This is a genomic window from Kocuria sediminis (genome assembly GCF_009735315.1).
Lineage (GTDB): Bacteria > Actinomycetota > Actinomycetes > Actinomycetales > Micrococcaceae > Kocuria > Kocuria turfanensis.
In genome coordinates, this window is record NZ_WOGU01000005.1 from 113,947 (window position 1) to 166,945 (window position 52,999).

General features: G+C 72.8%; 48 protein-coding genes (1 of these 48 cut by a window edge). 29 read left to right on the forward strand and 19 right to left on the reverse strand.

Going from position 1 to position 52,999, the window contains the following annotated elements; all coding sequences use genetic code 11:
- The 3 genes in view from GMA12_RS07535 to GMA12_RS07545 are tightly spaced (each overlapping or abutting the next) and all read right to left on the reverse strand, a layout consistent with a single transcriptional unit that may run on beyond the window.
- Positions 1-343, reverse strand: partial view of an L-aspartate oxidase gene (locus GMA12_RS07535; RefSeq protein WP_162459615.1) — the start only. 1,454 nt of this gene lie to the left of the window's left edge; the window shows 343 of its 1,797 coding nt (coding positions 1-343); the start codon lies at positions 341-343; its stop codon lies off the left edge, out of view.
- Entirely contained in the window at positions 340-1,635 is a 1,296-nt protein-coding gene (nadA, locus tag GMA12_RS07540) for a quinolinate synthase NadA (RefSeq protein ID WP_156268696.1), read from the reverse strand. The genes GMA12_RS07535 and nadA overlap by 4 nt, the downstream gene beginning before the upstream one ends.
- Complete coding sequence (locus tag GMA12_RS07545) at positions 1,632-2,336, reverse strand: NUDIX hydrolase (protein WP_156268698.1); 705 nt, start codon at positions 2,334-2,336, stop codon at positions 1,632-1,634. The genes nadA and GMA12_RS07545 overlap by 4 nt, the downstream gene beginning before the upstream one ends.
- 426 nt (positions 2,337-2,762) lie before the next feature.
- Between GMA12_RS07545 and GMA12_RS19270 the strand changes: the two genes are divergently transcribed.
- Both GMA12_RS19270 and GMA12_RS18835 read left to right on the forward strand, forming a co-directional pair.
- Entirely contained in the window at positions 2,763-3,236 is a 474-nt protein-coding gene (locus tag GMA12_RS19270; RefSeq protein ID WP_156268700.1) for a DUF6318 family protein, read from the forward strand.
- Between the two features lie 101 nt (positions 3,237-3,337).
- Positions 3,338-4,303, forward strand: coding sequence for a PKD domain-containing protein (locus GMA12_RS18835; protein WP_156268702.1), 966 nt, complete (start codon positions 3,338-3,340; stop codon positions 4,301-4,303).
- Between the two features lie 37 nt (positions 4,304-4,340).
- On the opposite strand, the gene GMA12_RS07560 is transcribed toward GMA12_RS18835, so the two are convergent.
- Complete coding sequence (locus tag GMA12_RS07560; RefSeq protein ID WP_156268704.1) at positions 4,341-5,123, reverse strand: FadR/GntR family transcriptional regulator; 783 nt, start codon at positions 5,121-5,123, stop codon at positions 4,341-4,343.
- Between the two features lie 107 nt (positions 5,124-5,230).
- Between GMA12_RS07560 and GMA12_RS07565 the strand changes: the two genes are divergently transcribed.
- The 7 genes from GMA12_RS07565 to GMA12_RS07595 all read left to right on the forward strand — a co-directional run bounded on the left by GMA12_RS07565 (position 5,231) and on the right by GMA12_RS07595 (position 11,982).
- Complete coding sequence (locus GMA12_RS07565; RefSeq protein WP_162459616.1) at positions 5,231-6,142, forward strand: proline iminopeptidase-family hydrolase; 912 nt, start codon at positions 5,231-5,233, stop codon at positions 6,140-6,142.
- Positions 6,143-6,228: 86 nt separating this feature from the next.
- The gene (locus GMA12_RS07570; RefSeq protein WP_162459617.1) at positions 6,229-7,641 is read left to right on the forward strand and encodes an APC family permease; all 1,413 of its coding nucleotides are present in this window, start codon (positions 6,229-6,231) and stop codon (positions 7,639-7,641) included.
- Between the two features lie 39 nt (positions 7,642-7,680).
- On the forward strand, positions 7,681-8,601 hold the full coding sequence (locus GMA12_RS07575; RefSeq protein ID WP_156268706.1) for an acetamidase/formamidase family protein: 921 nt from the start codon (positions 7,681-7,683) through the stop codon (positions 8,599-8,601).
- Between the two features lie 238 nt (positions 8,602-8,839).
- Positions 8,840-9,229 (forward strand): hypothetical protein, encoded by a 390-nt coding sequence (locus GMA12_RS07580; RefSeq protein ID WP_156268708.1) that lies wholly within the window; start codon positions 8,840-8,842, stop codon positions 9,227-9,229.
- A 26-nt stretch (positions 9,230-9,255) separates the two neighbouring features.
- On the forward strand, positions 9,256-10,611 hold the full coding sequence (locus tag GMA12_RS07585; protein WP_156268710.1) for a M4 family metallopeptidase: 1,356 nt from the start codon (positions 9,256-9,258) through the stop codon (positions 10,609-10,611).
- 75 nt (positions 10,612-10,686) lie between these two features.
- Complete coding sequence (locus tag GMA12_RS07590; RefSeq protein ID WP_156268712.1) at positions 10,687-11,019, forward strand: protealysin inhibitor emfourin; 333 nt, start codon at positions 10,687-10,689, stop codon at positions 11,017-11,019.
- Between the two features lie 93 nt (positions 11,020-11,112).
- Entirely contained in the window at positions 11,113-11,982 is an 870-nt protein-coding gene (locus GMA12_RS07595; RefSeq protein WP_156268714.1) for a fructosamine kinase family protein, read from the forward strand.
- A gap of 297 nt (positions 11,983-12,279) precedes the next feature.
- Here the strand turns inward: GMA12_RS07595 and GMA12_RS07600 are convergent, their stop codons facing one another.
- On the reverse strand, positions 12,280-12,804 hold the full coding sequence (locus GMA12_RS07600; protein WP_156268716.1) for a VOC family protein: 525 nt from the start codon (positions 12,802-12,804) through the stop codon (positions 12,280-12,282).
- 80 nt (positions 12,805-12,884) lie between these two features.
- Here GMA12_RS07600 and GMA12_RS07605 point away from each other — a divergent pair, with 80 nt between their 5' ends.
- The 7 genes from GMA12_RS07605 to GMA12_RS07635 all read left to right on the forward strand — a co-directional run bounded on the left by GMA12_RS07605 (position 12,885) and on the right by GMA12_RS07635 (position 18,840).
- The gene (locus tag GMA12_RS07605; protein WP_156268718.1) at positions 12,885-13,700 is read left to right on the forward strand and encodes an AraC family transcriptional regulator; all 816 of its coding nucleotides are present in this window, start codon (positions 12,885-12,887) and stop codon (positions 13,698-13,700) included.
- Between the two features lie 136 nt (positions 13,701-13,836).
- Positions 13,837-14,934, forward strand: a complete 1,098-nt coding sequence (locus GMA12_RS07610) for an alkene reductase (protein ID WP_156268720.1) — start codon at positions 13,837-13,839, stop codon at positions 14,932-14,934.
- A 105-nt stretch (positions 14,935-15,039) separates the two neighbouring features.
- The gene (locus tag GMA12_RS07615) at positions 15,040-16,797 is read left to right on the forward strand and encodes an HNH endonuclease signature motif containing protein (RefSeq protein ID WP_156268722.1); all 1,758 of its coding nucleotides are present in this window, start codon (positions 15,040-15,042) and stop codon (positions 16,795-16,797) included.
- Between the two features lie 119 nt (positions 16,798-16,916).
- Positions 16,917-17,168 carry a DUF3253 domain-containing protein gene (locus GMA12_RS07620; RefSeq protein ID WP_370830711.1) on the forward strand — a complete coding sequence of 84 codons (252 nt, stop codon included), beginning with the start codon at positions 16,917-16,919 and terminating at the stop codon, positions 17,166-17,168.
- 34 nt (positions 17,169-17,202) lie between these two features.
- Positions 17,203-17,931, forward strand: a complete 729-nt coding sequence (locus tag GMA12_RS07625; protein WP_240898691.1) for a hypothetical protein — start codon at positions 17,203-17,205, stop codon at positions 17,929-17,931.
- A gap of 9 nt (positions 17,932-17,940) precedes the next feature.
- The gene (locus GMA12_RS07630) at positions 17,941-18,456 is read left to right on the forward strand and encodes a methylated-DNA--[protein]-cysteine S-methyltransferase (protein WP_156268724.1); all 516 of its coding nucleotides are present in this window, start codon (positions 17,941-17,943) and stop codon (positions 18,454-18,456) included.
- Between the two features lie 33 nt (positions 18,457-18,489).
- Positions 18,490-18,840, forward strand: coding sequence for a cupin domain-containing protein (locus tag GMA12_RS07635; protein WP_156268726.1), 351 nt, complete (start codon positions 18,490-18,492; stop codon positions 18,838-18,840).
- A 136-nt stretch (positions 18,841-18,976) separates the two neighbouring features.
- Here the strand turns inward: GMA12_RS07635 and GMA12_RS07640 are convergent, their stop codons facing one another.
- Positions 18,977-20,044, reverse strand: a complete 1,068-nt coding sequence (locus GMA12_RS07640) for a spore photoproduct lyase family protein (RefSeq protein ID WP_156268728.1) — start codon at positions 20,042-20,044, stop codon at positions 18,977-18,979.
- A gap of 191 nt (positions 20,045-20,235) precedes the next feature.
- Here GMA12_RS07640 and GMA12_RS07645 point away from each other — a divergent pair, with 191 nt between their 5' ends.
- Positions 20,236-21,735, forward strand: coding sequence for an FAD-dependent oxidoreductase (locus GMA12_RS07645; protein ID WP_156268730.1), 1,500 nt, complete (start codon positions 20,236-20,238; stop codon positions 21,733-21,735).
- Positions 21,736-21,832: 97 nt separating this feature from the next.
- Here GMA12_RS07645 and GMA12_RS07650 read toward each other — a convergent pair whose 3' ends face one another.
- Entirely contained in the window at positions 21,833-22,054 is a 222-nt protein-coding gene (locus tag GMA12_RS07650; RefSeq protein WP_017831777.1) for a hypothetical protein, read from the reverse strand.
- Positions 22,055-22,513: 459 nt separating this feature from the next.
- Here GMA12_RS07650 and GMA12_RS07655 point away from each other — a divergent pair, with 459 nt between their 5' ends.
- Positions 22,514-23,422, forward strand: a complete 909-nt coding sequence (locus GMA12_RS07655; protein WP_156268732.1) for a PIG-L deacetylase family protein — start codon at positions 22,514-22,516, stop codon at positions 23,420-23,422.
- A gap of 167 nt (positions 23,423-23,589) precedes the next feature.
- Here GMA12_RS07655 and GMA12_RS07660 read toward each other — a convergent pair whose 3' ends face one another.
- From GMA12_RS07660 to GMA12_RS07690, 7 genes are all read right to left on the reverse strand, one after another.
- A complete protein-coding gene (locus GMA12_RS07660; protein ID WP_156268734.1) occupies positions 23,590-24,945 on the reverse strand; it encodes a glucose-6-phosphate dehydrogenase in 1,356 nt (451 codons plus the stop codon).
- A 28-nt stretch (positions 24,946-24,973) separates the two neighbouring features.
- A complete protein-coding gene (locus GMA12_RS07665; RefSeq protein ID WP_156268736.1) occupies positions 24,974-26,509 on the reverse strand; it encodes an AMP-binding protein in 1,536 nt (511 codons plus the stop codon).
- A gap of 78 nt (positions 26,510-26,587) precedes the next feature.
- Complete coding sequence (locus GMA12_RS07670; RefSeq protein WP_156268738.1) at positions 26,588-27,040, reverse strand: MaoC family dehydratase; 453 nt, start codon at positions 27,038-27,040, stop codon at positions 26,588-26,590.
- Positions 27,041-27,109: 69 nt separating this feature from the next.
- Complete coding sequence (fabG, locus tag GMA12_RS07675; protein ID WP_156268740.1) at positions 27,110-27,868, reverse strand: 3-oxoacyl-ACP reductase FabG; 759 nt, start codon at positions 27,866-27,868, stop codon at positions 27,110-27,112.
- A gap of 150 nt (positions 27,869-28,018) precedes the next feature.
- Positions 28,019-28,792 (reverse strand): SDR family oxidoreductase, encoded by a 774-nt coding sequence (locus GMA12_RS07680; RefSeq protein WP_162459618.1) that lies wholly within the window; start codon positions 28,790-28,792, stop codon positions 28,019-28,021.
- Complete coding sequence (locus GMA12_RS07685) at positions 28,789-30,003, reverse strand: acetyl-CoA C-acetyltransferase (RefSeq protein WP_162459619.1); 1,215 nt, start codon at positions 30,001-30,003, stop codon at positions 28,789-28,791. Before GMA12_RS07685 ends, GMA12_RS07680 begins: the two co-directional genes overlap by 4 nt.
- A gap of 40 nt (positions 30,004-30,043) precedes the next feature.
- A complete protein-coding gene (locus GMA12_RS07690; protein WP_156268742.1) occupies positions 30,044-31,258 on the reverse strand; it encodes an acyl-CoA dehydrogenase family protein in 1,215 nt (404 codons plus the stop codon).
- A 150-nt stretch (positions 31,259-31,408) separates the two neighbouring features.
- On the opposite strand from GMA12_RS07690, the gene GMA12_RS07695 reads away from it, so the two are divergent.
- The gene (locus GMA12_RS07695) at positions 31,409-32,668 is read left to right on the forward strand and encodes a helix-turn-helix domain-containing protein (RefSeq protein ID WP_156268744.1); all 1,260 of its coding nucleotides are present in this window, start codon (positions 31,409-31,411) and stop codon (positions 32,666-32,668) included.
- Positions 32,669-32,676: 8 nt separating this feature from the next.
- The gene (locus tag GMA12_RS07700) at positions 32,677-34,605 is read left to right on the forward strand and encodes a glycoside hydrolase family 15 protein (RefSeq protein WP_156268746.1); all 1,929 of its coding nucleotides are present in this window, start codon (positions 32,677-32,679) and stop codon (positions 34,603-34,605) included.
- Between the two features lie 40 nt (positions 34,606-34,645).
- On the opposite strand, the gene GMA12_RS07705 is transcribed toward GMA12_RS07700, so the two are convergent.
- A complete protein-coding gene (locus GMA12_RS07705; RefSeq protein ID WP_370830725.1) occupies positions 34,646-35,530 on the reverse strand; it encodes a TspO-related membrane protein in 885 nt (294 codons plus the stop codon).
- A gap of 109 nt (positions 35,531-35,639) precedes the next feature.
- On the opposite strand from GMA12_RS07705, the gene GMA12_RS07710 reads away from it, so the two are divergent.
- On the forward strand, positions 35,640-36,923 hold the full coding sequence (locus GMA12_RS07710) for a saccharopine dehydrogenase NADP-binding domain-containing protein (RefSeq protein ID WP_156268748.1): 1,284 nt from the start codon (positions 35,640-35,642) through the stop codon (positions 36,921-36,923).
- Positions 36,924-37,163: 240 nt separating this feature from the next.
- On the opposite strand, the gene GMA12_RS07715 is transcribed toward GMA12_RS07710, so the two are convergent.
- Complete coding sequence (locus GMA12_RS07715) at positions 37,164-38,339, reverse strand: zinc-dependent alcohol dehydrogenase (protein WP_156268750.1); 1,176 nt, start codon at positions 38,337-38,339, stop codon at positions 37,164-37,166.
- 393 nt (positions 38,340-38,732) lie between these two features.
- Between GMA12_RS07715 and GMA12_RS07720 the strand changes: the two genes are divergently transcribed.
- The 5 genes from GMA12_RS07720 (at position 38,733) to GMA12_RS07740 (ending at position 45,229) form a co-directional block, all read left to right on the forward strand.
- A complete protein-coding gene (locus GMA12_RS07720; RefSeq protein ID WP_156268752.1) occupies positions 38,733-40,829 on the forward strand; it encodes a primary-amine oxidase in 2,097 nt (698 codons plus the stop codon).
- Between the two features lie 156 nt (positions 40,830-40,985).
- The gene (locus GMA12_RS07725) at positions 40,986-42,455 is read left to right on the forward strand and encodes an APC family permease (protein ID WP_156268969.1); all 1,470 of its coding nucleotides are present in this window, start codon (positions 40,986-40,988) and stop codon (positions 42,453-42,455) included.
- On the forward strand, positions 42,452-42,943 hold the full coding sequence (locus GMA12_RS07730) for a hypothetical protein (protein WP_156268754.1): 492 nt from the start codon (positions 42,452-42,454) through the stop codon (positions 42,941-42,943). Before GMA12_RS07725 ends, GMA12_RS07730 begins: the two co-directional genes overlap by 4 nt.
- 127 nt (positions 42,944-43,070) lie before the next feature.
- Positions 43,071-43,991 carry an AraC-like ligand-binding domain-containing protein gene (locus GMA12_RS07735; protein ID WP_162459620.1) on the forward strand — a complete coding sequence of 307 codons (921 nt, stop codon included), beginning with the start codon at positions 43,071-43,073 and terminating at the stop codon, positions 43,989-43,991.
- A gap of 161 nt (positions 43,992-44,152) precedes the next feature.
- Positions 44,153-45,229 carry an SDR family oxidoreductase gene (locus GMA12_RS07740; RefSeq protein ID WP_156268758.1) on the forward strand — a complete coding sequence of 359 codons (1,077 nt, stop codon included), beginning with the start codon at positions 44,153-44,155 and terminating at the stop codon, positions 45,227-45,229.
- Between the two features lie 18 nt (positions 45,230-45,247).
- Here GMA12_RS07740 and GMA12_RS07745 read toward each other — a convergent pair whose 3' ends face one another.
- The 3 genes from GMA12_RS07745 to GMA12_RS07755 form a co-directional block, all read right to left on the reverse strand.
- Positions 45,248-46,549 (reverse strand): Nramp family divalent metal transporter, encoded by a 1,302-nt coding sequence (locus tag GMA12_RS07745; protein WP_156268760.1) that lies wholly within the window; start codon positions 46,547-46,549, stop codon positions 45,248-45,250.
- Positions 46,550-46,701: 152 nt separating this feature from the next.
- Positions 46,702-48,486, reverse strand: a complete 1,785-nt coding sequence (locus GMA12_RS07750; RefSeq protein WP_156268762.1) for an N-acetylglutaminylglutamine amidotransferase — start codon at positions 48,484-48,486, stop codon at positions 46,702-46,704.
- A gap of 74 nt (positions 48,487-48,560) precedes the next feature.
- The gene (locus GMA12_RS07755; protein ID WP_162459621.1) at positions 48,561-49,250 is read right to left on the reverse strand and encodes a TetR/AcrR family transcriptional regulator; all 690 of its coding nucleotides are present in this window, start codon (positions 49,248-49,250) and stop codon (positions 48,561-48,563) included.
- Between the two features lie 154 nt (positions 49,251-49,404).
- Between GMA12_RS07755 and GMA12_RS07760 the strand changes: the two genes are divergently transcribed.
- The 3 genes from GMA12_RS07760 to GMA12_RS18845 form a co-directional block, all read left to right on the forward strand.
- Positions 49,405-50,256: an urea amidolyase associated protein UAAP1 gene (locus GMA12_RS07760; protein ID WP_156268764.1), complete on the forward strand. Its 852-nt coding sequence runs from the start codon at positions 49,405-49,407 to the stop codon at positions 50,254-50,256.
- Between the two features lie 31 nt (positions 50,257-50,287).
- Positions 50,288-51,001: an urea amidolyase associated protein UAAP2 gene (locus tag GMA12_RS07765; protein WP_156268766.1), complete on the forward strand. Its 714-nt coding sequence runs from the start codon at positions 50,288-50,290 to the stop codon at positions 50,999-51,001.
- A gap of 2 nt (positions 51,002-51,003) precedes the next feature.
- Positions 51,004-52,999, forward strand: a 1,996-nt coding sequence (locus GMA12_RS18845) for an ATP-binding protein (protein ID WP_276607373.1), incomplete at its 3' end; no start/stop codon positions are given.

Below are 52,999 nucleotides of genomic sequence, written 5' to 3' on the forward strand. Positions count from 1 at the left end.
TGCCGCCCGCGCGGTCGAACGCGACGCCGTGCTGCACCAGGGCGGTGATGGCGGCGGCCGAGTCCTGCACGAGCACGCGCACGGCGTCGTCGTCGCACGTGCCGGCCCCGGCCCCGAGGGTGTCCTGGACGTGCAGGGCCACGGAGTCCCGGGCCTGCCCGCCCGGGAGGCCGGCCGTCATGGCGGCGATCCCGCCCTGGGCGCGGACGGTGTTGGTCTCGTCCAGGCGGTCCTTGCTCAGCAGCACCACGTCCAGCCCCCGGCCGGCGGCCGCAAGAGCGGTGGTGAGCCCGGCGATGCCGCTGCCCACCACGAGCACGCGGGGGAACGGGATCGTGCTCACCGCGGAAGCGCCGCCAGCATGCGCTCGAGCGCCACCTCGGCGTCCCGGGCGGTCGTGGCGTCCACCGCGATCCGGTTGATCACCCGGCCGGCCACGAGCTCCTCGAGCACCCAGGCGAGATAGCCGGGGTGGATCCGGTACATCGTGGAGCACGGGCAGATCACCGGGTCCAGGCAGAAGATGGTGTGCTCCGGGTGCTCGTCGGCGAGCCGGTTCACCAGGTTGATCTCGGTGCCGATCGCGAAGGTGCTGCCGGGCTCGGCGGCCTCGACCGCCTTGCGGATGTGGTCGGTGGAGCCGGACTCGTCCGCGGCGTCGACCACGGGCATGGGGCACTCCGGGTGCACGATCACGCGCACGCCCGGGTGTTCGGCGCGGGCCTGCTCGATCTGGGCGACGGTGAAGCGGCGGTGCACGGAGCAGAAGCCGTGCCACAGGATGACCTTGGCGTCGGCCAGCTGTTCCGCGGTGCTGCCGCCCAGGTCGTGGCGGGGGTTCCACATCGGCATCTGCTCCAGCGGGATCCCCATGGCCTTGGCCGTGTTGCGGCCCAGGTGCTGGTCCGGGAAGAAGAGCACGCGCCGGCCGCGCTCGAACGCCCACTCCAGCACGGTGGCGGCGTTGGAGGAGGTGCAGACGATGCCGCCGTGGCGGCCGCAGAACGCCTTGAGCGCCGCGGACGAGTTCATGTAGGTCACCGGGATCACGGTCTGCCGGCCGTCGTCGTCGGTCTCCCCGAGCACGTCCATGAGCTGCTCCCACGCCTCCTCGACGGAGTCCTCGTCGGCCATGTCCGCCATGGAGCAGCCGGCGGCGAGGTTGGGCAGGATCACGGACTGGTGGTCACCGGAGAGGATGTCGGCGGTCTCGGCCATGAAGTGCACGCCGCAGAAGACGATGGCCTCCGCCTCGGGGCGGCTGCGCGCGGCGCGGGCCAGCTGAAAGGAGTCGCCGAGGAAGTCGGCGTGCTTGACGACCTCGTCGCGCTGGTAGAAGTGGCCCAGCACCACCACGCGGTCGCCCAAGGTGGCCTTGGCGGCGGCGATGCGGCGGTCGAGCTCCTCGGCGGAGGCCTGCTGGTACTCGTCGGGGATGACCGGCTGGGCGGGCGAGCTCGCGGGCACGGCGTCGTCCTGGGAGGCACCGGGGCCGTAGCCGGCCGAGACCGTGGGCGCGAAGTCCCACGGGCTCGTCCCGAGAGCTGTGCTGCACGTGCTCGGGGCCGGTGTGGCGCCGGGCAGGTTCGCGGGCTTCTCGGTCAGCAGGTTGATGCGGGTGGCGACGGAGGTCATGTCTGCTCCTGGGTGCTGCGGCCGGCCGGGGTGCGGTCGGCGAGGTCGAGGTCGGAGTCGTAGCGGTAGAGCCGGGGCGGGCGGTGCCGGGTGCCCTCCAGGCGGGTGCCGGTGTCGAGGACGGCACCGGAGGCCAGCACCTGGCGCCGGAAGTTGGCGGGGTCCAGGGCGGTGCCGAGGATGGCCTCGTGCACCCCCCGGAGCTCGGCGAGGGTGAAGGTCTCGCCGAGGAACGAGTGGGCCACACGGCTGTAGGTGATCTTGTTGCGCAGCCGGTAGACCGCGTAGTCCACGATGTCGCTGTGGTCGAAGGCCAGCGGCGGCAGGTCCGCCACGCGCATCCACGTGACGTTGAGGTCGGCGTGCAGGTCGGCGGTCTGGTCGGCGCGGATCGAGGCCCAGTAGACGATCGAGACCACACGTTCCTCGGCGTTGGCCGAGCGGGTGAGCCCGCCGAAGGCGTAGAGCTGCTCGAGGTAGCCCGGCTGCAGGCCGGTGGTGAGCTGCAGGGAGCGGGCGGCGGAGGCCTCGAGGTCCTCGTGCTCCCGGAGCGGTCCGCCGGGCAGGGCCCACATGCCCCGGAAGGGATCACGGATGCGGCGGACCAGAGGCAGCCAGAGCTCCTTGCGGCCGTCGGGGCCGGTGTCCCGGGCGGCGAAGATGACGGTCGACACGGCCAGGGCCACGTTCTGCGCGATCATCGTCACCTCCCTGCACGTCCGGACCTTTGGGTTGCAGTGACTATAACACCCTTCTGGTCAGTCTGACGTTAACGAAGTCGTGACCATATCGCGCCTGACCAGGCCCCATGAAAATGCTCCTTCATTGCCTCCACAGGGGTTGCTCGAGCACAGTGCGCGAGGTCTAGCATCTGACCCATCCGACCGGGGCGTGCGGCCGCGGCAGAGCGAAGCGGGGAACTCATGGTGCGGTCCTGTCCACTCCCAGCAGCGGCCGGCAGGGCCCTCCTGGCGCTCCTCGTCCTCACCGGCTGCGGCTCCGACGACGACGGCGCCGCGGCGTCGCCCTCCAGTCCGGCATCAGCCGGTGTCGCGGCGGACGAGTCGGTCGACGGTTCGCCGTCACCGTCGCCCACGTCCGGCTCCGCCGACACGTCCGCCGAGTACGTGCCCGCCTCGCTGGATGGGCCGGCACAGAACGTGCCCAAGCCGGTCATGCCCGCGCTCGCGCGGGAGGAGTCCCGGGAGGGGGCGCAGGCGTTCCTCGACTACTGGTCCGACGCGATGTGGTACGCGTACCAGACCGGAGACACCTCGTATGCGCGGGACATCACTAGTAGTGCCTGTGAGGCATGTCTGGCTGAATTGGATGAGCTGGATAGCGTTTATGATGATGGAAGTTGGGCCATCGGTGCTCGCGAGTCGCTCACGATCGAACAGGCGGAATTGTTCGAAGCAGGCGATGGAGTATATAAACCTGTAGTTGTTTATGTTCGAGAACCTGGCCAGCTTGTCAGTGACGCTGGCGTCCAGCTTAACGCCCCTGGCGAGCCAGGGGATAAGTCAGTCCTATACATGGATTTCGCGGAACAGGGCTGGATTTACATAACGCTTGCGCCGATTGCGGGTGGGAAAGGATGATTTCCGAGTACTCGGCGCTGGTGCTCGCTCTGTCCATAACGCTACTGCCGCACACGGTTGGTCCACCAGAGCGGACTGAAGGCCACGCTATCGGTGAGTCTTTGTTTAATAAGAACGATCTTCAAAAGAACGAGGCCTATACTTTCGACTCCTATGCGGACGGTGATGAGGTGAAAATATCGGTTGATGTGCGACGAGAAAATCAGCCGAATAACTCATCGACGAACGTTGTAAGTGAGGGTGAAAGCTCCCGGGCGGTCGCCTACGACCCCGACGAGGATCCCGCCTTCCAGAAAGCGCTCCGCCAGTACCTGAGCGACCAGGGGATCGACCGGCCGTTCAACCCGGACACGATCGCGCAGTCGAAGTCGCAGACGTTCGGCCTGCAGAACCCGTGCACCAACCGGAGGGGCGCAGTCCTCGACGACTGCCTCGCCGAGCGGGTCTGCACCACTGACGGGGGTGGCGAAGGCGTCTACATGAACGTCGTCGTGCGCCAGGGGGAAGGACCCAGCACGCCGTGGGGAGAGCCCATGTGCGTGGCGGCCGCCGAGGCGGAGGGCGACGAGGAGATCGTGGAGCTGCCGACCTTCACCCTGCAGGACTTCAGGACGCTCGCCGTCGCACCCGCGGCCAGCGCGGTTCAGCCGGCTCCGGACACGTTGAAGGGCATGCACACCAACGCCTACGCGGAGGCCCAGGCCCAGCAGTTCGCCACCGAACTGGGCGGCTTCCCCGTGCAGGTGCGGGCCGTCCCGGTGCAGTACGCCTGGGACTACGGGGACGGCAGTGCGCTGGGGCCCACCGAGCTGAGCGGCGTCCCGCTCGAGAAGGGGGCGTGGGACGTCCAGACCGACACGAGCCACGTCTACACCGAGACCGGGGACTACGCCGTCACGCTGACCACCTGGTTCTACGGCGAGTACTCCGTGGCGGGCGGTCCGTGGCTGCCCGTGGCCGGGCTGAACGACGTCGCGAGCGCTCCCGTGCCGATCAGCGTCTGGCGCTCCACGGTGCGCAACTACGCGGACGACTGCCTGCAGAACCCGCAGGGCACCGGCTGCTGATTCCCGGTCCGGGACGGGCCGCCGTCCCACGGCCGGATCACCGCGGCCGCTGGGCCGCCTGTTGCTGTGCTCGCGCGCGGAAGCGCTCGAGCAGGTCGAGGTCGATCCCCGCGTGCCGCCGCGCCAGGTGCCCGGCGGCGTCGGCGTCACGGGAGGCGATCAGTGCCACCAGCTGTTCGTGGTCCTGCAGGGCGCGCTGCTCCATGTCGGCCTGGTCCTGGGGGTCTCCCCACAGGTGGACCGGCGCCGAGAGAGCCAGCTGCTGCTCGGCCCGGAAGAGGATGTCGGCCAGCACCGGGTTGCCGCCGGCCTCTGCGATCGCGAGGTGGAGGGCGGCGTCGGCGGCCTGCTTGGCGCGCCCGGACGGCGCAGCGCGGAACTCCTCGAGCCGCTCGCGCAACAGGTGCACGTGCTCCTCGGTGCGGTTCTCGGCAGCGGCGCGCACGATCGTGTCCTGCAGGCGGCACATCGCGTCGGAGGCGTGCACCAGGTCCTGCCAGGACGTGGCCAGGACACGGACCGCGACGTCGCGGAACTGCTCGCGGGAGTCCTCGGCCTCAGCCACGAACGAGCCTCCGGTCCTGCCGAGGCGCTTGACGAGCACTCCGGTCTCCTCGAGCTGGCCCATGGCCTCGCGGAGGGTGGCCCGGCTGACTCCGAGGGTCTGCGCCAGATCACGCTCGGGCGGGAGCTTGGTGCCGGGAAGGTACTGGCCGACCGCGATGGCGGTGATCAGGCGCTCGCGGACCGCATCCGCCTTGCCGTGCGGGGCGAGGGGCCTGTCCAGAGGGCCGGGGGCGCCCGGGCTGGATCCGGTCATGCCACCTCTTTCGCGTCTCGGTGCTCGACGGAACACGGATTTAACAAAAAGGTCTGTTTTCCAGACCTTTCGGTGGCTACGATGACCGCAACGAAAGGAGGGGCGCCGTGTCTGTTGCCACCGCACTGGACGTTCCGTTCCGCGACGGGTCCACCTGGGTCCAGGTTACGACCCCGGACGCTCCACGACCGGAGGCCCTCCCGCTGGTCGTCCTGCACGGAGGGCCGGGCTTCTGCCACGACTATCTCCGCAGTCTCTCCGCGCTCTCGGACGAGACCGGCCGCACGGTCGTTCTGTACGACCAGTTCGGGTGCGGCCGCTCCTCCCACCGTCCGGAGGCTTCCCCGGACTTCTGGACTCCCCAGCTGTTCGTGGACGAGTTCTTCACGGTGATCGATCGGCTGGGCCTGGAGACCTACCACGTGCTCGGGCAGTCCTGGGGCGGGATGCTCGGGGCCGAGATCGCCGTGCGGCGCCCGGAGGGGCTGGCTGCTCTCGCCATCTGCAACTCCCCCGCCTCCATGGAGCTGTGGGCGCAGGCGGCCGAGCGCCTGCGCGCCGACCTGCCCGACGACGTCCGCGCGGCTCTGGAGTCCCACGAGGCGGCCGGCGCCTACGACCACCCTGACTATGTCGCGGCCACCCAGGAGTACGACCGCCGCCACGTGCACCGGATGACGACGACGCCCCAGGACTATCTGGACTCGGAACGCCTCGTGGAGCAGGACCCGACCGTCTACCACACCATGAACGGCCCCAACGAGTTCCATGTCATCGGGACCCTGCGGGACTGGTCGATCGTCGACCGCCTGGCCTCCGTCGACGTGCCCACTCTCGTGGTCGCCGGGGAGTTCGACGAGGCCGCCCCCGAGACGTGGGCGCCGTTCGTCGAGCACATCCCGCACGTCCGTTCGCACGTGTTCGCCGGGGCGAGCCACTGCACGCACCTCGAGCAACCACAGGAGTTCCGGGCGCTGATCGCCCAGTTCCTGAAGGAGCACGACGCGCCCCCGGAGTGATCCTCCGTCCGGTCCGCCCGTTGCCCGGCGGTTCCCCGCACGACCTCTTCCTGTTTCTTCCTCCTTCCCTGTCCTAGGAGCCTGCCGTGTCCGAACCCGTCATCTCCACCGCGCTCTCCTCGCAGCAGCAGCTCGAGCGCCTCGGCTACAAGCAGGAGCTCAGCCGCTCCGTCACCACCTTCGACCTGCTCGTCTACGGCCTGATCTTCATGGTTCCGATCGCTCCCTGGGCGATCTTCGGCACCGTCTACAACGAGGCGCAGGGCATGGTGCCGCTGGTCTACCTCGTCGGACTGGTCGCCATGATCTTCACGGCGCTGTCCTACGCCCAGATGGCCAAGGCCATCCCGCTCGCCGGATCCGTCTTCTCGTACGTCGGCAAGGGCATCCACCCCAACCTGGGCTTCTTCGCCGGCTGGCTCATGCTCCTGGACTACCTCCTGGTGCCCACGCTGCTGTACGTCTTCGCGGCGGAGTCCATGATCGGCATCTTCCCCGGCAGCGAGCGCTGGATGTGGGCGCTGCTCTTCGTGGCCGTCAACGTGGTGATCAACATGTCGGGAGTCAGCTCACTGAAATGGATGAACCGGGTCTTCCTCGTCATGGAGCTCGCCTTCATCGTGGCCTTCTTCGTGATCGGCATCCGTGCCCTGAGCGACGGGGCGACTCCTGGCTCCTCGTTCAGCATCACGCCGCTGTGGGACCCCGCGACCGTCAGCGCACCGCTGCTGGCCACGGCCCTGTCGATCGCCGTGCTCAGTTTCCTCGGCTTCGACGGGATCTCCACCATGGCGGAGGAGTCCACCGGTGGACGCGGCTCCGCCGGGCGGGCCATGGTCCTCGCCCTGGTCATCGTGGCGACCCTGTTCATCACCCAGACCTGGCTGGCCAGCCTGCTGGCCGGGCCGTACCAGCCCATCCCCGAGGACCGGGTCGGCAACGCCTTCTTCGACATCATCGGGACCATCGCCTCCACCCCCGTGATGAACGCGTTCTTCGTCTGCAACGTGCTCGCCGTGGGCATCGCCAACGCCATGGCCGCCCAGGCCGCCACGAGCCGTCTGCTGTACTCCATGAGCCGCGACGGTCAGCTGCCGAAGTTCCTGCGGCACATCAACAGCCGCAAGGTCCCCAGCTACGCGATCCTCTTCGTCGGCGGTCTCTCTGCCGTGCTCGTGCTGTTCTTCGTCGGCCAGATCAGTCTGATCTCCTCCATGGTGAACTTCGGTGCGCTCACCGGGTTCCTGCTGCTCCACCTGTCCGTGGTCGTCTTCTGGATCGGCCGACGGAAGTCCCGGAACTACCTCGCCCACCTGGCCTTCCCGGTGATCGGGTTCGCCATCATCGGCTACGTCCTGCTCAACGCGGAGACCCAGGCCAAGGTCGCGGGACTCGTGTGGGTCGGGGTGGGCGCCCTCGTCTTCGCCTACTACCGCAGGACCGGGCGCAGCACCGAGCTGGCCGAGGAGCGCGAGGACATCACCGTGTCCAGCCAGTGACGCCCACGACGACGACCCCCAGCAGAAAGGCACACCCACATGGACCACTTCCTCAGCAAGGCCCACGGCCGGACCTCCTTCTCCGCCGAGTACGAACCGGTGCTGCGCGTCCGTCCGGGCACGGGCGAGGTGATCGGGTTCGAGACCAATGACGCCGAGTACGAGGAGATGGACCGGTTCAAGGACCTCGACAAGGTCACCACTCCGTTCAATCCCGTCACGGGCCCGGTCCACGTCGAGGGGGCGCGGCCCGGTGACGCGCTCGCCGTCACGGTGCACGGCATCGAGTTCAAGGAGTACGGCTGGTCGGTGTCCATCCCGGGGTCCGGGGCGCTGACGGATGTGATGGGCGAGGAGATCTTCACCCGGAGGATCCCCATCGACGAGGCCGGCGCCCACCTGACGGACACGCACGTGGTTCCGCTGGCCCCCATGATCGGGTGCATCGGCACCGCTCCCGCGACCGGGGGCAACGACACCGTCATGCCGTCCTACGCGGAGGGCGGGAACATCGACATCACGGACGTCGGGCCGGGATCGACCGTCTACCTGCCCGTGCGGGTGGAGGGGGCGTACCTGTTCATCGGGGACCTCCACGCCGTGATGGCCCAGGGGGAGTCGACCTTCGTGGCCATCGAGACCGAGGGGGTGGCGAAGGTCAGCGTCGACGTGGTGAAGGACTTGCCGCTGCGCGCGCCGCGGATCGAGACGGCGACCGAGTGGATCTTCGTCGGCATCGGGGACACGGTCCAGGAGAGCATCAAACGCGGCTACGAGGACGCGTTCTGCTTCCTCACGCAGCAGCACGGACACAGCAAGGAGGACGCGTACGTGCTCATGAGCGCCACCGTGCACTCCCAACTGGGCGGACCCACGGGATCGCAGGACCCGGACCCGCTGCACCCCTTCCAGGCGATCGGCAGCGTGACCATCCACCGGGTGCCCAAGAGCATCCTCTGAGTTCGCCGGTGCGGTGCCGGGCACCGGCTGCTGACCCGCGCGGCGGCTGTTGGGCCGTCCGACCCGGGTGGCACGATCAGGACACAGCGGTTCCCGGCCCCGCCGACGAACCGGTGACCGGCCCCCGGACGGACGCCCGGGGGCCGCCACGGCGAAGCAGTGGTGCCACGGGTGGTGAGGTCCTGTGACCGGCAGCCGCTCCGTCACCCCTGTGCCGCAGGAGGAAAGGGGTGGGACGGTGACGATCTCCGGTACCTGGGTGCTCCACTACAGCTGGGGCTGCACCGGGAACTACGGACGGGCGAGCTTCGACTTCCGGGCCGACGGCACCTTCTCGGGCGGCGGCTTCTCCGGTTCCTGGCGGCAGCTGGACGGGACCCTGCTGCTCCGCTTCGCCGACGGACCGGCCCAGTACGGCGGAACGATCACCGGCCACGTGGGCACGGGCGCCATGTCCACCTTCGACGGCTCGCTCAACGGCTGCTGGTACCTCATCGAGCAGGGCGCGGCCGGCTCCGCGGGGCAGGCGGACCACGGAGCCGGCCAGCCCGCCGACGTCGCCGGCCGCAGGGCCGAGCCCGGCGCGGCCGCACCCGGCGAGCTGGACGCCGCGGGAAACCGGATCTGATGCGCGAGCGTCGGGAGGAGAGCGCCATGCACCACCCACACGGAACCTTCTGCGGTGTCATTCCGCCGTTCGTGCACGAGCACATGGCCGAGCACGGCGACGAGCAGACCCGCAGGAACGCCCTGGCCGCCCTGTCCGTGGACACGACCGTCCGGGCCGAGCGGCTGATCACCGACCTGACCGCGGGCGGTGTCGTAGCGCGGGCGGCCCACAAGCGGCGCACGATCCACACGGCCCGCAACACCGGCGAGCTGCCGGGCACCCCGGTGCGCTCCGAGGGGGAGCCGCCCACCGGCGACCTCGCCGTGGACGAGGCGTACGAGGGGCTGGGCGCCACGGTCGACCTGCTGCGGGAGGTCTTCGGGCGCCGCTCGCTCGACGACGCCGGCATGCCGCTGCTCGCCACGGTCCACTACCGGGAGCGGTACAACAACGCGGCCTGGGACGGGCGGCAGATGATCTTCGGCGACGGGGACGGCCAGTACTTCAACCGCTTCACGGCGGCCGTGGACGTCATCGGCCACGAGCTGGGCCACGGGGTCACCACGCACGAGTCCGACCTCCTGTACATGCACCAGGCCGGGGCGCTCAACGAGCACTTCTCCGACGTCATCGGGGCCATGATCAAGCAGTACGTCGCGGTGCCCCGACAGACCGCCGCGGAGGCCGACTGGGTCATCGGGGCGGGGCTGTTCACGAGCGCCGTCAACGGCGTCGGCCTGCGCTCGATGAAGGCGCCCGGAACGGCGTTCGACGACGCCGTGCTCGGCAAGGACCCCCAGCCGGACCACATGTCCCGCTTCGTGGAGACGCTCAGCGACAACGGCGGCGTGCACATCAACTCCGGCATCCCCAACCGGGCCTTCTACCTGGTGGCGACCGGGCTGGGCGGACACACCTGGGAGAAGGCCGGCGGGATCTGGTACGCCGCGATGCGGGACCTCGAGCTGCGGCGCCTGCGCCGGGTCGCCCGCTTCCAGGACTTCGCGCGGCTCACGATCAAGCACGCCGCCGCGCTGCACGGGCCCGCCGAGCGGGCGGTGGTGGAGGACGCCTGGCAGCAGGTCGGCATCGCGGCGCAGATCGCGCCCGCCGCGGAACCGGTCGCGGACGTCTGGGTGCTGCACTACAGCTGGGGCTGCACGGGCTCCTGGGCGCGCGCGTGCTTGGCGTTCCGCGAGGACGGCTCCTTCAGCGGTGATCTCGCGGGCAGGTGGCACCAGCAGGACGGCACGCTGCTGCTGAGGTTCGACGACGGTCCGGCCCAGTACGCGGGCACCCTGGTCGGTGACGTCGCCACCGGTGCCATGTCCACCTTCACGGGGGCGGACGGGTGCTGGCACCTGACCCGGCAGGGTGCCGCGAGTACACTCGGGAAGTGATCCGGCCCGGGCTCGTCGGCCCCCCGCGCGGAGGCGCCCGGACCATCCGCGTCCGAGGAAGGGACGGTGCCGTCCATGGCGAGAGTGCGGTACCACGTGGAAGGCGGCATCGCCTACTTCCCCGGCCTGGCCGCGGAGCGGGCCTTCGAGACGGAGGCTCTGCCCCCGGACCGGCGCGACGAGCTGCTCGGTCTCTTCGACACCGTCTGCACGCACCGGCTGTCGTCGGCCGACCCCACGATCCCGGAGGGCGCGGCCGACCAGCAGACCTACGTCATCGAGATCCAGGAGGATTCCGGGGTGCGGCGCCTCGTGGTGGGCGAGTTCGACCAGGATCCGGTGGCCCGGGAGCTCCTGGCGCGGCTGCGTGACTGCGCCGACCAGTGCGAGGCCGGCGGCGGACAGTGAGGCGCATCCGGACGGCGCGGTCCGAGGGTGTGTGCGCGGCCGCCGGGCTCCGCGGATCTGTTCCGCAGGAGGACATGCAGTAGAACGGGAGGCATGACTTCCCCGGACCTGCCCCCTGACCTCGTCGACGGCCTCGGCGTCCGCCGCGCGCGCCCGCTCGGCGGCGGCGACACCGCCGCCGCGTTCCGGCTCGAGACGCCCCGCGGCCCCCTGTTCGCGAAGACGATGGCGGACCCGCCGGCCGGGATGATGGCTGTGGAGGTCGCCGGGCTGCACGCTCTGCGGGAGCACGCACCGGAGTTCCTCGGGGTGCCGGAGGTCGTGCGCTGGACGGAGGACGGCATCGTCCTCGAGTGGATCGAGGAGGTCACCGGCCCCCGCTCGGCCGGGACCGAGGAGTCCTTCGGGCGGGGGCTGGCCGACCTGCACCGCGCCCAGGGACCCGCCTTCGGCGCCCTGGCCCCGGAGCTGCCCGGGCGGATCGGCTCCTTCGAGGTGGACCTGTCCCCGACGCAGGACTGGGCGGAGTTCCTGCTCGAGCGGCGGATCCGTCCGCTGATGCAGGATGCGGTCGTGTCCGGCCGGATCGACCCGCGTGCGGCCGACCTCCTGGAGGAGCTCGCGCCGCGTGCCCGCGGGCTCGCCGGGCCCGACGAGCCGCCGACGCTCGTGCACGGAGACCTCTGGGCCGGCAACCGGCTCGTGGACGCCGAGGGGCGGAACTGGCTGATCGACCCGTCGGCGTACTGGGGGCACCGGGAGGTCGACATCGCGATGATGCTGCTCTTCGGCGGCTTCGGCGAGCAGTGCCTGGCCGCCTACCACGCGCAGCACCCGCTCGCCCCGGGCTGGGAGGACCGGGTGCCCTGGTACCAGCTCCCGCCGCTGCTGGTGCACGCCGTGCGGTTCGGCGGTGGCTACGGGGACGCGACGACGAGGGCGCTCCTGCGGCTGCGGGGTTGACCCGCGGCCTGGCGGGAGACCCTGACGTCCCGCTTCAGGTGCGCTTCAGCCCGCGGTGGTTCTCTGGGTCCTGCGGGGGTTCCCCGGGACACCAGGGAGTGCTGGTGGTCGCCGGTCGCGGGCTGGAGGGCCGACGGCCGGTGATGCGTCCCGGAGACCGGGTCCCGTGCGCGGTGCCGAGGAGTCCGCGCACGGGGTCCGGACCCGGTGCCCAGCGGAAGGGCTCGGCGACCCTCGCCCCGGAGCGTCTCGCCCCCACCGGGCCGCGGTGGGCCCGGGGGCCGGCGGACGCGGGGTTCACTCCTGGCCGAGGGACGCCGCCCACTCGGCCACGCGGGCGCTGCTCTGCTCGTCGGAGAGGTCCTCGACCCGCGTCATGATCGACCAGCGGATGCCGAACGGATCGCGGATGCTGCCGTACCGGTCCCCCGAGACGAACGTGTTGACGGGTTCGCGCACCGTGGCGCCGGCCGCGACGGCGCGCGCCACCACGTCGTCGACGTCCGGGACGTAGAGGCCCAACGAGTAGCACGCGTCGTCGCCGCCCGGCGGCGGGACGAGGTGGAAGGCCGGATTCGCCTCGCCGAGCTGGAGGCGCCCGTTGCCGAGGTCGAGGGTCGCGTGCACCACCACGGGCGTCCCGTCCGGGCCGGGCATGTCGGTGCGGTCGACGAGGACGGCCCCGAAGACGCGGGTGCAGAAGTCGATCGCCGCGGCGGCGTCCACCACGGCGAGGAACGGGGTGAGGGCGGTGAAACCCCGCGGGGTGCCGTCGGTCGTGTGCGTCCCGGTGACGCCGCGGACGCTCTGTTCTGTGCTCATGCCGCGAGCCTAGGACGCGGGTCCGGCGCGGTCTTGAAGATTCCCGCCACACCGGACCGGGCGGTGGCTACGCTCGGGGCATGAGCGAGCCGCCCACCACACGGGGTCACCTCACCCCGGGACCGCACGCCACGGTGACGCGCCTTCCCGCGCCCGACGACGTCGCCCACCTCGTCCGGCAGCTGTGGATCCCCGAGTGGGACCTGCCGGCGGGGGAGCGGGTCGAGCAGCTGGTGCTGGGCTACCCGGCGAGCAACGTGGTGGTCGAACCGGACGGGGTGGCGCTGCACGGGCCCACGACCCGCGCGTCCACCCGGGTGCTGACCAGGCGGGGCTGGGCGGTCGGGGCGCTGCTGCGCCCGGCGGGGGTCCTGCTGTTCACGGAGCGACCGGCCGGTCTGCTCGACGGGTCGGTGCCGCTCGAGGAGCCGGGACTGCGCCGGGCCGTGACGGAGCCGATGGCCGGAGCCCTCGCGGACGGGGACGTCGCCGCCCGGCGGGAGCGCGCCGCGGCGCTGCTCGTGGACCACGTCCGCGCCCGGGCGGCGGGACTGACCTCGGAGGCCGCGCGGGACGGCGTTCTGGCCAACCGGCTGGTGGATCTGGTCGAGTCGGGCGCCGGGGCGCGGAGCCCGGAGGACCTGGCGCGGGAGCTGCACGTGTCCGTGCGCTCGCTGCAACGGCTCGCGGCCCGGTTCGTGGGGATGCCGCCGCAGCTGCTGCTGCGCCGTCGTCGGCTCCAGGAGGCCGCCGAACGGATGCGCGCGGACCCGGACACGGACCTGAGGACGCTGGCCGCGGAGCTCGGTTTCGCGGACCAGGCCCATCTCACCCGGGAGTTCCGCTCGGTCCTGGGGGCCACGCCGCGGGGCTACGGCCGCTCGCGCCCGGCGTAGGACGTGTCCCCGGCGTCGCTCCCGGCCGGAGCCGCCCCTGATGGCGATCGCCGACCGGGAGTGTGAGGCACGAGACACCGCAGGCGAAAATATCTGGGCTCCCGATCCCGTTGACACGGCAAGAAGCAGTTCCCTGATGAAAGGTTCCCCCGTGCCGAAGTCCTCCCTGACCACCCCGCTCGATCTCGGTGCCCTGCGGCTGCCGAACCGTCTCGTCATGGCGCCGCTGACCCGGATGCGCTCCGGCCGCGACGGCGTCCCCGGCGAGCTCAACGTGGAGCACTACACCCAGCGCGCCTCGATGGGCCTCATCGTCACCGAGGGCACCTACCCCGACGTGGTCGGGCAGGGATTCGCCTTCCAGCCCGGCATCCAGACCCCCGAGCAGGTCGAGGGCTGGCGGCGCGTGGCCGACAGCGTGCACGCCGCCGGCGGGCGGATCTTCATGCAGGTCATGCACGCCGGCCGGGTCTCCCACCCGGACCTCAACGGCGGCGCCCAGCCGGTCGCACCCAGCGCGGTCGCCATCGAGGGCGAGATCCACACCTACCGCGGCAAGTCCGCGCTGCCGGTGCCGCACGCCCTGACCACCGAGGAGCTGCCCGACGTGGTCGACTCCTTCGTGCGGGCCGCCCGCAACGCGGTCGAGGCCGGGCTGGACGGCGTGGAGCTCCACGGCGCCAACGGCTACCTGCTGCACGAGTTCCTGGCCCCGGGCGCCAACCAGCGCACCGACGAGTACGGGGGCTCCCCCGAGAACCGTGCGCGCTTCGTGCTCGAGGTGGTGCGTGCCGTGGTCGACGAGATCGGCGCGGAGCGGGTCGGCCTGCGGATCTCCCCGGAGCACAACATCCAGGACGCCTGGGAGCTCGAGCACGAGGACGTCGTGGCCACCTACACCGCCCTGGTGGCCGGTTTGGCCGACCTGGGCCTGGCCTACCTCTCGGTCCTGCACCGTGAGCCGGAGGGCGAGCTGGTGCAGGGGCTGCGCCGTGCCTTCGGCGGGGTGTTCCTCGCCAACAGCGGCTTCGGGACCCCGACCAGCCGTGAGGAGGGTGTCCGACTGCTCGAGGAGGACGTGGCGGACGGCGTCGTCGTCGGCCGCCCCGCGATCGCCAATCCCGATCTGGCCCGTCGGTGGGCCGAGGGCCTCGCGGAGAACGTGCCGAACCCGCGGACCTTCTACTCCCAGGGCGCCGAGGGCTACACCGACTACCCGTTCGCGGAGGCCTGAGCCGGTGGCGGCGCCGGCCCTGCGACGGGCCGGTGCCGCTGAGCCTCCCCGGCCGGTGACAGGGATCACGGCTTAGGCTGTCCGGGCGGCCTGGGACCATGAACCATGACCATCACCGCCGCCGGGCAGTGGAGCCTGGAGGACGCTCTCCGCGAGGAGACGGACCTGGCCGAGATCGGCCGGGAGTTCTCCGAGGGCGTGCAGGAACTGGTCGAGGAGTCCCGTGCCGAGGCCCGTGCGGCGGGGCGCCAGTACCGGCTGATCCACCGTCTGTGGCAGCTGCAGGAGGAGGCCCGGGAGCAGCGCTGGGCCGTCGAGGCGCACTGGATGCCCGCGGCGGCGGATCGGCTCGGTCCGCACTCGCTCGAGCCCGAGGAGCAGACGCTGCAGGACGTGGCCGACGAGATCGGTCCGGCCCTGCGCCTGCCGGCGGGCACCGCGCTGCGCCGGGTCGAGGACGCCGTCCTGCTCGGGGAGTCCTTGCCCGCCGTGCTCGAGGCCCTCGAGCACGGCGTCGTGGGAGTCCGGCAGGCGGGCGTGATCGTCGAGCTGTGGCGGGAGCTCGTGATCGATGCTGCCGACGCCCCGTCCGAGCTGAGGGCGCCGGCCGAGGCTGTCGGACGGATCGCCGACGAGCTGCTGGACCGGGCGCCGAACGCCACCGTCGCCCAGCTGCGCGCTCTGGCGCGCCGGCGCAGGGCCGGCCTGCTCCGGGAGACCGAGGAGCAGCGCCACCGGCTGGCGCGCCGCAACAGGCGCGTGTGGGTCGAGCCCCGGGAGGACGGCATGGCGCAGCTGTGCGCCCTGCTCGACGCCGCCACCGCCCACGCCATTCAGGACCGCATCGAGACGCTGGCCGACCGCTCGCACTCCGTGCCGTCGCAGGGCGCCCCGCTGCGGGAGTTCCCGTCGCGGGACGTTCCGCTGCAGGGTTCCGAGGCCGCGGAATGGGGGGCGCCCGATGCCGGTGATGGCGTGCCGTCCCGGCGCACCCTGCCTCAGATACGGGCGGACGTGCTGGCGGACCTCCTGCTGGACGGTGAGCCGGCGGACCTGCCCGAGCATCTGCGGGGGATCCGCGGGCACGTGACGGTGACGGTACCGGTGCTCTCCCTCCTCTCCGGCGCCCTCGCCGATCGGCTCCCCGGGGCCGGGAAGGACGGGGGCGGGCTCGCCGACACTGGGGGCGAGTCCGGTCGGCGTGCCGGGACCGGCGCTGGGCATGTCGCCGAAGTGCTCACCGGCAACGGGGAAACAGCCGACGTGCTCGCCGGCGCCACCGATTGCGCCGAGCTGGAGGGCTACGGGCCCGTTCCGGTGGGCATGGCGGAGCGCATCGCGGCCCGGGCGCCGTCCTGGTCCCGGATCCTGACCTGTCCCGTCACAGGCACGGTGCTGGATCGGGACCGCACCACCTATGCCGTTCCTGCGGACCTGAAACACCGGCTGCGGGCCCGGGACGGCACCTGTCGCTTCCCGGGATGCCGAAGGCGGGCGGCACGGTGCGACCTCGACCACACGGTGGCCTGGGCCGACGGCGGCCGGACCGCGGCGGACAACCTCGCCCATCTGTGCCGCCACCACCATCTGGTCAAGCACCGGAAGGGGCCGCTGGGGCGATGGCGGGTGGAGCACGTGGGCCGGGGATCTTCGGACCTCGAGCGCCCGGACCCCGATCTCAGTGCAGCCGAGAGATCGGGGCCTCTGGACCAGTGTGGTGTGCTGGAGTGGACCTCTCCCGCCGGACAGGTGCACCGGACGTATCCCCAGGAGTATCGGAACCCGGCCCCGGTCGGCGGACCGCAGCTCGGGACCCGGCCTGGTCCGCAATTCTCCGCCGCCGATGACCGGCCACCGTTCTGAGTGAGGCCGGGTCCCACACGATGTCCGGCCCCACGCGAAGTCCGGTCCCACACGTTGATCGACACCGCAGAGGGTCCGGGCCGATACGATGACCAGTCCCACAGGGAGAGGAGCCGCACGTGACCACCCCGTCGCCCGCCGAGATGCGCTCGGTGCTGCTCGATCTGGTGCGCCGTCGCGGCGCGGACAAGACGGTCTGCCCCTCCGAGGCGGCCCGAGTGCTGGCCCCCGCTTCCTGGCGGGACCTGATGGAGGACGTGCGCCAGGAGGCGTACCGGCTGGCCGACGACGGCCTCGTGGACATCACCCAGCAGGGCCGTGTGGTCGACGGCCGGTCGGCTCGCGGGCCGATCCGCGTCCGTCTCCGTTGACCACCCGGACACCCGCCACGGGTACCGTGTGCCCATGACGACCGCCCCCATCAGCGCTCTGCTCGGTTCTGCACTCCGCGTGCCGTTCGTCCTGCTCAAGCAGTTCAGGCCGCAACGGCCCATCCACTCCGAAGGCGTCGGGCTCGAGGGCGTCCTGGTCCGCGCCGGCGGCGGGTCCAGCGGCATCCGCTGGATCGACGAGGCCGGTGAGGACCCCGTGCGGGCCCGGTTCTCCCGCTCCGCCGGCTTTCCGCACGGGTGGCCCGACATCCTGGGCCTCGCCCTGCGCTGCCCGGTGCCGCCCTCCGGGCAGATCGACGGCCGCAGCGACGGCCGCGCCGACATCCTTCTCGCCACCGCCGGCAGCGGGCGGCTCTCCCGGTTCGTGCCGACTCTCCACCGGCACGTTCCGGAGAGCCCGTTCACGTCCTTCATGCCCTACCGCGGCCTGAACGGCCCGGTTCTGCTGGCCGCGCACCCGGAACCCCGTGCGGAGCGGCTTCCTGTCCGCCCCGACCGATTCCGGGCCGCCGTCGCGGCCGAGCCGTGGCGCCTCAGCCTGTCCTGGGCCGCCCCGCTCGGCCCGTGGCGCCGCTTCGCCACCGTGGAACTCTCTCCGGGCGCGCCGTTCGGGGCCGACGAGCGGTTCGACCCCCTGCTCAACGTCCCTGCGGGCGCCGAGAACTACGACTGGACCTGCCGTCTGCGGGAACCGTCCTACAGCCTCGCCCGCACGCCGCGGGAGAAGTTGCGCCCGACGTAGAATTGCGCCATGGGACTGAGACTGAGCCCGGCTTCTTCCGCCTCGACGACCCGCCGCCACGCCCTGGTGGAGTCACCCATCGGCCCGCTGGCCCTCGTCGAGGAGAACGGTGCGCTCGCGGCGCTGTCCGTCGAGGGAGCGCGACAGGGACCCGTCCCCGACTCCTTCGGCGCCCGGGACGACGACGTGCTGCCGCACGTGCGCGAACAGCTGGACGCCTACTTCGCCGGCCGGCTCCAGGAGTTCGACGCCGACGTCGTGCTCCACGGCACCCCGTTCCAGGTGCGGGTGTGGAACGCCCTCGCGCAGATCCCGTACGGGACGACCGGCACCTACGGACAACTCGCCCGCACGATCGGCGCGCCCCGGGCGGCCCAGGCGGTGGGCGCGGCGAACGGCCGCAATCCCGTCAGCCTGCTCGTGCCCTGTCACCGGGTCATCGGCGCCAACGGCCGGCTCACCGGCTACGCCGGCGGCATGGCGCGCAAGGAATACCTGTTGCGCCTCGAGGGCGCTCTGCTCTGACCACGTCCGGCCGCCGCCCCACCAGGAGGACCCATGCCCCGCCTCGACGACCTTGCCGGCACCAACCTGGCGAAGGCCCGCGCGGCGGGCAGCGGACGCAGCACGGAACTGGTGGTCCACGACGGCGTCCTGCGCCAGACGATCATGGCGCTGTGCGCCGGACGGGAGCTCGCCGAGCACGTGGCTCCGCCGGCCGCGACGCTCCAGCTGCTGTGTGGCCGGATCCGGGTGCTCAAGCGCGGACAGCTCGCCGAGGAGCTCGCCCCTGGGGACCTGCTGTCCCTGACCGACTCGCGGCACTCGGTGGAGGCCCTGGAGGACTCGGTGTTCCTGCTGACCACGGTCTCCCGGCCCTCGGACGGCTACGATCCCCGGGTCGCCTGAGGCCGGGTCGGCGTCCACCGGGCCGCTCTCCGGCGCCAGGAACTCGGCACGCCCAGCTCGGCACGCCTACCAGCGCGCCCGACCGGCACGCGTTGCTCGCGCATGTACCTCAGCACACGCAGTCCGCATGCGCGGCTCAGAACGCGTAGCGGACCTCGCAGTACGGCAACCTGCGGTGCAGCAGGTCCAGGAACTGCTCCAGATAGCGCTGTTTGTCCCGGAACCGGTAGCGCACGTTCAGCGCCCCGTTCTGTGACCGCTTCGCCTCCTGGAGGTCCGGGCGCCACAGCACCTCCTCGGCCTTGGGGTGCCACTGCGTGTTGACCTCGTGCAGCTGGGCGTTGTGGGTCAGGAAGATGACCTCCGCGGCGAGCTGCTCCTTGGCCGCCGCGCCCAGGCCGGCGTCGAGCTGGTCGAAGAGCTCGACCCAGTCCTCCAGCCACGTGTCCGTGACGATCACCGGGGAGAAGTTCACGTGCACCTCGTACCCGGCCGCCACGAAGTCGTCGATCGCCGCGATCCGTTCAGGCACGGGGGTCGTGCGGATGTCGGTGAGCTTGGCCAGACGTTCCGGCATCAGTGAGAACCGCACCCGGGTCCGCCCCTGCGGGTCCCAGTCCAGCAGCTCGCGGTTGACGTACTTCGTGGCGAAGGAGGCCTTCGCCGTGGGGTGGCCGCGGAACAGGTCCACGAGGTCGTGCACGTTGTCGCTGAACAGCGCGTCCGCCGAGCAGTCGCTGTTCTCCCCGAGGTCGTAGACCCACGCGGCCGGATCGCACTGGTTGGGCTCCGGCTTCACGCCCTGCCGGCGGATGTGCCGGTCCAGGTAGCCGCTGATCTGCTCGATGTTGGCGAAGACCGTTACCGGGTTGCTGTACCCCTTGCGGCGGGGCACGTAGCAGTAGGCGCAGGCCATGGCGCACCCGTTGGCCGTGGACGGCGCGATGAAGTCCGCCGACCGGCCGTTGGGCCGCGCCGCCAACGACTTCTTCACACCCAGCACCAGCGCCTCGCGCTTGATCCGCACCCACCGCCGCACGTTGGTCTCGTCCCCGTGCAGCTCCGGGATCTGCCAGTGGCTGGGGACCTCCACCAGGGTGGCGTCGGGCCACCGCTCGAGCACCTCCCGGCCGCGGGGCAGCTCGGCCGCCGCCGGTTCGTAGTAGATGCGGGTGATGTCGACCAGTGACGGATCCGGGGGCATGCCGACGAGTCTAGGGACCCCCTCCGACAGTGGACTTACCACTGCCGGGCGGACAGGATGGCACCATGACCGCCCGTGAGAACGGCCGTGCCGCCCGCACGACCTCCTCGCGGGTGCCGCGCCGATCGGGTCCGGCCGCCCCGCGCGGCGTCCCGTCCGCCGACCCGCACCGACCACGAGGGAGCAACCCCATGAAATCCGTATGGCTCGACACGTACGAGGTGCCGTCCGCGGCGTCGGACCAGTTCGTCCCCGGCGCGCACTACGACACCGTGGTCGCCGGTGCCGGGCTGACGGGACTGACCACCGCGGTCCTGCTGGCCCGCGCGGGTCAGCGCGTCGCCGTCATCGAGGCGCGGTCCGTGGGCGCCGTGACCACGGGCAACACCACGGCCAAGCTGTCCCTGCTGCAGGGCACCACGCTCTCCCAGATCCGCCGGCACCAGTCCGACGAGGTGCTCCGCGCCTACGTGGAGGGCAACCGGGAGGGCCAGTCCTGGCTGGTCCGCTATCTCGAGGAGCGCGGCGTCCCCTTCCAGCGCCGTGCCGCCTACACCTACGCCACGACGTCGCGGGGCGCCGCGCAGCTCCGCAAGGAGCTCGAAGCCGCCCGTGCGGCGGATCTGCACGTGAACTGGACCAGCGACACCGGCCTGCCCTACGAGGTCTCGGGGGCGATCACGCTGCCGGACCAGATCCAGTTCCACCCCATGGAGGTGCTCGGCGCCCTCGTCGCCGAGCTGCGGGAGCGCGGCGGCACGCTCGTGGAGGGCGTCCGGATCACGGGCGCGGGACTCCGCTCGCCCCTGACCGTGCGCACCTCGGAGGGCTCGGTCCGGGCCGACCGACTCGTGCTCGCCACCGGCATCCCGGTCCTGGACCGCGGCGCGTACTTCGCGAAGGTCTCCCCGAACCGGTCCTACGCCCTGACCTACCGGGTTCCCGGCGCGCCGGGGTCGATCCCGGAGGGGATGTACATCACCGCGGACAGCCCGACGCGCACGCTGCGCACCGTTCCGGTCGACGGCCAGGAGCTGCTGCTCGTGGGCGGCAACGATCACGTGGTGGGACGTTCCGCCTCTCCGCAGGCGGCGGTGGACGACCTCGAGGAGTGGACCCAGCGGCACTTCCCCGGCGCCGAGCGCACCCACGCATGGGCCGCCCAGGACTACGAGTCGATCACCGTCATCCCGTTCATCGGCGCCCTGCCCCGCGGTGGGGGCAACATCTACCTGGCCACGGGCTACAACAAGTGGGGGATGAGCAACGCCGTCGCCGCCGCGATCGCCCTCAGCAGCGAGATCCTCGGCGGGAACGTGCCGTGGGCGCAGACGCTGGGCCGGCGGGTGACCTCACCGTCGGACGTGCTCACCGCCCTGAAGTTCAACGCGAGCGTGGGCTTCAACGCCCCGAAGGACTGGCTCAAGGCCGAGCTGAAGGACCTGCCCGCCGACGCGCCGGCGGAGGGGGTCGGCGTCGTCGGCCGGGAGCGCGGGCGCCCCGTGGCCGTGTCCACGGTCGACGGGACGACCTGCCGGATCTCCGGGGTGTGCACCCACCTCGGCGGCGTGCTGCGCTGGAACGACGCCGAACGGTCCTGGGACTGCCCGCTGCACGGCTCCCGCTTCGCGGCCGACGGCGCCCTGCTGGAGGGCCCCGCGGTGAAGGACCTCCCGAGGATCGACGGCTGACTCCGCCCCGCGGACACGACGACGGCCCCCACCTCGCTCGGTGGGGGCCGTCGGTGCTCCTGCAGGACGCGGGCCGTGTGCCGCGTCGGGGGAGGAACTACTTCTTGGAGGAGGTCTCCTCGAGCTTCAGCGCGACGCCGATCGCGAAGAAGGTCGGCGTCCACTCGCCCACGAACAGGCCCCACCGGTCGGCCTGCGGCTTGGACTTGCTCTTGCCGAGGCTGGCCGCCCAGGACAGGACGGACAGGCCGATGGACGCGAAGCCTGCCGCGTAGGCGTGCTCGCTGCGGACACCAAGGTTCTGGATCGTGCTGATCATGGAAATACCTCTTTCCTGTGGTGGTCACCATCGAGGGTGAGCTCGTCGAGCCGTGTTCGCCCAGTCTCACACGAAACAGGTGAATAGGAAAGCAGGCTGACGATAAAAGTGGGCGGCCGTCTGCGTGAGCCGACGCCCCCGGGGATCCAGCAGTCGACCGGGAGCGCCCCTCCCCGTGCCGCCTCCGCGGTGGCCGGGGGAGAGCGGCTGCGGGCCGGCTCGAACATCTTGCCCCGGGCGGACCGGCCCGTCGTGCCGCGGTTGTGGCCAGTTTTGTGGTCCCCGAAAGCCCCGTTAGCCGATGCAAAAATGTGTTTCCTCATGCAAACTGATCCGTACCCGACGCACCGGTCACCACCGTCGTCGGGTGGACGCCGAACCGGTCGGGGGGCCGGTGGCGTCGACGGCCCGGGCGCGACGGAGTGCCCGGGTCGCGCTGAATGATTTCTGGGGGGAAACATGCTGCCATCCGTCGTGGGCGCTCTGCTGAGTGCCGTCGTCCTCGCATACGTGCTGCCGGACGCGAACTACAAGCGCCACAAGCGGTTCATCGTCGGCGCCAGGGGGCTGCGCCGGTCGATCGTCATCGTCTACTCGGTGCTGCTGGCGCTGAACCTGTGGTGCGCCACGGTCATGCCCGTGACGCTGGTCTGCGACGCGATCGCGGTCTCGACGCTGGTCGCCACCGGCGTCTTCGGCTTCGCCATCGCCGAGCGGCGGATCCCGGCGGCCACCGTGGTGCAGCGCCGCCGGGTGCTGGCCGTGGGCGCGCACCCCGACGACCTCGAGCTGGCCTGCGGGGCGACCCTGGCCAAGCTGGTCGACACCGGCCACGAGGTCCGCGGCCTGGTGATGAGCTCCGGGGAGGTCGGCGGCAACGCGGGCCTGCGCCCGGCCGAGGCCCAGCGCGGGGCCTCGTTCCTCGGCCTGTCGGGGCTGCGGGTGCACGACTTCCCGGACACGAAGCTGGAGACGGTGACCAACGACCTGGTGCGCGCCATCGAGGCCGCGATCAAGGAGTTCCAGCCGGACGTGATCTTCACCCACTCGGCCCACGACCAGCACCAGGACCACTACGCGGTGCACCAGGCCACCCTGCGCGCCGCGCGGGCCCACCACTCCATCCTGTGCTTCGAGTCCCCCTCGGTGACCCGTGACTTCGACCCGTCGGTGTTCGTGGACATCGACGGCTACGTGGACGTGAAGGTCGAGGCCGTGCTCTCCCACCGGGACCAGGCCGGCAAGCCCTACATGACCCCGGGGCGGGTGCGGGGGATGGCCGCCTTCCGCGGGGCGCAGGCGAAGAACACCAACGCCGAGGCCTTCGAGCCCGTCCGCCTGCTCGGCTCCGCCATCGGCGACCTGTGAGCGGTGGCCGGGTTCCGGGTGAGGGCTCGCGGGTTCCGGGCAGCCCCCGGCGACCAGGCAGACCCCCGCGGCGGGTGCTCCGGGCAGGGGGCCGGACTCCGGACGCGCGTCTCCGGTCACCGGCCCGGTGACCGGACCGTCCGGGCGGTGAGCTCCGGGCCCGGCCCTCAGGCAGGCCCGGAGCTGCCCGCGGGGTAGTCGAGCAACGGCACGCGGCCGTCCTCGAAGGCGGCCAGCACCTCGTCGACGATCCGCCACCCCTGTTCGGCGGCGTCCCCGCGGACACTGAAGGTGTGGTCGCCCTCGAGGATGCCGCGCAGCACGCTGCCGTAGGCGGTCAGGCCCGGCCGGGCCATCCCCGAGGAGAGCGTCACCCGCGTCATCCCACGGGAGTCGAAGGGGCCGCCCACGTTCAGCTCCAGGGACAGCTGCTCCTCCTCGAGACCCATGCGCAGCACGGTCGGGGCGACGTCCCCGGAGCGGGGCAGCTGCTCGTAGTCGTGCGGCGGGCGGCGGAACGTGATGGCGATCTCCTGGCGCGGATTGCCCACGGCCTTGCCCGAGCGCAGGGTGACCGGCACGCCGTTCCAGCGCCAGGTGTCGACCTCGAGGACGACCTGGGCGAACGTCTCCGTGCCGCGGCTCGGGTCCACCCCCTCCTCGGCCGTGTAGTCGGGCAGCTCCCGGCCGTCCACGGTGCCCGCCGTGTACCGGCCGCGGACCGCGGCCCGGGCGGGGTCGCCGTGCCAGGGCTTCGCGGCCCGCAGCACGTGGCTGGTCAGCGTGGGGATCTCCACCTGGTCGAAGGAGGACGGCGGCTCCATCATGACCAGGGCCATCACCTGCAGCAGGTGGGACTGGAGCATGTCCCGCAGGGCGCCCGTGGAGTCGTAGAAGCCCGCGCGCCCCTCCAGGCCCAGGGTCTCGTCGAACACGATCTCGACGGACTCCACGTGCTCCCTGTTCATCAGCGGCTCCAGCAGCCGGTTGGCGAAGCGCAGCCCCACGAAGTTGAGCACCGCCGGCATGCCGAGGAAGTGGTCCACCCGGAAGGTGCGCTCCTCGGGCACGAGCCGGCCCACGAGACGGTTCAGCTCCCGGGCGGTCGCCGTGTCCGAGCCGATCGGCTTCTCCAGGGCCAGCACCAGGTCATCCGGCAGGTCCATATCGGCCATGACCTCGCAGGCCCGGGCGGTGACGGCCGGCGGCAGGGCGAAGTACAGGCAGACCGGGCCCTCCGCGTCGTCGAGCAGGGCGGCGAGGTCCCCGGCGTCGGTGACGTCGCCCGCCACGTAGCGGGCCGTCTCCCGGGTGTGCGCGGCAGCGGGCCCGGAGGCGCCGACGCCGTCGAAGGCCTCCGCCACCACCCGCTCCCACCCGTCCGCGGGCTCGCGCGAGGAGCCGACGACGTCGATCCGCAGCTCCGGCTGCGAGCTGAGCAGCGTGCCCAGCCCCGGCAGGAGCAGACGGGAGGTGAGGTCGCCGGTGGCGCCGAGAATGATCAGGGTCCTGATGGGCGTCATACCAGCACGCTACCCCGGCGCCGAGCGGTCACGCCTCCGCGGCGACCTCCGCGGCCAGGTCCCGTTTGCGGATCTTGCCCGTGGCCGTCTTCGGCAGCTCGGCGAGGACGACGACCTCGCGGGGATACTTGTAGGCGGCCAGCGAGCGCCGGGCGTGCGCCACGATCTCCTCCGCGCTGACAGCCGTGCCGGGGCGGGGGCTGACGACCGCGACGATCTCCTGGCCGTGCCGGGGGTGGGGCCTGCCCACCACGGCCACCTCGGACACCGCGGGATGCGTGGCGATCACCTCCTCGACCTCTCGGGGGTAGACGTTGTACCCGCCGCGGATGATGAGCTCCTTCTTGCGGTCCACCACGAAGACGAAGCCGTCCTCGTCCATCCAGCCCAGGTCCCCGGTGTGCAGCCACCCGTCCCGCAGCGCCGCGGCCGTGGCCTCGGGGTCCCCGTAGTAGCCCTTCATGATCGTGGGCCCTCTGTAGAGCAGCTCGCCGACGTGCTCGGGGCCGGGCGGCAGGACGGTGCCCTCGTCGTCGACCACGCGGCACTGCGTCCCCCACAGGGGCCTGCCGATGGACAGCACCTTGCGCTCCTCCCGCGAGACGTTGACCGAGACGGAGCTGGTGGACTCGGACAGCCCGTAGCCCTCCAGGACCGTGGCGTTCGGGAACTCGGCCTCGAAGCGGCGCAGGACCTCGCCCGGCAGCGCGGCGCCCCCGGAGGTCACCCGTTCCACGCTGGAGAGGTCCCGGCCCGCGGTGCCCGCCTCCAGCATCGCGATCAGCATGGTGGGGACGGCGGAGAAGCGCACCACCCGGTGCCGCTCGATCAGGTCCATCGCCGCGGCGGGGTCGAACCGCGGCAGCAGGACCAGCGTCACCCCGAAGCGCACCCCGATGTTGAGCACGCTGGTGAGTCCGTACACGTGGAAGAACGGCAGGACCGCCAGCACCGTGCCGTCCGGGTCCACCGGCACGCGCTCCGCCGAGGCCGTGGAGTTCATGTAGATCCCGAAGTGGGTCAGCTCCGCGCCCTTGGGGGCTCCGGTCGTCCCGCTCGTGAAGACGATCACCGCCGTGTCGTCGGCCGCGGTCGCCGCGGCGTCCACGGGCGGGCGGCGGCTGAGCAGCTCGGCGAAGTCGCGGGTGCCCTCCGGGCGGGAGCCCGTGCCGGTGTCCACGACGTACACGGCGACGTCCCCGGCCCCGCGGGCACCGGCCAGGGCCTCGGCGGCCACCGCGTCCGTGGTCACCAGCAGCGCGCAGTCGGCGGTGCGCAGCTGGTGGGTGACCTCGCGGGCCGTGAGCAGCGGGTTCATGGGGACCATGACGCAGCCTGCCCGGGTGATCCCGTAGTACGCGAAGAGGAACTGCGGGACGTTGGGCAGCTGGACCCCGACCGCCGTGCCGGGCGGGAGCCCGAGGGCGCGCAGGTTCGCGGCCACGAGGTCGGCGGCCGCGTCCACCTCGCGGAAGCTCCAGCTGCGCCGCCCGAGCACCACGCACGCCTTCTCGGGGGTGGCCGTCGCGGTCTCGCGCAGCATCACGGACACGTTGAAGGTCATCGGGTGCTCCTGGAGTCGATCGTGGAATCGGTCATGGACGCGGTGGTGGGACGGGCCGGGCGGGCGCCGCGTGGCCGATCACGGGCGCAGCAGCGAGACGATCTCGGCCACGCAGGCGGGCCGGTCGGAGTCCTCGACCTCGACCGTGACGCGCACGGTCGCCCGGGCTCCCTGCGGGCCGCGCTCGAGGCCGATCAGCTCCGCGCCCGCGCGGACCCGGCAGCCCACGGGCACCGGGCGGGGGAAGCGGACCTTGTCGGAGCCGTAGTTGACCACCATGGACAGGCCCTCCACCCGGTAGATCTCCCGCAGGAACGCGGGCACCAGCGAGAGGGTGAGGAACCCGTGCGCGATCGGCCCGCCGAAGGGACCGGACCGGGCCCGCTCCGGGTCGGTGTGGATCCACTGGTGGTCGTCGGTGGCGTCGGCGAAGAGGTCCACCTGCTCCTGCGTGACCGTCCGCCACGCGCTGTGGCCGAGGTGCGTGCCGATCGCCGCGGCGTACTCGTCGATCCCGGGGTAGGTCTGCATCTGCTCTCTCCTGTTCTGTGGATCGGCTGCTGTCCGGGCGGCCTGCCGGAGGTCCGGCCCGGCCGGTCGTCAGGCGCGCGGCCCGCCGGCGACGTAGAGCACCTGTCCGGAGACGAAGGACGCGTCCTCGCGGACGAAGAAGGACGCCGCCGCGGCGATGTCCTCGGGGGTGCCGGTCCGGGCCACCGGGATCTGCTGGGCGGCCTTCTCGACGAACTGCTCGTAGGGCACGCCCATCCGCTCCGCGGTCGCCCGCGTCATCGCGGTCTCGATCAGCCCCGGGGCGATCGCGTTGACGGTGACGCCGAACTTGCCGAGCTCGATCGCCAGGGTCTTCGTGAATCCCTGGATGCCCGCCTTGGCGGCCGCGTAGTTGGCCTGCCCGCGGTTGCCCAGGGCCGAGGTCGAGGAGATGTTGACGATCCGTCCCCAGCCCTGCTCCGTCATGTGCGCCTGCACGGCGCGGGACATGAGGAAGTGCCCGCGCAGGTGGACGTTCATCACCGTGTCCCAGTCGTCGGCGCTCATCCGGAACAGCAGGTTGTCCCGCAGCACGCCGGCGTTGTTCACGAGCACGGTGGGCGGGCCGAGCTCGGCCGCCACCTCCTCGACGAGCCCGGCGACGGACGCCTCGTCGGCGACGTCCGCGGCGTAGGCCCGGGCCGTGCCCCCGGCCGCGGTGATGGCCTCGACGACGTCGGAGCACGCGTCGGCGGAGAGGTCGACGGCGGCGACGGCCATCCCGTCGGCGGCGAGCCGCTGCGCGAGCGCGGCACCGATGCCGCGGGCCGCGCCGGTGACGACGGCGGTGCGCTGGTGCGTGGTCATGGGTCCTCCTGGGGTCGGCCGGACGTGCCGGTCGGGGCGGGTCGGTCGGGCGGGTCGGTCGGGTGGGTCCGGCGGGTGATGTCGGCGGGTGATGTCGGCGGGTGATGCCGCCGGGTGGACCGCCGTGGCCGATCCACCCGGTGCGGGCGCTCAGAGCGGGCCGTTGAGGCCTGAGCCGCCGTCGAGCACGAGGGTGCGCCCGGTGATCCAGGACGCGTCCTCGGAGAGCAGGAAGGCGGTGGCGGCGGCGACGTCGGCGGGGGTGCCGATCCGGCCGAGGGGATAGCCTGCGGCGACCTGCTCCTCGCCCTCGGCCAGCAGCGCCGCCGCGAAGCGGGTGCGCACGATCGCCGGCGCCACCGCGTTCACCCGCACGCGCGGGGCCAGCTCGAGGGCCAGCTCCTCGGTGAGGTGCAGGACGGCGGCCTTGGTGGCCCCGTAGAACCCGATGCCCGGGGCCGGGCGCGTGCCCGCCACGGAGGCGACGTTGACCACCGAGCCGTGGGCGCCGAGCCCCGTCCGCGCGGCCGCGCGGGTCATCGAGAGCGTGCCGAGCACGTTGACCTCGACGATCTTGCGCGCCGCCGCGTGGTCGAGCTCGTCGAGGGTGCCGTACACGGGGTTGATCCCGGTGTTGTTCACCAGGTGGTCGAGCCGGCCGAAGGCCTCCAGGGTGCGCTCGACGACCTCCGCGTGGTGGTCGGGGTCGCTGCCCTGGCCCGGCACCGCGATCGCCCGCTCCGGCCCGCCGAGGCACTCCACGGCGGCCTCCAGGGCCTCGGGCTTCCGCGCCGTCAGGCAGACCCGGGCGCCCTCGGCCACGAGGCGCTCGGCGATGCCGAGGCCGATGCCCCGGCTCGCGCCGGTGACCACGGCGACCCGGTCCTCGAAGCGCCGGCAGCGGGAGCCGGCGGTCTCGCTCACGAGAGCCGCTCCACGATTATCGCCATGCCCTGGCCGCCGCCCACGCACATCGTCTCCAGGCCGATCTGCCGGTCGTGCTGGCGCAGGCCGTTCAGCAGGGTGGCGGTGATCCGGGCGCCGGTCATGCCCCACGGGTGGCCCAGCGCGATGGCCCCGCCGTTGACGTTGAGCTTGTCCTCGGGGACGCCGAGGTCCTCGGCGGAGGGCAGCACCTGGGCCGCGAAGGCCTCGTTGAGCTCCACGAGGTCCACGTCGTCGATGCTCATCCCCGCCCGGGCCAGCGCCTGCTGGGACGCCTCGACCGGGCCCAGGCCCATGATCTCCGGCGAGAGGGCGGACAGCCCCGTCGAGACGATGCGGGCGAGCGGGGTCAGCCCCAGCTCCTTGGCCCGGGTGTCGCTCATGATCACCAGCGCGGCGGCGCCGTCGTTCATGGGGCACGCGTTGCCGGCGGTGACCGTCCCGTCGGGCCGGAACACCGGGCTCAGCTGGGCGACCGCCTCGAGCGTGGTGCCGGGCCGGGGGCTGTCGTCGCGCGTCACGAGCGTGCCGTCCGGCAGGGCGAGCGGGGCGATCTCCCGGTCCCAGAAGCCGCTGGCCTGCGCCTGCTCGGCGCGGTGCTGCGAGCGCACCGCGTAGGCGTCCTGCGCCTCCCGGGACACGCCGCGCAGCTGGGCGACGTTCTCCGCGGTCTGGCCCATGGCGATGTAGACGTCCGGGACCCCGCCGTCGTCCCGGGGGTCCTCCCACGTCCCGGCCCCGCCCGCGGCGCGCCGGTCCGAGCGCTCCCACGCCTGCCGGAAGTACGGGTTGCGGGTGTCCTCGTCCGAGCGGCCCCGGCCCAGGCGGCTCGTGGCCTCCACCCCGGCGGAGAGGAAGACGCTGCCCTCACCGGCCCGGATCGCGTGCATGGCCATGCGGGTGGTCTGCAGGCTGGACGAGCAGAACCGGGTGATCGTGGTCCCCGGGACGTCGTCGAGACCGGCGCGGACGGCCACGAGACGGCCGAGGTTCTGCCCGGACTCGGCCTCCGGGACGCCGCAGCCCAGGATCAGGTCGTCGATCTCCGAGGGGTCGAGCTCGGGCACCCTGTCGAGGGCGGCGCGGACCATCTGGGCGGCCATGTCGTCGGCGCGCATCTCGCGCAGGGAGCCCTTGCGGGCGCGGCCGATGGGGGAGCGGACGGCGGAGACGATGACGGCTTCGGGCACGGGGTTCCTTCCGGTGGGGTGAGCGGGGGCCGGGCGGGGGTCAGGCGAAGGCCGAGACGCCGGTGATCGCGCGGCCGACGATGAGGGACTGCATGGAGTCGGTGCCCTCGTAGGTGTAGACCACCTCCATGTCGGTGAGGTGGCGGGCGACGTCGTGCTCGAGCAGGAGCCCGTTGCCGCCCAGGACGTCGCGGGCCGTGGAGACGACCCAGCGGGCCTTCTTGGCCGCGGTGAGCTTGGCCAGGGAGGCCATGGGGCCGGTGAGGGCGCCCTCGTCCTGGAGCTCGACGATCCGGAAGCAGATCAGCTTGATCGCCGTGGTCTCGGCGAGCATGTTGGCCAGGTTGTTCTGCACGAGCTGGTAGCTGCCGATCGACCGGCCGAACTGCTTGCGCTCGCCGGCGTAGCGGACGGCGATCTCGTAGGCGGCGATCGCGTGGCCGAGGGCCTCCCACGCCACCCCGCCGCGGGTGGCGTTGAGGACCTTGTTGACGTCCTTGAAGGAGTCGCAGCGCTGCAGGCGGTTCCTATCGGGGATGCGCAGGTCCTCGATGACGATGTCCGGCTGCAGGATCGCGCGCTTGCCGATCTTGCCGGTGATCACGGTGGGGCGGAACCCGGCGGGGAACTCCGCGTCCGGTTCGCGCTCGAGCACGAAGGCCTTGACCTGGCCGTCCGCGACGTCGCGGGCGTAGATGATCACCACGTGGGCGTAGGAGGCGTTGCCGATCCAGCGCTTCGCCCCGTCGAGCACCCAGGTGTCCCCCTCGCGCCGGGCGCTGGTCTCCAGGGCCACGGAGTCGGAGCCGTGCTCCGGCTCGGTGAGCGCGAACGCGCCGATCCGCTCGAGGCGGGCCATGGCCGGCAGCCACCGCTGCTTCTGCTCCTCCGAGCCGAGGGTGTTGATCGAGCCCATGGCCAGGCCGGAGTGCACCCCGAAGAACGTGTTGATCGAGCCGTCCCCGCGGGCCAGCTCCAGGGACACCTGGGCCCCGGCCATCCGGCTCATCCCCGGGCAGCCGTGGCCCTGGATGACGGTGCCGGCCACGCCGAGCTCGGCGAGCTTCGGGACGAGCTCGAAGGGGAACTCCGCGCGCTCCCAGTAGTCGTTGATGACGGGGCGGACCTCAGCGTCGACGAAGGCGCGCACCCTGTCCCGGATCGCGCGCTCCTCGTCGGTGAGGCGGGCGTCGAGCCGGTAGATGTCGTGGTCCTCCAGCACGGAGGTCCGGGGTGCGGTCGCGGTCTGGGTCATGGGGTGCTCCTGGGCTCGGACGGGCATCGGCGCTGACCACCATCCTGTGCTCCGCATCACAGCCGGTACATGGGCGCGGTGCACGAAGATCCTTGTGCAGCGGCGGCCGCTCAGTGGTCCGGACTGTGCACCGCGTGCGATCGTGGAGCGATGGAGCACATCGAGGCACAGGCCGCGGCGCAGGCCGGCGGGCAGGACCGGCTCCGCCGCGCCTGGACCGGGATGCTGGAGGACGCGGACCGGATCGCCGACGGGATCACCGCCGTGCTGCTCGCGAAGGGCCCGGCCGGCGGCGGCTGGTCCACCCCCGAGCTGCAGGCGCTGCTGCGCCGGAGCACCCGCGAGCACGTCGGCCGGGGCCTGCGCATCCTCGCCGGGCGCGCGGACGACGACGGCGGCACGGCCCGCGCGGTCGACGTGTGGCGGGACACGGGCATCGAGCGGGCGCGCCAGGGCGTTCCGCTGGAGGCGGTGCTGTCCGCCTACACCACCGGCAACCTGCTGCTCTGGGAGGCGATGACCGACCGGGTGCGGGACGGCCGGGCCGAGATCACCGCCGAGGAGCTCGTCACCGCCGGCCGCCGGCTGTGGCACGACCTGGGGGTGCAGAGCGAGGTCATGAGCGAGGCCTACCGGCGCGAGACCGCCCGGCGGGAGCTGCGGGACCTGCGCCGGCAGGAGAACTACCTGGCGGGCCTGCTCGAGGGCCGGGCCGCCGACCCGGAGTTCGCCGCCCAGGCCGAGCAGATCCTCGGGATCCGCGCCGACGCCCCGGTCGCCTGCGTCGTCGCCGTCGTGGAGGACCCGCACAGCGAGCCCCTGCACCACCCCGAGGACCGGGTGGAACGGATGGGCGGGACCTCCCGCTGGGGCGTGCGCGACGGCGCCCTCTACGGGGTGGTCGCCATGCAGGGCGCCGACGAGGCGTGGCTGAGCGACCTGCTGCGCCCGGCCGTGGACGGCCGCGTGGGGGTGGCCCTGGCCCGGCAGGGCATGGCGGACACCGCGGCGGCCTTCCGGCTGGCCGCCCGGGCGGCCGCGACCCTGCCGGTGGGGGCGCGGCGGCTCGTGTGGGCCTCGGCCCGCCTGCCGGAGCTGCTGGTCGAGACGAGCCCGGAGGTGGGCTCGATGATCGTCGAGCAGGTCCTGGCCCCGGTGCTCGCCCTGCCGGCCCACCAGCGCACCACGCTGCTGGACACGCTGCGCGCGCTCCTGCGGCACAGCGGCTCGCCGACGGCCGCGGCGGAGGAGCTGTTCTGCCACCGCAACACCGTCATCTACCGCAGCCGCCGGCTCGTGGAGCTGACCGGGTGCAGCCCGCAGGAACCGCGCGGCCGGCTGCTGCTCGAGCTCGCCGTCCTCGCCCACGACCTCGCCGTGTCCGGGGGCCGGAGCGCCCCGGCTGGTTGACTGGGCGCATGAGCAACGAACCCCGGCGGTCCCCGTCCACGCCCCTGGAGGACTACGCCCTCCTGTCCGACCTGCACACCGGTCCGCTGGTGTCCCGCGACGGCAGCATCGACTGGCTGTGCTTCCCCCGGTTCGACTCCCCGTCGGTCTTCGCCGCCCTGCTCGGCGGCCCGGAGGACGGGCGCTGGAAGCTCTCCGCCGTCGACGGCGAGGTCGCCTCCCGCCGCTACCTGCCCCGCACCTTCGTGCTCGAGACCACGTGGCGCACCCCCACCGGCACCGCCGTGGTCACCGACTTCCTGCCCCCGGGCGGGCCGGAGGGCCACCCCGACCACGCCGACCTGGTGCGCCGGGTCGAGTGCACCGCCGGGAGGGTGGAGGTGGAGCACGACCTGCGGATCCGCTTCGACTACAGCCGCGCCCTGCCCTGGACCCGGCGGGTCGCGGTGGACGCGGCCGGCACCTGCGGGCTGCTCTCGATCGCCGGCCCCGACGCCCTGCTGCTGACCGGGCCCATGCTGCACGCCCCCGCGGCCGCGCCGGCCGAGCCGCGATCGGACGCGGCGCCGGAGGAGCCCGGCCGGCCCGACGACGACGCGGGCGGGGTCTCCGACCGGCTGGCCGGACGGTTCGCGCTCTCCGCCGGGGAGTCCCTGGACTGGGCGCTGACCTGGCACGAGTCCCACCACCCGCTGCCCCGGCCGGTGGATGCCGCCCGGGCCCTGGACCAGGCGGTCAGGTTCTGGACCGAGTGGTCCTCCCACGTGAGCACGCACAAGCGCCATGAGCAGGCCGTGCTGCGCTCCCTGCTCGTGCTGCGGGCGCTCACCCACCGCGGCACCGGCGGGATCGTGGCCGCCCCCACCACCTCCCTGCCGGAGGAGTTCGGGGGAGTGCGCAACTGGGACTACCGCTACACCTGGCTGCGCGACGCGGCCCTGACCATCGAGGTGCTCGTCGCCCACGACTTCACCGACGGCGCGCTGCACTGGCGCAACTGGCTGCTGCGGGCCGTGGCCGGAGATCCCGACCAGGTGCAGATCATGTACGGCCTGGCCGGGGAGCGGCGGCTGGCCGAGACCGAGCTGGGCCACCTCGCCGGGTACGAGGACTCGGCGCCGGTGCGGATCGGCAACGGGGCCGTGGGCCAGTACCAGGCCGACGTGGTGGGCGAGGTCATGCTGGCGCTGGCCGCCCTGCGTGACGCCGGCGTGCCGGAGGACGAGTACTCCTGGGGGCTGCAAAGGAACCTGCTGCGCTTCTGCGAGCACCACTACGACCGTCCCGGGCACGGCATCTGGGAGATGCGCGGGGACCCGGCGTTCTTCGTGCACGGGCGGGCCATGATGTGGGCCGCCTTCGACCAGGGCATCCGTGCGGTGGAGGAGCACGGGCTGAGCGGGCCGGTGCAGCGGTGGCGCGAGCTGCGGGAGCGGCTGTGCACCGAGATCATGGAGCGGGGCTTCCACGAGGAGCTGAACACCTTCACCCAGACCTACGGCGGCACCGAGGTCGACGCCTCCCTGCTCCAGCTGCCGCACACCGGGTTCGTGGCCTACGACGACCCGCGGATGCTCGGCACGGTCGCCCGGATCGAGGCCGACCTGCGCGGAGAGCACGGGCTGGTGCACCGGTACCGGACGGCCTCCGGGCTGGACGGGCTGGAGGGCGGGGAGTACCCGTTCCTCATCTGCACGTTCTGGCTCGTGGAGCAGTACGCGCGCAGCGGCCGGGTGGACGACGCCGGGCAGCTGCTGGAGCAGCTGGCCGGCTACGCCAACGACCTCGGCCTCTACGCCGAGGAGTTCGACCCCGGCACCGGGCGGCTGGCCGGGAACTTCCCGCAGGCGTTCAGCCACCTGGGCTTCATCCGCGCCGTGGACGCCGTGGTGCGGGCGCGGGCCGGGGAGGACCTCCAGGAGCGGTCGGCGTCCTAGCCCTGTGGGGCCGGCGTCCTGGGCTCGTGCGGTCGGCGTCCTAGCTCCGCACGGTCGCCGTCCGCGGGCCGCGCTCCGTGCGTCCCGCCGCGTGCGGGGCCGTGCCGGGCGCGGGGGCGCGTCCGCGCGCGAGCGCCGTGGCGACCACGACCAGCACGGCGGCGAGGGCCGCGCCGTAGGCCAGGGTCAGCGACTGGGGCTCATCCAGGGCCCGGCCGACCGCGATCCAGGACAGGCCCCACGCGGAGGCGGCGGCCACGGCCCAGCGCCCGCCGACCCGGTGCTGGATCCACGCCAGCACCGCGGCCAGCACGAGCACCACGGCCACGCCGATCCACTCCGCGCCCGGCCCCTCCTGGCGCACGCCCGAGGCGACGAGGGCGGCCGCGACGTTGGCCGCCGTCGCGACGGCCACCCAGCCCAGGTACAGCCCGAACGTGCCGTCCGCCACGAGCTGGTCCAGCCGGGTGCCCGGGTCCGGCAGCTCGGCCAGGCGCTGCACCAGCAGGCCCAGGACGAGGGCCAGGGCGACGATGACGCCGACGCTGACCCAGATCCACCCCTGCTGGGTGACCAGCAGCCAGCCGGCGTTGAGGAGCATGGAGACCGCCGCGAGCCAGCCGGTGGCGCGGGCGCGCGGGTCGGCGGCGCGCGAGGGCAGCCACTGCCAGACGGTGTACGCGGACAGGCCCAGGTAGATCACCGACCAGATGGAGAACGCCGTGCCCGCCGGGGCGAGCAGGGTGGCGTCCGCGGCGAGGCTGCCGCCGGAGGACTCCTCGACCCGGGTGCCGAACAGGCCGATCCCCACCAGGGTGCCCAGCACGCACGCGATCTCGCTGATCGTGACCACGACCTGGCGGGTGCGGTCCGCGGCGGTCGGCCGGGCGGGACCGGCAGGGGCGCGGACGGGGGAGGTGCTCACGGGAGGACCTTTCTCGAAGGGCGCGGATCCTTGCCGACCACGGTAGGGGACGGACCTGGGAGCCGGCTTCGGAAAAGCCCCGCCCGGGCCGGTCCCCTAGAGTGACCGGATGGACTCCACCCAGAACCCCCGGCCCGTCGTGGGCCTGCTCGGGGCCACCGGCATCACCGGGCGCGTGGCACTGGCCCACCTCGTGGCGCGGGCGCCCGAGGCGGGAGTCGACGTCGTCGTCGGCGCCCGGGACCCCGAGCGCGTGCGCGCCCTGTGCGCCGAGCGCGGGATCCCCGTTCCCGAGGTCGTGCCCGCCGACGTGACGGACCCCGGATCCCTGCGCGCGTTCGTGCGGCGGACCGACGTCCTGGTCAACCTGGCCGGCCCCTACACCCGGCTGGCCCCGCCGGTGCTGGCGGCGTGCGTCGCGGAGGGCGCCCACTACCTGGACCTGACCGGCGAGCCGCAGCTGGCCCACCGCACCGACCGGGACCTGGACGCGCCCGCGCGGGCCGCCGGGGTGGCCGTGGTGCACACGGCCGGCTTCGAGGCCCTGCCCGCCGACGTCCTGGTGGACGCCGCCCGCCGGCACGCCGCCGCCCGCGGCGAGACCCTGCGCACCGCCGACCTCGTGACCTCCGTGCGCACCCCGCCGGGGACGGGGTTCTCCGAGTCGGTCTCGGGCGGGACCCTGCAGAGCCTCGTCGAGGTCCTGCGGGATCCCGTCCCCGCCCGGATGGGGGACGTCGCCGCGCGCCTTCCCGCGCCGGCGCCCGGCACCGGCACCGCCGCCGACCCCGGGGCGGTGCGCCGCGCCAGCCCGCTGCGCCTGCGACCCCGGACCGCCGGCGGCCGGGTGCTGGCCCCCATGAGCCCGCTCGCGGCGATCAACCCGCCGGTGGTCCACCGCACCCAGGCCCTCAGCCCGGTGCCGGGGGCCGCCGCCCACCCCCTCGCGTTCCGGGAGGCCGCGGACCTGGGCCGTGCGGGAGGGCTGCCCGGCGCCGGGCGGTGCGCCGCGGCCACGGCGGTGGCCGTGGTCCAGTGCTCGGCCGGGCTCGTCAGCCGCCTGCCGCACCCGGTGCGCGCCCGCGTGGCCGACGTCCTGGCGGCGCGGCTGCCGCAGGTGGGCACCGGCCCGACGGGGGACGTCCTCACCGGCTGGTCCTGGACGACCCGCGGGGTCTTCACCACCCACCAGGGGAGCACCTTCCCCGCCGTGCTGGAGGCCCAGGGCAACCCCGGCTACGGCACCACCCCGTGGCTGACCACGGAGCTGGCCCTGCGGATGGCGCTGCGCGGCGTCCCGGAGGCCGCGCTCGGCTCCTCCACACCGGCTCTCGCCCTGGACGGGGACCTCGACGCGCTGCTGCCGGCCCGGGTGCGGATCACGGTCGGCTGAGCGGGAGCGGCGGAGGAGAACCGGCTGAGCGGGACCGGCTGAGCGGGAGCGGCGGAGGAGAACCGGCTGAGGAGAACCGGCTGAGCGGGAGCGGGCCGGGCAGAGGTCCTCGCCGGGCAGAGGTCCTCGCCGGGCAGGGCTCACCGAGGCGGCGAGGTGCCGGTCGGGAGCGGCCGGGCGCGCAGCGAACCCCGGCCCTCACGACGAGGACCGGGGCTCACCGGGACACCACGCGGGGCCCTATGGCTTGAGCACCACCTTGATGCAGCCGTCCTCCTTCTTCTGGAACTTCTCGTACATCTCCGGGGCCTGCTCCAGGGGCACCTGGTGGGTGGCGAGGTCGAGCACGCCCAGCGGGTCGGACGGGTCGTCGACCAGGGGCAGGAGCTCGTCGATCCAGGACTTCACGTTGCACTGGCCCATGCGCACCTGGATCTGCTTGTCGAACAGCGTGAGCATCGGCATGGGACTCTTCATCCCGCCGTACACGCCGCTGAGCGAGATCGTGCCGCCGCGCCGGACGGCGTCGATGGCGGTGTACAGCGCACTGAGCTTGTCCACGCCGGCCATCTCCATCGCCTTGCGGCCCAGCGGGGACGGCAGCAGCCCGACCGCCTTGTGGGCCACGCCGGCCACGTGGGAGCCGTGCGCCTCCATCCCGACCGCGTCCACCACCGAGTCCGGGCCGCGGCCGCCCGTGAGGTCCTTCAGCCGTTCGGCCACGTCGCCGGAGGAGTCCAGCGTCTCGATCCCGTGGCGCTCGGCCATGGCCCGGCGCTCGACGACCGGGTCCACCGCGATCACGCGGTAGCCCAGGTGCCGGCCGATCCGGGCGGACATCTGACCGATCGGGCCCAGACCCAGCACGGCCAGGGAGCCGCCCTCCGGGGGTGCGGCGTACTTCACGGCCTGCCACGCGGTGGGCACCACGTCGGAGAGGTACAGGTAGCGCTCGTCCTCACCGGTCTCGGGGACCTTGATGGGCCCGTAGTCCGCGTGCGGCACCCGCAGGTACTCGGCCTGCCCGCCCGGCACGGAGCCGTAGAGCCGCGAGTAGCCGAGGAACGCCGCACCGCTGTTGTACTCGCGGACCTGGGTGGTCTCGCACTGCGACTGCAGCCCCTGGTTGCACATGAAGCAGTGCCCGCAGGAGACGTTGAACGGGATCACCACACGGTCCCCGGCCTTGATGTGGGTGACGGCCGAGCCGACCTCCTCCACGATGCCCATGGGCTCGTGGCCGATGATGTCGCCCTTGTCCATGAACGGGCCCAGCACCTCGTACAGGTGCAGGTCCGAGCCGCAGATGCCCGACGAGGTGATCCGCACGATCGCGTCCGTGGGCTCCTGAATCCTCGGGTCCGGAACCTCCTCCACGCTCACCGAGCGCTTTCCCTGCCATGTCAGAGCCTTCATCGATCCTCCTTCTCAGGGCCGGGGTCGCCGTCGTCGACGGAACCGTCAGCCTGCTGATCTGTTCGGTCGGGACTGATCCTACCCGCCGGGCTCGTCCGGGCGATAGGCCGCGGGCCGTCAGGGGCGCCCTCGTCCCGGAGGACGTATGCCCCTACGGTGCCGGCAGTCTGTCCCGCTCCCGTCGCCGATCCGGTGCGCGGTCCGTGCTGGGCGACCGGGCAGGCGGGACGGGTCTTGACCCACAGCGCAGGCCGGTTGCCAGCGGGTGCACCCCGGTGCCGGAACCGGTCCACACCGTGGTGACCTGTCCCACACTGATCGTCAACGGGTTCCGGCCCGCACCGATCCACAGGGCCGCCGCGCCCGCTTCCGGACCACCCGAGGAGATCCGCCATGCAGGAGACCACGCTCGCCACCCCGCCGTCCGCGCTCGGGGTCACCCACCCGCTGGACATGCTCACCCCCGCGGAGATCAGCACCGCCCGCAGCGTCCTCGCCGACGCCGGCCTGCTCGGACCGGACACCCGGTTCCCGCGGGTGCTGCCCGTCGAGCCGCCCAAGTCCGTGGTGCTCGGCCACCAGGAGGGCGCGGACGACTTCGACCGCTCGCTGGACGTCACCCTGCTGGACACGGACACGGGCCGCACCCGCCGCGCGGTCGTGTCCGTGACGGCGCGGGAGGTCCGCTCGATCGAGACCCTGCCCACGGGCGAGCACCCCTACGGGCAGGCCCCCTACATGTTCGAGGAGTACGACCGGGCGGCGGAGCTCGTGAAGGCGGACCCGCGCTGGCAGGAGGCCATGGCCCGCCGCGGGATCGAGGACACCCGCCACACCTTCGTGGCCCCCCTCGCCCCGGGCTCCTTCCCCCGGGAGGACGAGACGGGCCGGCGCGTGATCCGCTCGCTGACCTTCCACCGCCGCTTCGAGGGGGACAACCCGTGGGGCCACCCGGTGGAGGGCCTCATCGCACACATCGACCTCACGGCGGGCGTCGTGCTGCGCGTCGAGGACGACGGCGACGTGCCGGTGCCGATGGCGGACGCCAACTACACCCCGGAGTTCGTGGGCCCGGCCCGGACCACGCTCAAGCCCCTGGACATCGTCCAGCCCGAGGGCCCGTCCTTCCGGGTGGAGGGCACCCGGGTCACCTGGGAGAACTGGACGCTGCGCATCGGCTTCAACGCCCAGGAGGGGCTGGTGCTCAACCAGGTCACCTTCCGGGACGACTCCGGGGAGCAGCCCGAGGACCGCTCCGTGCTCTACCGGGCCTCCGTGCCGGAGATGGTCGTGCCCTACGGGGACACCACGAACACCCGGTTCTGGATCAGCTACTTCGACGCCGGGGAGTACCTGCTCGGCAAGAACGCCAACTCCCTGAAGCTGGGCTGCGACTGCCTGGGGGTGATCCGGTACTTCGACGCGTTCGTGGCCGACGACGAGGGCCACCCGATGGAGATCCCGCACGCGGTGTGCATGCACGAGGAGGACTACGGGGTGCTCTGGAAGCACACGGAGTTCGGGGAGGCCCCGCAGGTGCGCCGCTCCCGGCGGCTGGTCGTCAGCTACTTCGCCACCATCGGCAACTACGAGTACGGGTTCTTCTGGTACTTCTACCTCGACGGCTCGATCCAGGTGGAGGCCAAGGCCACCGGCATCGTCTTCGCCGGCGCCTGCGAGCCCGGAAAGCCCAACCGGCACGCCAACGAGATCGCCCCGGGCGTGCAGGCCCCGGTGCACCAGCACCTGTTCTGCGCCCGTCTGGACGTCGCCGTCGACGGCCTGCAGAACTCCGTGCAGGAGGAGAACCTCGTGACCCTGCCCATGGGGGAGGACAACCCCTACGGCAACGCCTTCACCTGGTCCCGCACCGACCTCACCCGGGAGTCCGAGGCCGTGCGGGACGCGAACACCGAGACCGGTCGCAAGTGGTTCGTCACCAACCCCCACCGGCGCAACGCCGTGGGCGAGCCCACCGCCTACCACCTGATCCCCATGCCCGGCCCGCGGCTGCTGGCCGCCGAGGGGTCCTCGGTGCGCCGGCGGGCACAGTTCGCCACCCACCACCTGTGGGTGACCCCCTTCGCCGAGGACGAGCGGTTCCCCGCCGGGGACATGCCCAACCAGCACACCGGCGGGGGCATCGGGGACTGGGTGGCCCAGGACCGGGACCTGACCGACACGGACGTGGTGCTGTGGCACAGCTTCGGCCCCACCCACATCCCGCGCACCGAGGACTGGCCGGTCATGCCGGTGGACTACTACGGGTTCTGGTTCAAGCCCTACGGCTTCCTCGACCGCAACCCGGCCCTGGACCTGCCCGACTGGTCCACCGCCGGCGGGAGGTGCTGCGGCACCGAGGTCGGCCGCGCGGATCCCGCCCCCGCCGTGGCGGGACCGCACGCCGTGACCGGCCACGACCACGGCGCAGACCGCTCGGTGGACCCGGGTGCCGACCGCGCCCCCGGCACCTGCGGCTGCGAGGGCTGAACCGTGAGCGCCGAGACCACCCCCGCCCGGAACGCCGCTGCCGGGAACGCTCCTGCCGAGGCCAATTCCGACGGAGCCGCCTCCGACCGAGCCGCCTCCGACCGAGCCGCCTCCGACCGGACCGGGACGCACGGACACCTCACGGAGGGGGCCGGCCTGGAGCGGCGGACGCTGACCGTCCCGTCGCTGGTCTTCCTCATCATCGCCGCCTCGGCGCCCCTGACCGTCCTGGCGGGCGGGGTGCCCTCGACCTTCGCCGTGACCGGGCTGCTCGGGGTGCCCCTCGGATTCCTGGCCCTCGGGGTGGTCCTGGCGCTGTTCGCCGTGGGCTACGGGGCGATGTCCTCGCGGATCTCCAACGCAGGCGCCTTCTACGCCTACGTGGCCGACGGGCTGGGCCACCGTCAGGGCATCGGCGCGGCGTGGCTCGCCCTGATCAGCTACAACGCCATGCAGATCGGGCTCTACGGAATCTTCGGCTTCGTGCTGTCCTCCTTCCTGGAGGCACGGCTCGGCCTGGCCGTGCCCTGGTGGGCCGCGGCCTTCGCCGGGCTCGCGCTCGTGGGCCTGCTGGGGGTGAGCCGGATCGACCTCTCCGCCAAGGTGATCGCGGTCCTGGTCACCCTCGAGTTCCTCGTGGTGATCGCCGTCGACGTGATCTCCCTGGCCGTGGCCCCCGAAGGGATCAGCGCCCAGCCGCTGATGCCTTCCGAGTTCCTCACCTACGGCGTCGGCGCGGTCCTGTCCTTCGGGATCGCGGCGTTCATGGGCTTCGAGTCGGCGGCCATCTACAGCGAGGAGGCCAAGGACCCGGCACGGGCCGTCCCGCGGGCCACCTTCACGGCGGTCGCCGTCATCTCCGTGTTCTACGCGGTGTCCGCCTGGGCGCTGGCCGTGGGCGTCGGGCCGGGCGGGATCGTGGCCGCCTCCCAGGAGTTCGGGCCGGACCTGGTCTTCGTGTTCCTGGGCGAGCACGGTGGAGTGCTGCTGGCCGACATCGCGCAGGTCCTGTTCATCACCAGCCTGCTCGCCGCGCTCATCGCCTTCCACAACGCCGTGGCCCGCTACTTCTTCTCCCTGGGCCGCGAGTCCGTGCTGCCGCGGTGGCTGGGGGCCGTGGGGCGGCGCAACCACGCCCCGGTGGCCGGCTCGCTCGCGCAGAGCGGACTGGCCGTGGTGCTCGTGACGGTCTTCGCGGTCGCCGGGCGGGACTCCGAGCTCGGCCCCCTGTTCCCGGTGCTGACCCTGTTCACCTGGCTCACCAACGCCGGGGCCTTCGGGCTGGTCTTCCTCCTCGCCGTGACCTCCGTGGCCGTGATCGGGCACTTCCGGCGGGACCCCGGCGGACGCTCCGCCTGGGTGCGCTGGATCGCCCCGGCCCTGTCCGCGGTGGGCCTGGGCGCGGTCTTCCTCCTGGTCCTGGTGAACTTCGACGTCCTCATCGGCACCGAAGGATCCAGCCCGCTGGCCGTCGTGATGCCGGGGATCATCCTGGCCGCCGGGCTCGCCGGCCTGCTCCGGGGCGAGTACCTCCGGCGGCGCCGGCCCGAGGTCTACGCCGGGGTCGGCTCCGGCCGCGCCGTCGAGGGCGGCTCTGCGGCGGCCCCAGCGGCGGAGCAGCGGTGAGCGTCGTGGAGCGCGCGGGGCGCGGCGTGGTCCCGGCGTCGGCGTCCCGCCTGCCGGGTGATCCGCTGCGGGTGCTGCTGGCGGCCGGGCTCGCGGCCTCCGTCCTGCTGCACGCCCGGATGGCCCTCGGCGGGCACGGGCCGGGCTGGTCGCTCGGCATGGCGGCCATGGCGGTCCTGTGCCTGTCCTGCCTGACCACCCTGGTCCGTGCCGGGGCCGCGCACCGCAGGGCCGGCGCGGTGCGGATGGCCATGGGCACGGCGCTCGCGACGGCGCTCGGCCACGTCCTGCTGCTCCCGCTCATGAGCGCCGGCGGTGGTCACGCCCAGCACGGAGCGCTCCCGGCCGGCGCCCCCTCGGCCGTCACGGAAGGGGAAGCTCACGGAGCGACCGCGCTGCTGGTCATCACCGTGGAGCTGGCCGTCGCAGCCCTGGCGGTCGTGTGGCTGCGTCGACACGAGCGGCGGCCGACCTACCGTTCGGTCTAGGATGGGGCCACCGCTGTGATCCCAGTCACGGCGGGCCGGTCCGGCGCGTCCGGCCCGCCGTTCCGGAGAGGGGGACTCCCGAATGGCCTCGACGCCGCTTCCGCCGCGCCCCGCGGCGACGGAGCCTGTGCTGGCCGAGACGATCCAGGACTGGACCCGGCTCGCCTCGCAGTCGTTCGTGCCGCTGCGGTGCACCACCACGGCCGGGCGGACCTTCCGCGCGGGCCTCGTGGCACGCGACGCCGGGAACCTGCACGTCACCCACATGCGGGTCGGCCCCCACGCCGTCGAGCGCGTGCCCGGCACGGCCGACGGCGCCGGGTGCTTCAAGGTGAACCTGCAGCTGGAGGGTCGCTGCGCCGTGGAGCAGGCGGGCCGCCGCAGCGTCCTGGAGCCGGGTGACCTGGCGCTCTACGACACGTCCGCGCCCTACCGGCTCGAGTTCGCCGAGGACGCCCGGCTGCTGGTGCTGATGTTCCCGCACGGCGTGCTCGACCTGCCCCCGGCGGCGGCCGGGCAGCTGCGGGCGGCCCGGCTCGGGTCCGAGACCGCCGTGCACGGGATGGTCTCGAGCTTCCTCGCCTCGATGGCCGAGCGGATGGACGCCCTGACCGGCATGAACGGGCAGCGCCTGGGGAACTCGGCCCTGGACCTGCTCACCACCTCGTTCAACCTCGAGCTCGACGACCAGGTGGCGGCCTCGGCCCACGAGAAGGACCGGCTGCGCGCCACGGTGCACGACTGGGTCGAGGCGAACCTCTCCCGCACCGACCTCGACCCCACGACGATCGCCCGCGCCCACTTCATCTCGGTCCGGCGGCTCCACCAGCTCTTCCACGAGGAGGGCACCACCGTCTCCGCGTGGGTCCGCACCCGCCGGCTGGAGCGGTGCCGGCGGGCCCTCGAGGATCCCGTGAGCGCCGGGGTGCCCGTCGGACGGATCGCCGCCCGCTGGGGGTTCCCCGACGCCGCCCACTTCTCCCGCGTGTACAAGGCCGCCTACGGCATCTCCCCGTCCGAGGCGCGCGCCCGGGCGCTCGCCGGCTGACGCGCCCACCTGCCGGGCGGGCCGCACCGGGCCGGCGCCGAGGATCTCCCGCGCCGCGGATTGCCCCTCATTCGGATTTCCCCCCCGTCCGGATTTCCCCCGCAGCGGACAGCGCCCGCCGGGGCGGCGGCGCCCACGGCGCCAGTGGCACAGTGGGGCCCATGGACACACCTCACCCCTCCGCCCGGACCGCGCTGGTCGTCGGCGCCAGCGGCATCACCGGCTCCGCGCTCGTGGAGCAGCTCACCGACCAGAACTGGGACGTGCTCGCCCTGTCCCGCACCCCCGTGCCGGGCAGCACAGCCCGCCACCTGAGCGCCGACCTGCGCTCCCCGGGGAGCCTCGCGGCGGCGCTGGCGGAGGAGCGGCCCACGCACGTGTTCTTCACCGCCTGGTCCCGCCAGGCCACCGAGAAGGAGAACATCGAGGTCAACGCGGGCATGGTCCGCAACCTCCTGGTCGCCCTGGCCCACGCCCCGGTGGAGCACGTGGCGCTGATGACCGGGCTGAAGCACTACCTCGGCCCCTTCGAGGCCTACGGGCAGGGCACCATGCCGGACACCCCCTTCCGCGAGGAGGAGCCCCGCCTGCCGGTGGACAACTTCTACTACGCGCAGGAGGACGAGCTGTGGGCCGCCGCCGAGCGCCAGGGCTTCCGCTGGTCCGTGCACCGGGCGCACACGGTGATCGGCCACGCCGTGGGTAACGCCATGAACATGGGGCTCACCCTCGCCGCCCAGGCCGCGATCTGCCGGGAGACCGGCCGGCCCTTCGTGTTCCCGGGCTCCGAGACGCAGTGGAACAGCCTGACCGACATGACCGACGCCGGCCTGCTGGCCGAGCACATGGTCTGGGCCGCCACCGAGGAGGCCGCCGGGAACGAGGCGTACAACGTGGTCAACGGGGACGTCTTCCGGTGGCGGAGGATGTGGCCGGCGCTGGCGGCGTGGTTCGGGCTGGAGTGGGAGGGCTTCCAGGGCGCCCCGCGGCCCCTGGAGGAGCAGATGCGCGGCACCGAGGACGTCTGGGCGCGGATCGTCGAGCAGCACGGGCTGGTCGAGCCCGATCTCGCGCGCGTGGCCTCGTGGTGGCACACGGACGCGGACCTGGGCCGGCCGATCGAGGTCGTCGCGGACATGTCCAAGAGCCGGCTGGCCGGGTTCACGGGGTACCGCCGCACCGAGGACTGCTTCACCCGGCTGTTCGAGCGCTACCGGGCCGAGCGCGTCATCCCCTGACCCGCTCCGAGGCCGCGGTCAGCCGCCGACGAGCGGCGCGACGGCCTTCACGAGCTGCTGGGCGCCCAGGATGCCGAAGAGCAGCGCGGTGATCCCCAGTGCGATGTTGGTGTGCCACCTGTTGGCCCACTCCTGGGGGACCCGGCGGCCGTTGAGCAGGCCCAGCAGGGTGAGCGCCAGGAAGGGCATGAACAGGGAGCCCAGGACGCCGTAGGCGAGGATCAGGCCGATGGGCTGGCCCAGGACGAAGAGGATCATGGGCGGGAACGTCAGCCAGAGCACGTAGAAGCGGAAGTACTTGCCGCCGACCCGGGTGTCGGGGTGGCCGGACTCCTTGCCGCGGATGTTCCCCCAGAAGTCGGCGAACATCAGGGACACCCCGTTCCACACGCCGATGATCGAGGAGAAGGAGGCGGCCCAGAAGCCCACGAGGAAGCCGGTGCCGACCACGTCGCCGTACTCCGCGCGGAGCACGGCGTAGAGGTCCAGCAGGCCCTCGTCCCCGGAGCTGAGCGCCACGCCCGCGGAGCGGACCACCTCGGCGCCGACGATCAGCATGGCGATGACGAAGATGCCCGTGACCACGTAGGCCATGGAGTTGTCGATCCGCATGACGCGCATCCACTTGGGCGTGTACCAGCCCTTCTCCCGCAGCCAGTAGCCGTAGGCGGCCAGCGTGATGGTGCCGCCGACCCCGCCGGCGAGGGCCAGCGTGTAGAGCACCCCGCCCTCCGGGATGACCGGCACGAGGCCCCCGATCATCTCGGGGATGTTGGGGGTGGCGATGACCGCCAGCCCTACCACGGTGACGAACATCAGGCCGACCAGCGCCGCGGTGATCTTCTCGAAGGTGGAGTACTTCCCGAACCAGACCATGACGAACCCGAGCAGGCCCATGACGATCGCCCAGGCCCACAGGGGCAGGACGGGGAAGACCGCGGCCAGGGGCAGCGCGGCGGAGGACATCGCGGTGGCGCCGTAGACGAAGCCCCAGATCATGATGTACGGCCCGAAGTACCACGTGGTCCACCGGCCCAGGGAGCGCCAGCCCTCGAAGATGGTGCGGCCCGTGGCGAGCGTGAAGCGCCCGGCGCCCTCCACCAGGATGATCTTCAGGATCACGCCGAGGACCACGGCCCACAGGAGCCCGTAGCCGTAGCGGGAGCCGGCCACCAGGGTGGCGACCATGTCCGCGGCGCCCACGCCCGTGGCCGCGACCACCAGTCCCGGGCCCACGATCTTCCACTTGGCAGGGGCCCCGCCGTCGTCGTCCGTGCGGGCGGCGTGCGCCCCGAAGTCGTGGTCGTTCTCTGTGCGCAATGCGTGTCCTCGTCGTTCCGTCCGGTGCGCGTTCCGTGGCGGAACCGGACGGCGAGCGCGCTGCGGTGCCGACGTCCGCACCGGAGTCGCTGTGCTCCCAGACACAGTACAGGGTGGGCGCACCGGGCGAGGGCCGACCGGGCGCGGCCGGGTCAGGAGACGCCGTTCTCCTGCAACCACATCTCGAGCAGCCCCAGCTGCCACAGCACGTTGGAGCGCAGCGGCGTGTGGTGCCGGTTGGGGTCCGCCAGCAGGGACTCCACCACCTCGGAGTTGTACAGCCCGCGCCGCACCGCCGCCGGGTCGGTCAGCGCCGCCTCGACCCGGTCCAGGGTCCCGCCCTCCAGGGTGCGGATCGCCGGGACCGGGAAGTAGCCCTTCTTCCGGTCGATGACCTCGTCCGGGACGATCCCGCGCGCGGCGCGCTTGAGCACGCCCTTGCCGCCGTCGGCGAGCTTGAGCTCCGGCGGGATGCGCCCGGCGAACTCCACGAGCTCGTGGTCCAGGAACGGCACCCGGGCCTCGAGGCCCCAGGCCATGGTCATGTTGTCCACCCGCTTCACCGGGTCGTCCACGAGCATCACCGTGGAGTCGGTGCGCAGCGCGGCGTCGACGGCCGTCTCGGCCCCGGGGCGGCCGAAGTGGCGCTCGATGAAGGCCGTGGGCGCGTCGTGGGTCGCCATCCACTCCGGGGACAGGACCTTGGCCAGCCGCGACCACGGGCGGTCGAAGAACGCCTCCGAGTAGGTCTGGCGCGCGTCGTCGCGCGCGACGTCGGCCAGCGGCGGGTACCAGTGGTAGCCGCCCAGCACCTCGTCGGCGCCCTGGCCGGACTGGACGACCTTGACGTGCTTCGAGACCTCCTCGCTGAGCAGGTAGAAGGCCACGCAGTCGTGGCTGATCATCGGCTCGCTCATCGCGGCCACGGTCCGGTCGATCGCCGGGACCAGCCGGGCGTCGTCGATCGCGATCTGGTGGTGGTCGGTCCCGAAGCGGCGGGCGACCCGGGAGGAGAACTCGAACTCGTCCCCGGACTCCTCGCCCCGGGACTCGAAGCCGATGCTGAACGTCTGCAGGTCCTCCTGCCCGCTCTCCGCGAGCAGGGCCACGACGAGGCTGGAGTCGATCCCGCCGGACAGCAGCACGCCCACCGGCACGTCCGCCACCATGCGCCGCTTCACGGCGGTGCGCAGCTTCTCGACGAGGCCGTCCTGCCAGTCCTGCGCCGACCAGTCCGAGCGGTCCTCGTCCCGGGTGAACTGCGGGTTCCAGTACTCGTGGTCGGAGGCCGACCCGTCCGGCTCGACCGTGCGCACGGTCGCCGGCGGCATCTTCCGCACGCCCTTGAGGATGGTGCGCGGGGCCGGGACCACCGAGTGGAAGGTGAGGTAGTAGGACAGGGCGGTGCGGTCGATCGAGGTGTCGACGTCGCCGGCCGCGAGCAGCGCCTGCACCGTGGAGGCGAAGCGCAGCCGCGCCCCCGTGTGGTCGACGTAGAGGGGCTTGATCCCCAGCCGGTCCCGGGCGAGGACCGTGCGCCCGCTCGTGTGCTCGGTGATCGCGAAGGCGAACATGCCGTGGAAGCGGTATACGCACTCCCGGCCCCAGCGGTGATAGGCCTTCAGGGCGACCTCGGTGTCCGAGGTCGAGAAGAACTCGTAGCCCATGCCGCGCAGCTCCTCGCGCAGCTGCCGGTAGTTGTAGATCATGCCGTTGAACACGATCGACAGGCCCAGGCGGGAGTCCACCATCGGCTGCCCGCCCGAGGGGCTGAGGTCCACGATCTTCAGCCGGCAGTGGCCCATGGCCACCGGGCCCTGGGCCCAGGCGCCCGATCCGTCCGGGCCGCGGCCGGACTGGGCGCAGGTCATGCGGTGGATCGTGCCCGGGTCCGCGGCCGCACCGTCGAACCGGACCTCACCGGCGATGCCGCACATCAGCGCTCACCTCCGCCGCAGGTCCAGGAACCGGTCGGGCGGGACGAGTCGTGGCGGGAGAGCATCTTCCCAGTCTAGGCGCTGGGTGCGGGGCGGTGGCCGGTGTCCTCCACGAGACCGTCCACCAGCTCCAGGGCCCGGTCCCGGGTCGGCCCGGTGACGTGCTCGGGGGCGCCCGCGACCCGCAGGGCCGCGTCCGCGATGCGGTGCGCCGCGTCGTCGGGCAGGCGCGGCGCCCTGCGCTGGCGCTGCAGGATGACGTTCTCCACGAGCCCCATGACCACGGCCGCGTCGAACGGTGCGGCCGGGTGCCCGCTCGTGCGCTCCAGCAGCGTTCCGTAGATCCGCTCCAGCGCGTCCCGGTTCTCGTGGAACTCCTCGAACCCCTCGCCGCGCAGCTCCGGGGCGAAGTAGAGCGCCCCGAGGTTCTGCGGGTCCTCGAGCAGCAGCCGGGTGTCCGCGAAGCACAGGGCCCACAGCAGCACGTGCCCGGGGGCGTCGGCCGCCAGCAGCCGCTCGGCGAGGCGGCGCGAGGGCACCACCGTGCCGAGCACCAGGCGCAGCAGGACCTCCTCCTTGGAGCGGAACCAGTGGTAGACGCTCGCCTGCTGCAGGCCCGCCGCCTCCGCGATCGCGCGGGTGCTCGTCCGGGCGAAGCCCTGGCGCACGAACAGGTCCCCGGCGGCGTGGAGGACGTCCTGCTCGGCCCCGCGCCCCGTGGGGGAGGCGGGATTCTTGCGCGGGCGTCCTCGGCTCTTCGTCACGGGACAGAACCTACCAATCCCGTCTTCCGCCCGGTGCGGCGTCCGGGCGGACCGGGGAGTTACCTCCCCGAAACGCCCGCCTGACCCGGGGGAAATCCGGCGCTGCTCTAATACCTGTCAAGCGACAGAAAATCCGTCCGAGAAGGAGCCGGCCATGACCGTCACCCAGACCACGTCCGCCACCGGGACCACCGCCGGGGCCCGCGCCCACGCCCGCGCCCAGGAGGGCACCGTCGTCGAGTGCAGCCCCACCGTGCCCGCCACGACCTACGGGGACGCCCCCGCGCGGGTGGCGCCGGAGGACATCGTGTGGGCCGAGCGCGTGGCGGGCGGCAACTACACGCACAAGGTCCTGGCCCGCGGCACCGCCGTCCGGCTCACGGACGTGGCCGGGGACGCCTGCGCCTCGGTGCTGCTCTACAACGCCGCGGAGCCGTTCGAGCGGCTCAACGTGGCCGACACCATGAAGATCCAGTGGCAGGTCCGCACCGGCCCCGGCCAGGTCCTGCTCTCCGACCAGGGCCGTGCGCTGGCCACCGTGGTGGAGGACAGCTCGGGCCACCACGACGCCCTCTACGGTGCCAGCTCCCGGGCCCGCAACGAGGAGCGCTACGGGGACGGGCAGCCCCAGGGCCCCAGCCCGGCCGGGCGCGAGCTGCTCGTCCTGGCGGGCGCCAAGCACGGGCTCTCCCGGCGCGACGTCCCGCCCTGCGTCTCGTTCTTCCAGGGCGTGGAGGTCGGTCCCTCCGGCCGGCCGGTGTTCACGGGCTCCGCCGGGCCGGGCGCCGCCCTGACCCTGGTCACCGAGATGCCCTGCGTGCTGCTGCTCGCCAACGCCGCCCACCCCCTGGACCCGCGCGAGGAGTACGTGAGCACTCCGCTCGACGTCGTCGCCTGGCGCGCCCGGGCGACCGCCCCCGAGGCCCCCGCCTGGAGCTCGGCGCCCGAACGCCGCCGCGCCTACCAGAACACCGCCGAGTACCTCCGCGCCCGCGGCCTGGCCTGAGCCCCTGCAGCGACGAGGAAAGGAACCCACCATGACTGCTCCCACCACCGCCCCGGCCCCGATCCCCGCCCCGGTCCCCGCCGACCGCGCGGCCGACCTCGCGTCCCGGTTCGGCCCCGAGCTCCGCCGCGAGACCGTGGCCCCGCTCGCGCCCTGGTCCACCGTCCTGCGGGCCGGCCAGGTGCTCACCATCGTGGACGTGGACGGCAACCAGGCCGTCGACTTCCTCGTCTACGACGCCGCGGACACCGCCCGCGCCTACAGCGCGCAGGCCACCCTGCAGGGCCAGGACTGCGTCTACCTGAGCGCCGGATCGGTCCTGCGCAGCAACGAGCACGACCCGCTGCTGACCGTCGTCGGCACGGACGTCGAGCGCCACGACACCCTCGGCGGGGCCTGCTCCAAGGAGTCCAACACCCTGCGCTACGGCCACCACACCTGGTCCCAGCACGGGTGCGCGGACAACTTCCTGGCGGAGCTCTCTGCGTACGGCATGGGCAAGCGGGACCAGGTCTCCAACGTCAACTGGTTCATGAACGTCCCGGTGGACCCGGACGGCGCCCTCGGCATCGTGGACGGGATCTCCGCCCCCGGGCTGTCGGTGAGCCTGCGGGCGGAACGGGACGTGCTGGTGGTGGTCTCCAACTGCCCGCAGGTCAACAACCCCTGCAACGGCTTCGACCCCTCCCGCGCGGAGATGATCGTCTCCGCCGGCACGGCGGCCGCGGCCGGTCAGGAGGCGTGAGCATGAGCGCCTTCGACACCGTCCTCGTGGCCAACCGCGGCGAGATCGCCGTGCGGATCATCCGCTCCGTCCAGGCCCTCGGGCTGCGCGCCGTGGCCGTGTACTCGGACGCCGACCGCGGCTCCCGGCACGTCTCCGCCGCCGACGAGGCCGTGCACCTGGGGGCCTCCCCCGCCGCGGAGAGCTATCTGGACATCGCGAGGATCATCGCCGCGGCCGAGCGCACCGGGGCCGGGGCGATCCACCCCGGCTACGGGTTCCTCTCCGAGAACACGGACTTCGCCGCGGCCTGCGAGGCCGCCGGGATCGCGTTCGTCGGCCCCACGGAGGAGCAGCTGCGCGTCTTCGGCGCCAAGCACACCGCGCGCGACGCCGCCGTGGCCGCCGACGTGCCCCTGCTCGCCGGCACCGGTCTGCTCGGCTCCCTCGAGGAGGCGCTGGCGCAGGCCGAGGGGATCGGCTGGCCGGTCATGCTCAAGGCCACCGCCGGCGGCGGCGGGATCGGCATGCAGGAGTGCCGTGACGCCGAGGACCTGCGCGCGGCCTGGGAGAGCGTCCGGCGCGTGGCCGGGGCGAACTTCTCCTCCGCCGGGGTCTTCCTGGAGCGGCTCGTGGACCGCGCCCGGCACGTGGAGGTGCAGGTCTTCGGCGACGGGCGCGGCGACGTCCTCGTGGTCGGGGACCGGGACTGCACCCTGCAGCGCCGCCACCAGAAGGTGGTCGAGGAGGCCCCGGCCCCCGACCTGCCCGAGCACGTGCGCGCCACGATCCACGACGCCGCCCGGCGGCTGTGCGCCTCCGTGGACTACCGCTCCGCCGGCACGGTCGAGTTCATCTACGACCCCGGCCGCCAGGAGGCCGCGTTCCTCGAGGTCAACACCCGCCTGCAGGTCGAGCACCCCGTCACCGAGGCCGTCTACGGCGTGGACCTCGTCGAGTGGATGCTCCGTCTGGCCGGCGGGGACCGCACCATGATGGACGCCGAGCTCATCACCCGCGGCGCCGCCGTGGAGGCCCGGGTCTACGCGGAGAACCCCGACCTGGACAACCTGCCCAGCGCCGGCACCGTCACTGGACTGGTGGTCCCGGACGGCATCCGGGTGGACTCCTGGATCGAGGTCGGCTCCGAGGTCAGCGCCTTCTACGACCCGCTGCTGAGCAAGTTCGTCGCCCACGGCGCCGACCGCGAGCAGGCCTGGGCGCGGCTGGGGGAGGCCCTCGAGCAGGCCCGCGTGCACGGGGTGGCCACGAACCTGGGCGTGCTCCGGGCGATCCCGCAGCTGCCCGCGGTCCGCGGCGTCGAGCACTCCACCGCCACCCTGGAGGGCGTGCGCAGCGCCCAGCCGCGCCTGGAGGTCCTGAAGTCCGGGCTGCTGACCACCGTCCAGGACCGGCCCGGGCGGATCGGGTACTGGCCGGTGGGCATCCCGCCGTCGGGCCCGATGGACGAGCTGTCCTTCCGGCTGGGCAACGAGGCGCTCGGCAACCCCGAGCGCGCCGCCGGCCTCGAGGTGACGATGGCCGGGCCGACCCTGCGCTTCCACACGCCGGCCCGGGTGATGGTCACGGGCGCCCCGGTCGAGGTGCTGGTCAACCGGGAGCCGGTGGCGCAGTGGGCCGTGCTTGAGCTCGCCGCCGGGGACGTGCTGGCGATCGGGCGCGCCGAGCAGGGCATGCGCGCCTACCTGCTCGTCGAGGGCGGGCTGGACGTCCCGCTGGTGCTGGGCTCGGCGGCCACCTTCGTGCAGGGCGAGATCGGCGGGGCCGCCGGCCGCGCGCTCGCTCCCGGCGACGTCCTGGGGATCAGCACCCCGGCCGTGCCGCACGAGGTCGCCGACGTCCCGCTCGCCGAGCGCCCGCAGGTGGGCGCCTACTGGGAGGTCGGGGTGCTCGAGGGCCCCCACGCCGCCCCCGAGTTCTTCACCACCGCCGACATGGAGGAGTTCTACGCCGCGGACTGGGAGGTCCACTTCAACTCCGACCGCACCGGTGTGCGCC

Excerpts from the sequence above, each read along its gene's own strand:
- GMA12_RS07660 (WP_156268734.1), bottom strand. The coding sequence starts at position 24,945 with ATGACGCCCATCAGGACCCTGATCATTCTCGGCGCCACCGGCGACCTC.
- GMA12_RS07650 (WP_017831777.1), bottom strand. The coding sequence starts at position 22,054 with ATGATCAGCACGATCCAGAACCTTGGTGTCCGCAGCGAGCACGCCTAC.
- GMA12_RS07575 (WP_156268706.1), top strand. The coding sequence starts at position 7,681 with ATGGACCACTTCCTCAGCAAGGCCCACGGCCGGACCTCCTTCTCCGCC.
- GMA12_RS07645 (WP_156268730.1), top strand. The coding sequence starts at position 20,236 with ATGAAATCCGTATGGCTCGACACGTACGAGGTGCCGTCCGCGGCGTCG.
- GMA12_RS07595 (WP_156268714.1), top strand. The coding sequence starts at position 11,113 with ATGACTTCCCCGGACCTGCCCCCTGACCTCGTCGACGGCCTCGGCGTC.
- GMA12_RS07610 (WP_156268720.1), top strand. The coding sequence starts at position 13,837 with ATGAAAGGTTCCCCCGTGCCGAAGTCCTCCCTGACCACCCCGCTCGAT.
- GMA12_RS07720 (WP_156268752.1), top strand. The coding sequence starts at position 38,733 with ATGCAGGAGACCACGCTCGCCACCCCGCCGTCCGCGCTCGGGGTCACC.
- GMA12_RS07690 (WP_156268742.1), bottom strand. The coding sequence starts at position 31,258 with ATGACCCAGACCGCGACCGCACCCCGGACCTCCGTGCTGGAGGACCAC.
- GMA12_RS07630 (WP_156268724.1), top strand. The coding sequence starts at position 17,941 with ATGGGACTGAGACTGAGCCCGGCTTCTTCCGCCTCGACGACCCGCCGC.
- GMA12_RS07715 (WP_156268750.1), bottom strand. The coding sequence starts at position 38,339 with ATGAAGGCTCTGACATGGCAGGGAAAGCGCTCGGTGAGCGTGGAGGAG.
- GMA12_RS07560 (WP_156268704.1), bottom strand. The coding sequence starts at position 5,123 with ATGACCGGATCCAGCCCGGGCGCCCCCGGCCCTCTGGACAGGCCCCTC.
- GMA12_RS07740 (WP_156268758.1), top strand. The coding sequence starts at position 44,153 with ATGGACACACCTCACCCCTCCGCCCGGACCGCGCTGGTCGTCGGCGCC.
- GMA12_RS07635 (WP_156268726.1), top strand. The coding sequence starts at position 18,490 with ATGCCCCGCCTCGACGACCTTGCCGGCACCAACCTGGCGAAGGCCCGC.
- GMA12_RS07750 (WP_156268762.1), bottom strand. The coding sequence starts at position 48,486 with ATGTGCGGCATCGCCGGTGAGGTCCGGTTCGACGGTGCGGCCGCGGAC.
- GMA12_RS07710 (WP_156268748.1), top strand. The coding sequence starts at position 35,640 with ATGGACTCCACCCAGAACCCCCGGCCCGTCGTGGGCCTGCTCGGGGCC.
- GMA12_RS07760 (WP_156268764.1), top strand. The coding sequence starts at position 49,405 with ATGACCGTCACCCAGACCACGTCCGCCACCGGGACCACCGCCGGGGCC.
- GMA12_RS07700 (WP_156268746.1), top strand. The coding sequence starts at position 32,677 with ATGAGCAACGAACCCCGGCGGTCCCCGTCCACGCCCCTGGAGGACTAC.
- GMA12_RS07655 (WP_156268732.1), top strand. The coding sequence starts at position 22,514 with ATGCTGCCATCCGTCGTGGGCGCTCTGCTGAGTGCCGTCGTCCTCGCA.
- GMA12_RS07640 (WP_156268728.1), bottom strand. The coding sequence starts at position 20,044 with ATGCCCCCGGATCCGTCACTGGTCGACATCACCCGCATCTACTACGAA.
- GMA12_RS07590 (WP_156268712.1), top strand. The coding sequence starts at position 10,687 with ATGGCGAGAGTGCGGTACCACGTGGAAGGCGGCATCGCCTACTTCCCC.
- GMA12_RS07605 (WP_156268718.1), top strand. The coding sequence starts at position 12,885 with ATGAGCGAGCCGCCCACCACACGGGGTCACCTCACCCCGGGACCGCAC.
- GMA12_RS07585 (WP_156268710.1), top strand. The coding sequence starts at position 9,256 with ATGCACCACCCACACGGAACCTTCTGCGGTGTCATTCCGCCGTTCGTG.
- GMA12_RS07625 (WP_240898691.1), top strand. The coding sequence starts at position 17,203 with ATGACGACCGCCCCCATCAGCGCTCTGCTCGGTTCTGCACTCCGCGTG.
- GMA12_RS07665 (WP_156268736.1), bottom strand. The coding sequence starts at position 26,509 with ATGACCTTCAACGTGTCCGTGATGCTGCGCGAGACCGCGACGGCCACC.
- GMA12_RS07765 (WP_156268766.1), top strand. The coding sequence starts at position 50,288 with ATGACTGCTCCCACCACCGCCCCGGCCCCGATCCCCGCCCCGGTCCCC.
- fabG (WP_156268740.1), bottom strand. The coding sequence starts at position 27,868 with ATGACCACGCACCAGCGCACCGCCGTCGTCACCGGCGCGGCCCGCGGC.
- GMA12_RS07545 (WP_156268698.1), bottom strand. The coding sequence starts at position 2,336 with ATGATCGCGCAGAACGTGGCCCTGGCCGTGTCGACCGTCATCTTCGCC.
- nadA (WP_156268696.1), bottom strand. The coding sequence starts at position 1,635 with ATGACCTCCGTCGCCACCCGCATCAACCTGCTGACCGAGAAGCCCGCG.
- GMA12_RS07670 (WP_156268738.1), bottom strand. The coding sequence starts at position 27,040 with ATGCAGACCTACCCCGGGATCGACGAGTACGCCGCGGCGATCGGCACG.
- GMA12_RS07600 (WP_156268716.1), bottom strand. The coding sequence starts at position 12,804 with ATGAGCACAGAACAGAGCGTCCGCGGCGTCACCGGGACGCACACGACC.
- GMA12_RS07695 (WP_156268744.1), top strand. The coding sequence starts at position 31,409 with ATGGAGCACATCGAGGCACAGGCCGCGGCGCAGGCCGGCGGGCAGGAC.
- GMA12_RS07615 (WP_156268722.1), top strand. The coding sequence starts at position 15,040 with ATGACCATCACCGCCGCCGGGCAGTGGAGCCTGGAGGACGCTCTCCGC.